The 41573-nt window shown below is 42.1% G+C and carries 35 protein-coding genes, 3 tRNA genes, 2 pseudogenes and 1 CRISPR repeat array; of the genes and pseudogenes, 37 read left to right on the plus strand and 3 right to left on the minus strand.

Annotation, left to right across the window (positions count from 1 at the left end):
• The first annotated feature begins 244 nt into the window (after positions 1-244).
• The 4 genes from cas9 to csn2 are packed head-to-tail and all read left to right on the plus strand — an operon-like array spanning position 245 to position 6366.
• On the plus strand, positions 245-4507 hold the full coding sequence (cas9, locus tag RG608_RS10330) for a type II CRISPR RNA-guided endonuclease Cas9 (RefSeq protein ID WP_268686778.1): 4263 nt from the start codon (positions 245-247) through the stop codon (positions 4505-4507).
• Positions 4507-5373 (plus strand): type II CRISPR-associated endonuclease Cas1, encoded by an 867-nt coding sequence (gene cas1 / locus RG608_RS10335; protein ID WP_268686777.1) that lies wholly within the window; start codon positions 4507-4509, stop codon positions 5371-5373. Before cas9 ends, cas1 begins: the two co-directional genes overlap by 1 nt.
• Positions 5370-5714 carry a CRISPR-associated endonuclease Cas2 gene (gene cas2, locus RG608_RS10340; protein WP_111675748.1) on the plus strand — a complete coding sequence of 115 codons (345 nt, stop codon included), beginning with the start codon at positions 5370-5372 and terminating at the stop codon, positions 5712-5714. The genes cas1 and cas2 overlap by 4 nt, the downstream gene beginning before the upstream one ends.
• Entirely contained in the window at positions 5704-6366 is a 663-nt protein-coding gene (gene csn2 / locus RG608_RS10345) for a type II-A CRISPR-associated protein Csn2 (protein ID WP_268686776.1), read from the plus strand. The genes cas2 and csn2 overlap by 11 nt, the downstream gene beginning before the upstream one ends.
• Positions 6367-6456: 90 nt before the next feature.
• Positions 6457-8078: direct repeats of the CRISPR family, unit length 36 nt; unit sequence GTTTTAGAGCTGTGTTGTTTCGAATGGTTCCAAAAC.
• Positions 8079-8111: 33 nt separating this feature from the next.
• Here csn2 and mnmE read toward each other — a convergent pair.
• On the minus strand, positions 8112-9485 hold the full coding sequence (gene mnmE / locus RG608_RS10350; RefSeq protein ID WP_268686775.1) for a tRNA uridine-5-carboxymethylaminomethyl(34) synthesis GTPase MnmE: 1374 nt from the start codon (positions 9483-9485) through the stop codon (positions 8112-8114).
• A gap of 177 nt (positions 9486-9662) precedes the next feature.
• On the opposite strand from mnmE, the gene rpiA reads away from it, so the two are divergent.
• The 6 genes from rpiA (at position 9663) to RG608_RS10380 (ending at position 14954) form a co-directional block, all read left to right on the plus strand.
• Positions 9663-10340, plus strand: coding sequence for a ribose-5-phosphate isomerase RpiA (gene rpiA, locus RG608_RS10355; RefSeq protein ID WP_268686774.1), 678 nt, complete (start codon positions 9663-9665; stop codon positions 10338-10340).
• 13 nt (positions 10341-10353) lie between these two features.
• Positions 10354-11565, plus strand: coding sequence for a phosphopentomutase (locus RG608_RS10360; protein WP_268686773.1), 1212 nt, complete (start codon positions 10354-10356; stop codon positions 11563-11565).
• Positions 11566-11594: 29 nt separating this feature from the next.
• The gene (locus tag RG608_RS10365; protein WP_268686772.1) at positions 11595-12407 is read left to right on the plus strand and encodes a purine-nucleoside phosphorylase; all 813 of its coding nucleotides are present in this window, start codon (positions 11595-11597) and stop codon (positions 12405-12407) included.
• A gap of 332 nt (positions 12408-12739) precedes the next feature.
• Complete coding sequence (gene deoD, locus RG608_RS10370) at positions 12740-13453, plus strand: purine-nucleoside phosphorylase (protein ID WP_268686771.1); 714 nt, start codon at positions 12740-12742, stop codon at positions 13451-13453.
• Positions 13450-14211, plus strand: coding sequence for a hypothetical protein (locus RG608_RS10375; protein WP_268686770.1), 762 nt, complete (start codon positions 13450-13452; stop codon positions 14209-14211). The genes deoD and RG608_RS10375 overlap by 4 nt, the downstream gene beginning before the upstream one ends.
• Before the next feature lie 11 nt (positions 14212-14222).
• Positions 14223-14954 carry an NAD-dependent protein deacylase gene (locus RG608_RS10380; protein ID WP_268686769.1) on the plus strand — a complete coding sequence of 244 codons (732 nt, stop codon included), beginning with the start codon at positions 14223-14225 and terminating at the stop codon, positions 14952-14954.
• A 41-nt stretch (positions 14955-14995) separates the two neighbouring features.
• Here RG608_RS10380 and RG608_RS10385 read toward each other — a convergent pair whose 3' ends face one another.
• Positions 14996-15904, minus strand: coding sequence for a LysR family transcriptional regulator (locus tag RG608_RS10385; RefSeq protein ID WP_268686768.1), 909 nt, complete (start codon positions 15902-15904; stop codon positions 14996-14998).
• Between the two features lie 111 nt (positions 15905-16015).
• On the opposite strand from RG608_RS10385, the gene RG608_RS10390 reads away from it, so the two are divergent.
• The 12 genes from RG608_RS10390 (at position 16016) to nt5e (ending at position 27780) form a co-directional block, all read left to right on the plus strand.
• The gene (locus RG608_RS10390) at positions 16016-16375 is read left to right on the plus strand and encodes a hypothetical protein (protein ID WP_308946945.1); all 360 of its coding nucleotides are present in this window, start codon (positions 16016-16018) and stop codon (positions 16373-16375) included.
• A 65-nt stretch (positions 16376-16440) separates the two neighbouring features.
• Positions 16441-16833, plus strand: coding sequence for a hypothetical protein (locus RG608_RS10395; protein ID WP_308946946.1), 393 nt, complete (start codon positions 16441-16443; stop codon positions 16831-16833).
• Positions 16834-17210: 377 nt separating this feature from the next.
• Positions 17211-18017: a dihydroorotate dehydrogenase electron transfer subunit gene (locus tag RG608_RS10400; RefSeq protein WP_308946947.1), complete on the plus strand. Its 807-nt coding sequence runs from the start codon at positions 17211-17213 to the stop codon at positions 18015-18017.
• 11 nt (positions 18018-18028) lie between these two features.
• Positions 18029-18967 (plus strand): dihydroorotate dehydrogenase, encoded by a 939-nt coding sequence (locus tag RG608_RS10405; protein WP_268686765.1) that lies wholly within the window; start codon positions 18029-18031, stop codon positions 18965-18967.
• 247 nt (positions 18968-19214) lie between these two features.
• On the plus strand, positions 19215-19907 hold the full coding sequence (pyrF, locus tag RG608_RS10410; RefSeq protein WP_002930580.1) for an orotidine-5'-phosphate decarboxylase: 693 nt from the start codon (positions 19215-19217) through the stop codon (positions 19905-19907).
• Positions 19908-19986: 79 nt separating this feature from the next.
• Positions 19987-20616, plus strand: a complete 630-nt coding sequence (pyrE, locus tag RG608_RS10415) for an orotate phosphoribosyltransferase (RefSeq protein WP_268686764.1) — start codon at positions 19987-19989, stop codon at positions 20614-20616.
• A gap of 111 nt (positions 20617-20727) precedes the next feature.
• Positions 20728-22266, plus strand: a complete 1539-nt coding sequence (locus tag RG608_RS10420; protein ID WP_268686763.1) for a glycosyltransferase family 39 protein — start codon at positions 20728-20730, stop codon at positions 22264-22266.
• The gene (locus tag RG608_RS10425) at positions 22263-23015 is read left to right on the plus strand and encodes a DUF4336 domain-containing protein (RefSeq protein WP_268686762.1); all 753 of its coding nucleotides are present in this window, start codon (positions 22263-22265) and stop codon (positions 23013-23015) included. The genes RG608_RS10420 and RG608_RS10425 overlap by 4 nt, the downstream gene beginning before the upstream one ends.
• A 35-nt stretch (positions 23016-23050) precedes the next feature.
• Entirely contained in the window at positions 23051-23704 is a 654-nt protein-coding gene (locus tag RG608_RS10430) for a uracil-DNA glycosylase (RefSeq protein ID WP_268686761.1), read from the plus strand.
• Positions 23705-23712: 8 nt separating this feature from the next.
• Positions 23713-24177, plus strand: a complete 465-nt coding sequence (locus RG608_RS10435) for an 8-oxo-dGTP diphosphatase (RefSeq protein WP_308946948.1) — start codon at positions 23713-23715, stop codon at positions 24175-24177.
• A gap of 12 nt (positions 24178-24189) precedes the next feature.
• Positions 24190-25458 carry a dihydroorotase gene (locus tag RG608_RS10440; RefSeq protein WP_268686759.1) on the plus strand — a complete coding sequence of 423 codons (1269 nt, stop codon included), beginning with the start codon at positions 24190-24192 and terminating at the stop codon, positions 25456-25458.
• Between the two features lie 162 nt (positions 25459-25620).
• Positions 25621-27780 (plus strand): cell surface ecto-5'-nucleotidase Nt5e, encoded by a 2160-nt coding sequence (gene nt5e / locus RG608_RS10445; protein ID WP_268686758.1) that lies wholly within the window; start codon positions 25621-25623, stop codon positions 27778-27780.
• Positions 27781-27819: 39 nt separating this feature from the next.
• Here nt5e and plsY read toward each other — a convergent pair whose 3' ends face one another.
• A complete protein-coding gene (gene plsY / locus RG608_RS10450; protein WP_002912552.1) occupies positions 27820-28470 on the minus strand; it encodes a glycerol-3-phosphate 1-O-acyltransferase PlsY in 651 nt (216 codons plus the stop codon).
• Positions 28471-28660: 190 nt separating this feature from the next.
• Here plsY and parE point away from each other — a divergent pair, with 190 nt between their 5' ends.
• From parE to RG608_RS10525, 15 genes and pseudogenes are all read left to right on the plus strand, one after another.
• The gene (gene parE / locus RG608_RS10455) at positions 28661-30610 is read left to right on the plus strand and encodes a DNA topoisomerase IV subunit B (protein WP_268686757.1); all 1950 of its coding nucleotides are present in this window, start codon (positions 28661-28663) and stop codon (positions 30608-30610) included.
• Between the two features lie 11 nt (positions 30611-30621).
• On the plus strand, positions 30622-31422 hold the full coding sequence (locus RG608_RS10460; protein WP_308946949.1) for a hypothetical protein: 801 nt from the start codon (positions 30622-30624) through the stop codon (positions 31420-31422).
• 366 nt (positions 31423-31788) lie between these two features.
• A complete protein-coding gene (locus RG608_RS10465; protein WP_268686755.1) occupies positions 31789-32535 on the plus strand; it encodes a DUF6261 family protein in 747 nt (248 codons plus the stop codon).
• Between the two features lie 63 nt (positions 32536-32598).
• Positions 32599-32973, plus strand: a complete 375-nt coding sequence (locus RG608_RS10470; RefSeq protein WP_268686754.1) for a GNAT family N-acetyltransferase — start codon at positions 32599-32601, stop codon at positions 32971-32973.
• 89 nt (positions 32974-33062) lie between these two features.
• A pseudogene (locus RG608_RS10475) lies at positions 33063-33164 on the plus strand (cell filamentation protein Fic); the annotation flags it as partial.
• A 29-nt stretch (positions 33165-33193) separates the two neighbouring features.
• Positions 33194-33730 carry a GNAT family N-acetyltransferase gene (locus tag RG608_RS10480; RefSeq protein ID WP_268686753.1) on the plus strand — a complete coding sequence of 179 codons (537 nt, stop codon included), beginning with the start codon at positions 33194-33196 and terminating at the stop codon, positions 33728-33730.
• A gap of 16 nt (positions 33731-33746) precedes the next feature.
• Positions 33747-34559, plus strand: coding sequence for an aminoglycoside 6-adenylyltransferase (locus tag RG608_RS10485; RefSeq protein ID WP_268686752.1), 813 nt, complete (start codon positions 33747-33749; stop codon positions 34557-34559).
• 785 nt (positions 34560-35344) lie between these two features.
• Entirely contained in the window at positions 35345-37795 is a 2451-nt protein-coding gene (parC, locus tag RG608_RS10490; RefSeq protein ID WP_268686751.1) for a DNA topoisomerase IV subunit A, read from the plus strand.
• 169 nt (positions 37796-37964) lie between these two features.
• A pseudogene (locus RG608_RS10495) lies at positions 37965-38990 on the plus strand (branched-chain amino acid aminotransferase); the annotation flags it as partial.
• 106 nt (positions 38991-39096) lie between these two features.
• The gene (locus tag RG608_RS10500; RefSeq protein WP_002895433.1) at positions 39097-39327 is read left to right on the plus strand and encodes a DUF2969 domain-containing protein; all 231 of its coding nucleotides are present in this window, start codon (positions 39097-39099) and stop codon (positions 39325-39327) included.
• Positions 39328-39376: 49 nt separating this feature from the next.
• Positions 39377-39457 (plus strand) — tRNA-Tyr (locus RG608_RS10505).
• Positions 39458-39470: 13 nt separating this feature from the next.
• Positions 39471-39542: transfer RNA gene (locus RG608_RS10510), tRNA-Gln, on the plus strand.
• A 163-nt stretch (positions 39543-39705) separates the two neighbouring features.
• On the plus strand, positions 39706-40908 hold the full coding sequence (gene rpsA, locus RG608_RS10515; protein WP_308946950.1) for a 30S ribosomal protein S1: 1203 nt from the start codon (positions 39706-39708) through the stop codon (positions 40906-40908).
• An 87-nt stretch (positions 40909-40995) separates the two neighbouring features.
• Positions 40996-41067 (plus strand) — tRNA-Arg (locus tag RG608_RS10520).
• A gap of 56 nt (positions 41068-41123) precedes the next feature.
• The gene (locus RG608_RS10525) at positions 41124-41540 is read left to right on the plus strand and encodes an NUDIX hydrolase (RefSeq protein ID WP_223312954.1); all 417 of its coding nucleotides are present in this window, start codon (positions 41124-41126) and stop codon (positions 41538-41540) included.
• Positions 41541-41573 lie beyond the last annotated feature (33 nt).

The raw sequence follows: 41573 nt of genomic DNA on the forward strand, positions 1-41573 counted from the left end.
ATTTAACGTAGTTTTTTTCTATTTTTAAATGAAAGCGCTCTAAAATAAATTGTTTTTTTAGGAAAATAGGAGTACAATAAGTTAGTGTAGTAAATAAAAAAGCACCGAATCGGTGCGCATAACTGATTATGGATAACCATATTTTAACTCAAAAGAAAAATCTTTTGGCTGTGTTGTTTCGAATAGTTCCAACGTAGTTATTATACAAAAAATAAAATCGAAAATCAAGACAAGGAGTAGTTTTATGACGAAATTTAATAAGAATTATTCAATCGGCTTGGATATAGGTGTATCATCTGTTGGCTATGCTGTTGTAACTGAAGATTATCAAGTACCTGCGTTTAAATTTAAAGTTTTAGGTAATACAGAAAAAGAAAAAATAAAGAAAAATTTAATCGGGTCTACAACTTTTGTATCTGCTCAACCAGCTAAAGGAACTCGAGTTTTTCGTGTTAATCGGCGTAGAATTGATAGAAGAAATCATAGAATTGCCTATTTACGAGATATTTTTCAAAAAGAGATTGAAAAAGTCGATAAAAATTTTTATCGTAGATTAGATGAAAGTTTTAGAGTGCTTGGTGATAAAAGTGAGGACCTACAGATAAAACAACCATTTTTTGGTAATAAAGAATTGGAAACTGCCTATCACAAGAAGTACCCTACGATTTACCATTTACGAAAACACTTAGCTGATGCAGATAAAGGTTCTCCTGTTGCTGATATTCGTGAAGTTTACATGGCCTTATCGCACATTTTAAAGTACCGAGGCCACTTTTTAACATTAGGTAACATTGACCCTAACCATATCAATATGCAAAACTCTTGGATTGATTTTGTTGAATCTTGCCAAGACGCTTTTGATTTAGAAATTTCTGATGAATCTAAAACCATAGCAGATATATTTAAGTCAAGTAATAACAGACAAGAAAAAGTAAAAAGGATACTATCCTATTTCCAACAAGAGCTTCTAAAAAAAGACAAGAGTATTTTCAAACAACTATTACAACTATTATTTGGTTTAAAAACGAAATTTAAAGATTGTTTTGAATTAGAAGAAGAACCGGATCTTAATTTCTCCAAAGAAAACTATGATGAAAATCTGGAAAATCTTCTTGGTGCATTAGAAGAAGACTTTTCCGATGTATTTGCTAAACTAAAAATTTTACGTGATACGATACTCCTATCTGGTATGCTAACCTACACTGGAGCAACTCATGCCCGTTTTTCTGCTACTATGGTTGAGAGATACGAGGAACACCGTAAAGATTTGCAACATTTCAAATCTTTTGTTAAACAAAATCTATCTGAACAAGATTACTTAGATATTTTTGGTAGAAAAACACCAAATGGATTTGATGTAGATAAGGAAACAAAGGGATATGTTGGATATATATCTAATAAGATGGTATTAACTAATCCACAGAAACAAAAAACAATACAACAAAATTTTTATGACTATATCAATGGAAAAATAACTGGTATTGAAGGGGCAGAATATTTTCTTAATAAGATATCAGATGGAACATTTTTAAGAAAACTCCGTACAACTGATAATGGAGCAATTCCTAATCAAATTCACGCTTATGAACTAGAAAAGATTATAGAAAGACAAGGGGAAGATTATCCTTTTCTGCTAGAAAACAAAGATAAATTACTATCTATCTTGACATTTAAAATCCCTTATTATGTTGGTCCTCTGGAAAAAGGAAATAATAGCAGATTCGCTTGGATAAAACGAGCGACTAGCCAAGATGTTTTAGATGATAATGATGAAGATACTAGAAATGGTAAAATACGTCCTTGGAACTATCATAAACTGATAAATATGGATGAAACTAGAGATGCCTTCATCTCCAATTTAATAGGAAATGATATTATTCTCTTAAATGAAAAAGTTTTACCAAAACGTAGTTTGATCTATGAAGAAGTCATGCTCCAAAATGAATTAATTCGGGTCAAGTATAAAGATAAATATGGGAAAACTCACTTTTTCGATTCAGAACACCGACAAAAAATAATCAATAACTTATTTAAAACTAATAGTAAGCGTGTCAGTTCTGCCATTCTCCTTGAATACTTGGAGAAATGCACAGATTTACAAGCGGTTGAAATTGTTTCGGGAATTGAAAAAGGTAAATCTCTTAATTCTACTTTGAAAACATATAATGATTTAAAAACCATTTTTTCAGAAGAGTTACTAGATTCTGAAATCTATCAAAAAGAGTTAGAAGAGATTATCAAAGTTATTACCGTTTTTGATGATAAAAAATCTATTAAAAACTACCTTACAAAATATTTTGGGCATCTTGAATTTTTAAATGAAGAGAAAATTAATCAACTCTCAAAATTGCGCTATACAGGCTGGGGACGTTATTCTGCTAAGTTATTATTAGGCATTCGCGACGAGGATACAGGTTTTAATTTATTGCAGTTCCTTCGAAATGATGATGAAAATCGTAATTTAGTTCAACTTATTTCTGATAGCACCTTATCCTTTGATTCTGCTATCAAAGCCATTCAATCTAAATCAACTGTTGAAGATGATGTATTTGAAGAAATTAAAAAGTTGGCTGGTAGTCCAGCTATCAAACGAGGAATCTTGAATAGTATTAAAATTGTTGATGAGCTAGTTCAGATTATAGGATATCCACCCCAAAATATCGTCATTGAAATGGCTCGTGAAAATATGACCACCGAAGAGGGGCAAAAAAAGGCAAAAACTCGTAAATCTAAATTAGAATCTGCACTAAAAAATATTGAAAATAGTGTATTAGAAAATGGAAAAGTTCTTCATTCAGATGAACAACTACAATCTGAGAAATTATATTTATACTATCTTCAAAATGGGAAGGATATATACTCCTTAGATGAAACAGGAAGTCCTGCCCCCATATACCTAGACCAGCTAGATCAATACGAAGTTGATCATATTATCCCCTATAGTTTTTTACCAATTGATTCAATCGATAATAAAGTATTAACGCATAGGAAAAATAATCAAAGAAAGTTGGATAATATATCGGACAAAGAGACAGTTGCTCATATGAAACCTTTCTGGGAGACATTATATAATGCCAAGCTAATTTCTCAAACGAAATATCAAAGATTAACTACTAGCGAACGAACTCCTGATGGTGTTCTGACCGAGAGCATGAAAGCCGGCTTTATTGAACGTCAATTAGTCGAAACACGACAAATTATAAAGCATGTTGCTCGCATACTAGACAATCGTTTTTCAGACACCAAAATCATTACTTTAAAATCTCAACTAGTTACCAATTTTAGAAACACCTTTCATATTGCCAAAATACGTGAACTGAATGATTATCACCATGCTCACGATGCTTATCTAGCTGTTGTTGTAGGACAAACTCTTCTTAAAGCCTATCCCAAATTAGCTCCTGAGTTGATATATGGCCACCATGCTCACTTTAATCGGCACGAGGAGAATAAAGCAACGTTAAGAAAGCATCTCTATTCTAACATCATGAGATTCTTTAATAATCCAGATTCCAAAGTTAGTAAAGATATTTGGGATTGTAATAGGGATTTACCGATTATAAAAGATGTCATCTACAAATCTCAAATCAACTTTGTCAAACGAACAATGATTAAAAAAGGAGCATTTTATAGTCAAAATCCTGTTGGAAAATTTAATAAACAACTTGCAGCAAATAATCGCTATCCATTAAAAACAAAAGCTTTATGTTTAGATACCTCTATATATGGAGGTTATGGACCAATGAATTCTGCCTTATCTATTATCATAATCGCAGAACGGTTTAATGAAAAGAAAGGAAAGATAGAAACTGTAAAAGAATTCCATGACATTTTTATCATAGATTATGAAAAATTTAATAATAATCCATTTCAATTCTTAAATGACACTTCAGAAAATGGTTTTCTTAAAAAGAATAATATAAATCGTGTTCTAGGCTTCTATAGAATTCCAAAATATTCACTAATGCAAAAAATTGATGGAACAAGAATGCTATTTGAAAGCAAGTCAAACCTTCATAAAGCTACCCAATTTAAATTAACAAAAACTCAAACTGAATTATTTTTCCATATGAAACGACTTTTGACTAAATCGAATTTGATGGATTTAAAATCTGAAAGTGCAATAAAGGAAAGTCAAAATTTCATACTCAAACACAAGGAAGAATTTGATAATATTTCGAACCAGCTATCAGCTTTTTCACAAAAAATGTTGGGTAACACTACATCGTTAAAGAATCTTATAAAAGGATATAATGAGAGAAAGATTAAAGAAATTGATATCAGAGAGGAAACCATCAAATATTTTTATGATAATTTTATAAAAATGTTTAGCTTTGTCAAAAGTGGTGCCCCAAAAGATATAAATGATTTCTTTGATAATAAGTATACAGTCGCAAGAATGCGTCCTAAACCAGACAAAAAATTGCTCAACGCCACCCTTATCCACCAATCAATCACTGGTCTCTACGAAACCCGGATTGACTTGAGAAAACTAGGAGAAGACTAATGGGATGGAGAACCATTGTAGTCAATACGCACTCTAAGCTCTCCTACAAGAACAACCACTTGATTTTTAAAGATGCCTCTCGGACAGAGTTGATTCATCTGTCCGAGGTGGACATCCTGCTTTTGGAGACGACAGATATCGTTCTCTCCACTATGCTAATTAAACGCTTGGTGGATGAAAATATTCTGGTCATCTTTTGTGATGATAAACGCTTGCCAACTGCATACTTGATGCCCTACTACGGTCGGCACGATTCCAGTCTGCAACTCTCTCGTCAAATCGCATGGGGCGAGGAGGCTAAAGTACAAGTTTGGACGACTATTATTGCACAAAAAATTCTCAATCAAGCTTTTTATCTGGGAAGCTGTGGTTTTCTTGAAAAGAGCCAGTCAGTACTTGATCTCTATCATGGGTTGGATTTATTCGACCCTAGCAACCGCGAAGGGCACGTAGCTCGAATTTATTTTAATGCCTTGTTTGGAAATGATTTTAGTCGTGAACAAGATAATGATGTCAATGCTGCCTTAGACTACGGCTACACCTTGATTTTAAGTATGTTTGCGCGTGAGATTGTTTTGTCGGGTTGCATGACCCAGTTCGGCTTGAAACATGCCAATCAGTTTAATCAATTCAACCTAGCTAGTGATATTATGGAGCCTTTCCGTCCCATTATTGACAGAATTGTCTATGAAAATCGAAACAGTTCTTTTGTCAAAATCAAACGAGAACTTTTCACTATTTTCTCAGACACCTTCCACTACAATGGAAAGGATATGTATCTGACCAATATCGTCAGCGACTATACTAAGAAAGTCATTCAAGCTCTTAATCAACCGGAGAAAGGAGTTCCTGAGTTTAGGATATGAGTTATCGATATATGCGTATGATTTTAATGTTTGATATGCCCGTTGATACCGCAGAGGAACGCAAGGCCTATCGGAAATTTCGCAAGTTCCTCATAGATGAAGGATTTATCATGCACCAATTCTCTATCTATAGCAAGCTCTTGCTCAACAACTCTGCTAATAACGCCATGATTGAGCGACTCAAGACTCATAATCCTAAAAAAGGAAACATTACTCTCTTAACCGTTACAGAAAAGCAGTTTTCTCGTATGATCTACTTAAATGGCGAGCGAAATACCAGCGTAGCAAACTCCGACGCACGTTTAGTTTTTCTAGGAGAGGAGCCTGGAGATGAAGATTAATTTCCCATTATTGGATGAACCATTGGCTATTGAAAATGCAACCTTTTTAGTCCTGGAAGACCAGTTTACCTTTTCGACTATCGTCAAGCAGTTCTACCAGTACACTGATGATGGAGAGTTAAAGTTGTTTGATAGAAATCTAAAAGCTATGAAAGAGGCCGAGTTACTAGTGATAACGGATGTCTTAGGATACAATCTCAACTCACCCGCCATGCTCAAGTTGATACATGCAGATCTTGAAAATCAGCTTAATGACAAGCTCGAAGTCAAATCCATGATTGAAAAGCTGGTTTCTACGATTACAGAATTACTGGCATTTGAGTGTTTGGAAAACGAGTTAGACCTAGAGTATGATGAAATCACCATTCTAGAGTTAATCGATGCACTTGGTGTCAAAGTCGAAACCATGAGTGATACACTTTTTGAAAAGATGCTAGAAATTGTCCAGGTTTTTAAATATCTTTCTAAAAAGAAACTCCTTGTTTTCATTAATGCGACTGCCTATCTATCAAAGGATGAGTTAGTAAATTTGATAGAGTATATCCAACTCAATCAACTAAGGGTTTTATTTGTCGAACCTCGAAAAGTCTATGATTTTCCGCAGTATGTGCTGGATCAGGACTATTTCTTGAACCCTGAAAATATGGTATAATAAGAGTAACAATTGGAACCTGACGAGCTGAAGTCCGGCTGGGATGAATGGCGCGATTACGAAATTTCGTGAGAAAAATTTTTCTACGAGGTTTTAGAGCTGTGTTGTTTCGAATGGTTCCAAAACTTTTTGCTTATCGCCATATTTAACCGTATCGTTTTAGAGCTGTGTTGTTTCGAATGGTTCCAAAACATATTTGCATCGATGTTAGACTGCAATCTTGTTTTAGAGCTGTGTTGTTTCGAATGGTTCCAAAACTAGTCCGCTTGTAGATTTGCCCCTAACCTTGTTTTAGAGCTGTGTTGTTTCGAATGGTTCCAAAACTAAAAAATCGATTGAGTATCGGCCAAATTCGTTTTAGAGCTGTGTTGTTTCGAATGGTTCCAAAACAAGAACAGCAAAGATAGACAACATTAGAGGGTTTTAGAGCTGTGTTGTTTCGAATGGTTCCAAAACAGTGATCAGGCCTTGTGAATGGCACCATACGTTTTAGAGCTGTGTTGTTTCGAATGGTTCCAAAACACGAAAATCAATTCAATTTCTTTAAATAGGGTTTTAGAGCTGTGTTGTTTCGAATGGTTCCAAAACGATGTGGTAGACAGTCTTGACAAAGTCCAGGTTTTAGAGCTGTGTTGTTTCGAATGGTTCCAAAACAATAGATTAACTAACCATGTTATTCCAAATGTTTTAGAGCTGTGTTGTTTCGAATGGTTCCAAAACTTAAAATTGATTTAGGGTCAAAGGGGTCTAGTTTTAGAGCTGTGTTGTTTCGAATGGTTCCAAAACGCTTGTCAAGTACAAGTGCAAAGTTTTCAGGTTTTAGAGCTGTGTTGTTTCGAATGGTTCCAAAACTGGGTAATCTTTGATTATCCATAGACCTGTGTTTTAGAGCTGTGTTGTTTCGAATGGTTCCAAAACAAGATGGGGTTTCTGTCGGCTGCGTCACACGTTTTAGAGCTGTGTTGTTTCGAATGGTTCCAAAACAAACTGTCACATGTAACATGGCATCTGCGCCGTTTTAGAGCTGTGTTGTTTCGAATGGTTCCAAAACTATGCTTTAGTAAAATCATAAATTCACTGTGTTTTAGAGCTGTGTTGTTTCGAATGGTTCCAAAACCGTCAATACGTTCTTCAACTGATGCTTGGAGGTTTTAGAGCTGTGTTGTTTCGAATGGTTCCAAAACTGGTGCCCTTTATAGAAAGTTTTTGGCGAGGTTTTAGAGCTGTGTTGTTTCGAATGGTTCCAAAACCCATCATATTTAACAGTGTCTAGTGTCGTTGTTTTAGAGCTGTGTTGTTTCGAATGGTTCCAAAACGTAAAAGCGGGTCATATAGTCCAGTTCAGAGTTTTAGAGCTGTGTTGTTTCGAATGGTTCCAAAACCATCACCTAGAAGAATATATCAATAGTTTAGTTTTAGAGCTGTGTTGTTTCGAATGGTTCCAAAACAAAAAAAGAAAGTAAAGAGGATTAAATTTAGTTTTAGAGCTGTGTTGTTTCGAATGGTTCCAAAACCAGAAATCATGAGCAAGGTGCAGGGCTACTGTTTTAGAGCTGTGTTGTTTCGAATGGTTCCAAAACCTGACCAACCAAAATTAGCCCAAGCGTAATGTTTTAGAACTGTGTTGTTTCGAATGGTTCCAAAACTAAGTTCTTCCGTATCATTCCAAACACTGTGTTTTAGAGCTGTGTTGTTTCGTTTTTATTTATCATAAAAAGGACTGTTTTATTCAGTCCTCTTATTTTCTATTTCCCCAAGCAAAATTGGCTGAAGAGTTGGGTGATGAGTTCGTCTGGTGCAGCGTCACCAGTGATTTCGCCGAGGATTTCCCAGGTGCGAGTCATATCGACTTGGAGTAGATCTACCGGCATACCCATTTCCAAGCCTTGGTTGACGGCTTGCAGGCTTTCCAGGGCTTTTTCAATCAAGGAAATGTGACGGGCGTTTGATAGGTAGGTAGCATCTTGCTCGACGATACCAGCATTTTCAAAGAAGAGCTGATTGATGCGTTCTTCAATTTTATCGATATTTTGATTTTGGAGGACGGAAATCTTGATGACATCAGTCGGTAGCTTATCCAGCTCAATCTTTTCTTCAAGGTCGGTCTTGTTAAGCAGGACGATGCGGTTGCTGTCTTGGCTAATTTCAAGCAATTGTCTGTCTTGGTCTGTCAGGGGTTCGCTGGCGTTTAAAACTAAGAGAACCAAGTCAGCTTCCTGCAGGGCTTTTTTAGAGCGCTCTACTCCAATCTGTTCCACAAGGTCATCGGTTTCCCGAATGCCTGCGGTATCGATGAGCTTGAGCGGTACACCCTTGATATTGACATACTCCTCGATCACATCACGGGTCGTCCCCTCGATATCAGTCACAATTGCCTTGTCCTCGCGCAGGAGATTGTTGAGCAGGCTGGACTTGCCAACATTAGGCCGTCCGATGATAGCAGTGGAAATACCTTCGCGTAAAATCTTACCTCGTCGTGCAGTATCGAGAAGATTGTTCAGCAGAGCTTCGAACTCAGCTGTTTTTTCTCGCAAAAGCTGGGTCGTCATCTCTTCCACATCGTCGTACTCGGGATAGTCAATATTGACCTCAACCTGAGCCAGTGTGTTGAGGATTTCCTGACGGGTATTGTTGATAAGGTTGGATAGAGAACCATCCAGCTGCTTGACAGCGTTGTTCATAGCTTTATCGGTCTTGGCGCGGATGATGTCCATGACAGCCTCAGCCTGAGTCAAATCTACGCGCCCATTGAGAAAGGCCCGCTTGGTAAACTCACCAGGCTCAGCCATTCTAGCGCCCTCGCGGATAGCCAACTGCAAAATTTCATTCGTGACCGCAATTCCGCCGTGGGTATTAATCTCGATGATATCTTCGCGCGTGAAGGTCTTGGGAGAGCGCATTGCACCAAGCATAACCTCATCCAGAATTTCCTGATTTTGAGGGTCAACGATATGGCCGTAGTTGAGCGTGTGGCTTTCTACTTTGCTTAGATTTTTCCCTTTGAAGATTTTTTGGGCAATAGCAAAGCTGTCAGTACCGCTTAGTCTGACAATGCCGATGGCCCCTTCGCCAAGAGGCGTAGAAATCGCAGCGATTGTATCAAATTCTCTGGTAATCATACTGTATTTTTCCTTGTGTTTTAAAATCAATTACCCTAATTGTAACGCAAAAATCAAGGAGGAGCAAGGCTTTCGATTATCAAGCGGAAGGAATGAAATTTAGGTATGGTAAAGAAAACACTTTCATAACAGGAAGAATCGTGATATAATGAAAGTAGTGTGATTTGAGGAGGTGCTATGGAAAATCTAAAAAAACTAGCAGGTATCAAGGCTGCTGAATTTGTCCACAACGGGATGATTGTCGGTCTCGGGACAGGTTCGACTGCCTACTATTTTGTTGAAGAGATTGGCCGACGTATCAAGGAGGAAGGCCTGCAGATTACAGCAGTTACGACTTCTAGTGTCACTAGTAAACAGGCTGAAGGGCTGGGCATTCCGCTCAAGTCTATCGACGATGTGGATCAGGTGGATGTCACTGTTGATGGTGCTGATGAGGTTGATTCAGCTTTTAACGGTATCAAGGGTGGTGGCGGTGCGCTTCTCATGGAGAAAGTCGTAGCGGTGCCTACCAAGCACTATATCTGGGTAGTTGATGAGAGTAAGATGGTAGAGAATCTTGGTGCCTTCAAGCTACCAGTAGAAGTTGTTCAGTATGGTGCTGAGCAGCTCTTTCGTCGCTTTGAGCGTGCGGGCTATAAGCCTGCCTTTCGTCAGAAAGACGGTCAGCGTTTTGTTACGGACATGCAGAATTTCATTATCGACCTAGACCTTGGCGTGATTGAAGATCCTATTGCATTTGCACAGGAGCTAGATCATGTAGTGGGCGTAGTGGAGCATGGACTGTTTAATCAAATGGTAGACAAGGTCATTGTTGCTGGAAAATCAGGTCTTAAAATTTTAGAGGTCAATATATAGAAAGAGGTGTTTTATGCCAAAATTTAATCGTATTCACTTGGTAGTCATGGACTCAGTCGGTATCGGTGCTGCACCAGATGCTAATAACTTTGTCAATGCAGGGGTACCAGATGGTGCTTCAGATACTCTGGGACATATTTCCAAAACAGTAGGGCTGAATGTGCCAAACATGGCTAAGATTGGTTTGGGAAATATCGAGCGTCCTGCTCCTTTGAAGACTGTTCCTCAAGAAGAAAATCCTAGCGGTTACTATACCAAGCTGGAAGAAGTATCTCTTGGAAAAGACACGATGACAGGACACTGGGAAATCATGGGTCTCAATATTACTGAGCCTTTTGATACTTTCTGGAATGGCTTCCCAGAAGAAATCCTGACTCAGATCGAAGAGTTTTCTGGTCGCAAGGTCATTCGTGAGGCTAACAAGCCATATTCTGGAACAGCAGTTATCGATGACTTTGGCCCTCGTCAGATGGAAACAGGCGAGCTGATTATCTACACCTCTGCTGATCCGGTATTACAAATTGCAGCACACGAAGAAGTGATTCCTTTGGAAGAGCTCTATCGCATCTGTGAATTCGCCCGCTCTATTACCTTGGAACGTCCTGCGCTTCTGGGACGTATTATCGCTCGTCCTTATGTAGGTGAGCCAGGCAACTTCACTCGTACAGCCAACCGTCACGACTATGCAGTTTCTCCGTTTGAGCCAACTGTACTTGATAAGCTCAATGAAGCTGGAATTGACACCTATTCTGTTGGTAAGATAAATGACATCTTCAATGGCGCTGGAATTAATCATGATATGGGACACAATAAGTCTAACAATCATGGTGTGGATACTTTGGTCAAAGCCTTGAAAGATGAAAACTTCAAAGAAGGTTTCTCATTTACTAACCTAGTAGACTTTGATGCTCTTTATGGTCACCGCCGTGATCCACATGGCTATCGTGACTGCCTAGAAGAGTTTGATGCTCGCATCGCAGAAATCATTGAAAATATGCGTGAAGATGACTTACTCATGATTACTGCTGACCATGGTAATGACCCGACCTATGCCGGAACGGACCACACTCGTGAGTACATTCCGCTCTTGGTCTTCGGAAAATCGCTGAGCGGTCATGGTCATATTCCTGTCGGACACTTTGCCGATATCTCAGCTACCGTTGCTGAAAACTTCGGAGTAGACAAGGCGATGATTGGTCAAAGCTTCTTGGACAAATTGGTATAAGCATTATAAGAGAGTGAGGAAAATGTTTTATGACAAGCTTATCAGAAAAAATCAAAGCAACAGCAGCCTTCCTGAAAGAAAAAGGGATGACAGAACCTGAATTTGGTCTGATTTTGGGATCTGGTTTGGGAGAATTGGCTGAAGAAATCGAAAATGCCGTTAGTCTTGACTATGCGGATATTCCAAACTGGGGCCGCTCAACTGTTGTTGGCCACGCTGGAAAATTAGTCTATGGAGACTTGGCAGGACGGAAAGTCTTGGCACTGCAAGGCCGTTTCCATTTCTATGAAGGAAATCCTTTAGAGATCGTTACTTTCCCAGTGCGTGTGATGAAGGCTCTTGGTGCGACAGGTGTTATTGTTACTAATGCTGCCGGCGGAATCGGCTATGGTCCTGGTACGCTTATGGCCATCACTGACCACATCAATATGACTGGCCAAAATCCTTTGATTGGTGAAAACTTGGATGAATTTGGTCCACGTTTCCCTGATATGTCTAAATCTTACACTCCAGAATATCGTGCAACTGCTCATCAAGTCGCTGATAAGCTTGGCATTAAGCTTGATGACGGTGTCTATATTGGTGTTACCGGTCCGACTTACGAAACGCCTGCAGAAATCCGTGCTTATAAGACGCTCGGAGCAGATGCAGTCGGCATGTCTACTGTTCCTGAAGTGATTGTAGCAGCACATTCTGGTTTGAAAGTCCTTGGGATTTCATGCATTACAAACTTTGCTGCTGGGTTCCAAGAAGAGCTAAATCATGAGGAAGTGGTTGAAGTAACAGAACGTGTCAAAGGTGATTTTAAACGACTGCTTAAAGAAACACTTGCTGAATTGTAAAAAAATGTTGAAAGGCGTAGTGTCTGGATTGGTAATTGACGCTGGAACAGCCTCTCTGTCTAACTGATAAAATTATAAAACTAAAGAAAGGTAAAGTGTGTTCAGATTTAAACACGAGCGAAAAACTATCTTTCAAATAAACACAGAAAGGAAGGGCGTCTGAGTCTGAATTGAACTCAGGCTAGTCTTTCTATGGAATATTAAAATTAAGAAAGAAAGGAATTGAACCCACCCTAAAAGCGGTGGGAAAAAGATAGTTGGTCTTGCGAGCATCGCTCACTGCGACCATCTCCTATTTTCCCTTTGCTTTTGACGGGTTTGGTATATTAACTATGTCTATTCATATTTCTGCTAAACCAGGTGAAATTGCGGATAAAATCCTTCTTCCAGGGGATCCGCTTCGGGCCAAATTTATTGCGGAGAATTTCCTAGAAGATGCTGTTTGCTTCAATGAAGTCCGTAACATGTTCGGTTATACAGGTACTTACAAAGGCGAGCGTGTTTCTGTTATGGGGACAGGAATGGGAATGCCCTCAATCTCTATCTACGCGCGTGAGCTGATTGTTGATTACGGTGTGAAAAAGCTGATTCGTGTCGGAACAGCTGGCTCGCTAAATGCTGATGTCCATGTCCGTGAATTGGTACTGGCTCAGGCGGCTGCGACTAACTCCAACATTATCCGTAATGACTGGCCACAGTATGATTTTCCACAAATCGCTAGCTTTGATTTACTAGATAAGGCCTATCATATCGCCAAAGATCTCGGTATGACGACGCACGTTGGAAACGTCTTGTCGTCTGATGTCTTTTACTCAAACTACTTTGAAAAGAATATTGAGCTTGGTAAATGGGGAGTTAAAGCTGTTGAAATGGAAGCGGCGGCACTTTACTACTTGGCAGCTCAACACCATGTGGATGCTCTTGCTATCATGACTATTTCTGATAGCTTGGTCAATCCAGAAGAGGATACGACAGCTGAAGAACGCCAAAATACCTTTACCGATATGATGAAGGTTGGTTTGGAAACCTTGATTGCAGAAGCATGAAAGTAGATGTCAAAGAAGCCATTCTCTTTGCTATTTCGCGCTATGACTATGCTTATGCGTTTAAGCTAGCTGAGCGAGCAGGAAGCAGTGTCCAGTCTGACTTGGTCCTTCTTCTTGAGGCTTTAGCGGAGCGAAGAGAGCTCAACATCCAATCTATGATGAATCTAAAGTTGAAAATCACGGGGTCTGACCTAGCTGATTTTCAGCTTTTTTGCCATGAAAATGAAGCGGATGAGCAGCTGGTCAATTACCTTTATGATCTGGAAGCCAAGCTTAGAAATGAGCAGCTGATTGACTTTATCCGAGCTGTTAGTCCAGCTATTTATCGGATTTTTATACGGCTGATTCGCATGCAAATACCGGATATTGACTGCTATATTCATAACTCTCGAGGAGCAAGCTACGACCGTTGGAAGTTTGAAAAGATGCGAAATTCTGATAATCCTTACCTGCAAAATTTCCATGCGGAAAGCACGGTCAATTCTTCTAGTTTGATGGAGATGATTTTGCAGTTGCATTTGCCCGAATCTGTCAAAGAATCAGCACAACAGCTAAGAGAGTTAGAAAAGTCAGTCCGCAATCCGTTGGCTCATCTCATCAAGCCTTTCGATGAGGAAGAATTGCACAGGACGACAGGTTTCTCATCTCAGCATTTTATGGAGCTTCTGATTGATTTGGCGCAGGAGACAGGCATAGTTTATCAGAGGGAACCCTTTTACTTCGACCGAGCGAATGCGGTCATAGAAAGTCTCTTATAAGGAGTAGCAGGATGGATAAGATTGCAAGGTTGCAAGAATTGATAGACCAAAGTCAAAATATCGTCTTTTTCGGTGGTGCGGGTGTTTCGACTGAGTCCAATATTCCGGACTTTCGCAGTTCAGATGGGATATACAGCGTCAAGCTGGGACGGCATTTTACAGCGGAGCAGCTGGTTTCTCACACTATGTTTGAGCGCTATCCGCAGGAGTTTTTCGACTTTTACAAGAAATACCTGCTCTATCCAGATGCCAAGCCCAATGCGGCTCACGCCTATCTGGCTCATTTGGAGAAGACAGGCAAGCTCAAGGCTGTGGTGACACAAAATATTGACAGTCTGCACGAAATGGCTGGTTCAAAAAAGGTCCTCAAGTTGCACGGGAGTGCGGATAGAAATTTCTGTCTAGGCTGTCAGCGTTTTTACGATTTGGCGACATTTCTAGCTCTGCCGGGCACCGTTCCTCACTGCCCTGACTGCGGTGGCGTGATCAAGCCTGATGTGACCCTCTATGAAGAGCCCTTGGATATGGAGACTTTTCAGCAAGCGGCGCAGGCCATTCATCAAGCAGACCTGATAATAATCGGTGGCACTTCCTTAGTCGTCTATCCCGCTGCTAGCCTCATTCAGTACTTTACAGGTAAGCATCTGGTCGTCATCAACAAGACCAGCATCCCTCAAGACAACCAGGCCGATCTAGTCATTGAGGGTAAAATAGGGGAAGTGTTGGGGAAGTTGAAACAATAGAAAAACACCTGAAAAAAGTTTTTTCGGGTGTTTTTTGCAGTTTATTTATCAAACTTCACTTCCTCAATCAGATATTCAATGAATCGTTCTCCCATTTTGGACAGGCTGGCTTTTTCGTGCTGGATGTAGACCAGTTCAATGGGGTCGTCAATATCGAGAGGGATAGAGACAATGTTATCACCATTGAGGTTGCTGTTTAGAATGCCGGTTGCAATTGTGTAGCCGTCCAGTCCAATCAAGAGGTTAAAAAGGGTTGCCCGGTCGCTGACGACGATTGATTTTTTATGGTGTTCCTGAGAGAGAATTTCCTCTGAAAAGTAGAAGGAGTTGTGGGTCCCTTGGTCGTAGCTGAGGTAAGGGAAAATTTCTAGATCGGACAATTGAACCAGTTTTTTCTTGGCCAGCGGATTGGACTTGCTGACAAAGATATGAGGCTGAGCTGTGAAGAGATGAGTGGCAATCAGATGATTGTCGTCCAGCATTTTGGATAGGACATCGCGGTTGTAGCTATTGAGAAAGAGGACGCCGATTTCGCTGCGGAAGTTTTTTACGTCGTCAATAATTTCCCAAGTCCGAGTTTCCCGCAAAAAGAGCTCGTATTTCTCCATATCGCTTTTTTTAAGCAGGGAGACAAAGGCATTGACCACAAAGGCATAGTGCTGGGCAGAAACGCTGAAAAGCTCGCGGTGGGCGACAGGGTTTTTATATCTCTCTTCTAGAAGCTGAGTCTGCTCAACCACCTGCCGGGCATAGGAAAGAAACTCCATGCCGTCCTTGGTCAAGGTAATTCCTTTGGGATTGCGAATGAAAATCTCGATGCCCATTTCATTTTCCAAATCCCGCACAGCATTGGACAAGCTAGGCTGGGTAATGAAAAGTTGCTTGGCAGCCTCATTCATGCTACCAGTCTCGACAATTTTGATAATATAGTGTAACTGTTGAATTCTCATAGGACTATTTTATCACAAACTGGGGATTTTTTCCTGATAAATCAGGAAGATTAGAAAATGTTTGCTTGCTAAAGTTGCCTGTGCTAAAATGAAGGAAATAAGGAGGGCGATATGGATAAAGATGATGATTATAAGAATCGTTCAGTGGTTTTACCAATTGCAATTTTTATCGTATTTATGATAATTTGCATAATGATTGCATTTGGGAATGTGCTATTTATGTGGGGGATTAAGTCTGCTTATGAGAATCTTGGGCAAAGCAGTACCACCTCATCTCTTCGTCAAAAATCGTCAGACGAGCTTCAGTTAGAAGAGAAAGTCTTAGATAAAGGAAACTATGGCTTCAGGTGGTCAACTGACGAAATAATCAATCTGCAAATTAAGGATGCTTCTACTGGCCAAGCTGGAGTTTCTTTGGATGAAGTGCTGGAAAAACATGGCAAAGCTACTGACTTTTTTATAGTGAAATAGATGACAATATTGAATTAACTTATTTTAGTGAGGCTAAGCAAGACAACCATAGAAGCAATTTAAGTTTGACATTTGAAAAAAATGGGTCAAACTATCATCTTATTAGGAAGAGTGCGCATATTATTGATGAACTATATCCAAGTTTACCAAAGGAAGATAGTTCCCATCTCTGGACAAAGGATGAAATTTCCAGTTTACAAGTTCGTGACGAGAGTACAGGCAAACCCGGTATGTCTTATGAAGAAATCATTCAATTGTTCGGACTTCCTCAGGAATCAGAAGTCTTCATTTCTCACTTAGATTCAGAAAGTAGTCAGTATATTGGCTTAGATCTTAGATACCTAACATCAGATGAAGTTTATAAAAATGAATGGGTTCATCTAACTTTACATCGTGAAGAAGACGGCATTTACCGTTTAACGATAGCAGATAGCCACATTGAGAGAACAGAAAGATAAAGGGGATAATGGCTCTCTTTCAGCACAAAAAACAAGCAGACAGGTTATTCCGAATAATAGTCAGATACCGAACGAAAAAGTGATAGAGTAGCCTTGATTTTCAGAAGACAGGAGGATGGAAGCTTTTGTCTAGCAGATGTAAGTAGCGAATTTGACAAGGACTGGTAAAGCTTTGATTAGTATGAGCTATGAAAATTCTAATATTTTTATGCCTTGACATTCCTCATCTCTAACGATATAATGTTTACAATTTAACCTTTAATCAAGTCCAGTGAGGCTGCAAGGTAGGAAAAACGGTATAAGAGGCAGTTGGTTGCCTTGTTTTTTGCGAAACCTTGCTGCGGCGAGGTTTTTTTCTTGTAGAAAGTGAGGTTGTCATGGTTAGTGACAGTTGCAAAAAGAGATTTGGAAAGATTATGCTGGAGCAGATGGAGCTTTTGGAGCAAGTAGAGATTGCACCTAATATTTTTTCCATGATTCTAAAGGGCCAAATGGTCGCTCAGATGCAGGCTGGGCAGTTTTTACATATTCGGGTACCTGATGACAGCAAGCTTTTGCGCCGGCCTATCTCAATCGCAGAGATTGACCGAGACAATCTGACTTGTCGCATCATCTATCGGATAGAAGGCGGCGGCACGGCTATTTTTTCTCAACTGCCAGTTGGGTCTTTTCTTGATGTTATGGGGCCTCAGGGCAATGGCTTTGATTTGAGTCCTGTAAGGGTGGGTGACCACGCTTTGATTATCGGTGGTGGGATTGGTGTCCCTCCCCTGCTTGAGGTTGCTAAAGAATTGCATGCCAAGGGAGTTCAAGTGACAGCTGTACTAGGATTCGCTGATAAATCCGCTGTTATTTTAGAGGAAGAAATGAAAAAATACGCCGAGGTCATTGTCACGACGGATAACGGCTCTTATGGCCGCCAAGGCTATGTATCAGCCGTTGTGGATGAGTTGTCCCAAGACTATGCGGCTGTTTATTCCTGTGGTGCGCCAGCCATGCTCAAATATGTGGATCGTAAGTTTCAGGACCATCCGCATGCTTATCTTTCCATGGAATCTCGTATGGCTTGTGGCATGGGCGCCTGCTATGCCTGCGTAGTTCATGTGGCAGGTCAGGACGAGTCGGTCAATAAGCGGGTTTGTGAAGACGGTCCGGTCTTTGAGACGGGCACAATTATTGTCTAGGAGGGGAAAGAATGAGTGACCAACGTTTAAGAGTTTCCTTGCCAGGCTTGGACCTGAAAAATCCAATTATTCCAGCATCTGGCTGTTTTGGTTTCGGACAGGAATATGCCAAATACTATGACCTAGACTTGCTAGGCTCCATCATGATAAAGGCTACGACTTTGGACCCCCGCTTTGGCAATCCCACTCCGCGTGTGGCAGAAACACCAGCTGGGATGCTTAATGCCATTGGCCTGCAAAATCCAGGTGTTGAAGTTGTACTGACTGAAAAACTGCCCTGGCTGGCAAAGCATTATCCCGACCTGCCAATCATCGCTAATGTAGCGGGCTTTTCCAATCAAGAGTATGCCACAGTGGCTGGGAAAATTTCTCAAGCCCCTAATGTCAAGGCTATTGAACTCAATATCTCTTGCCCTAACGTCGACCATGGAAATGCTGGACTTTTGATTGGTCAAGTTCCGGAGTTGGCTTACGAAGCAACCAAGGCAGCAGTAGATGCTTCTGCTGTACCAGTTTATGTTAAATTGACTCCGAGCGTAGCAGATATCACTCAGGTAGCCAAGGCTGTTGAAGACGCTGGTGCTGCTGGTTTTACCATGATTAATACCTTGGTAGGTATGCGATTTGACTTGAAGTCGCGCAAACCTATTATCGCTAATGGCACAGGTGGTATGTCGGGCCCTGCTGTCTTTCCTGTAGCGCTCAAGCTGATCCGACAAGTGGCGCAGGCAAGCAAACTTCCCATTATTGGTATGGGGGGAGTTGATTCGGCGGAGGCTGCTCTGGAGATGTTTATAGCAGGCGCTTCAGCCATTGGAGTGGGAACTGCCAATTTCACGGATCCTTATGCTTGTCCTACCATCATTGAGAACCTGCCTAAGGCTATGGATAAATACGGCATTGAAAGTCTTGAAAGCTTACGTAAAGAAGTTCGAGAGAATTTGCTTTAAAGTTACATTTTTACTTGACAATCCTGCTGTTAAATTATAGAATGAACTAAATATAACCTTTAAAGAAGTCCAGAGAGGCTACTAAGGTACATACGTTTGAATGGCAGATACTGCCACATTTTCGTGTAACCTTGCTCTCGGGCAAGGTTTTTCTATGTCTTTGAGCCTAACGTGACAGTTGGTTTTTAGATAGGATTGCCTAGCAGACTTCTTTGAAGATAATAACTTAAAAGGAGATTTTCCCCTCATGCGTGAAGAACGGCCTATTATCGCCCTCGACTTTCCATCTTTTGACGATGTCAAAGATTTCTTGGAGCATTTTCCGGAAGATGAAAAACTCTATGTCAAAATTGGCATGGAATTCTTCTATGCCATTGGTCCAGAAATCGTCCATTATCTGAAAGGTCTTGGACACAGCATTTTCTTGGATCTGAAACTACACGATATTCCTAATACAGTGCGCTCAGCCATGTCTGTCTTAGGTACATTTGGCATTGACATGGTGACGGTTCATGCAGCAGGCGGTGTGGAGATGATGAGTGAAGCCAAGAAGGTCTTGGGGGATAAGGCTAAGTTGGTTGCTGTGACCCAGCTGACCTCGACCAGCGAGGAAGATATGCGTGATTGCCAGAACATCCAGACCACAGTTCAGGAATCCGTTGTTAATTACGCTCGGAAGGCTAAAGAGGCTGGTTTGGATGGTGTGGTTTGTTCAGCTCAAGAAGTGGAACTGATTAAGGCAGCTACTGCAAATGACTTCCTCTGTGTGACGCCGGGGATTCGGCCAGCTGGATCAGAAATCGGCGACCAAAAACGGGTCATGACACCGCAGGAAGCCCATCAAATTGGCAGTGATTATATTGTAGTAGGTCGTCCGATTATCCAAGCTGAAAATCCTTGGGATGCTTACCACGAGATTAAAAAGCAGTGGAATAGCTAAGCAAGAACAAGAGATACGAATTAAATCGTTTATAAAAATTAACAGTATCATAAAATTTCAAATTTATAAGGAGCAAAAAATGACTTTAGCAAAAGAAATCGCGCGTGATTTATTGAAAATCAAAGCTGTGTATTTGAAGCCAGAAGAGCCTTTTACATGGGCGTCAGGCATCAAGTCACCTATATATACGGACAACCGTGTGACCTTGGCTTATCCAGAGACTCGGACCTTGATTGAGGATGGTTTCGTTGAAAAGATTCGAGCGGAATTTCCTGATGTAGAAGTCATTGCTGGAACTGCGACAGCAGGTATTCCTCACGGAGCCATTATCGCTGATAAGATGAACCTGCCATTTGCCTATATCCGCAGCAAGCCCAAAGATCACGGAGCGGGCAATCAAATCGAAGGTCGCGTAGCGCCTGGGCAGAAGATGGTTGTCATCGAAGACTTAATCTCGACTGGCGGTTCGGTCTTGGATGCTATCGCTGCCGCTAAACGAGAAGGTGCGGACGTGATTGGCGCAGCGGCCATCTTTACCTATGAGCTACCAAAAGCAGAAAAGAACTTCAATGAAGCGGGTGTGAAATTGGTGACTCTTTCTAACTACACTGAGCTAATCACTCTGGCCGAAGCAGAGGGTTATGTCAGTCCTGAGGGCTTGGCCTTGCTTGAGAAATTTAAGCATGACCAAGAAAATTGGCAGTCCTAGACCGAATAGAAATAAAATGATCTGACCTTTATTCAGGTCATTTTTCAGTAAAACGTCCTTGTACTGTCTTTAAAAATGGCTTAAAGTCTCGGCGTTTGGTATAATAGAGCTATGTCTAAGATTTATCATCTATCCTTTTCGATATTACAGAAAGTGATGCTGATTACGGCTGTTCACTGGTTTCTGATTTCCATCTGGCATGTTGCAGAGCTGAATAGTATAGCTATGATTGCTTTTGCTGGCTTGGCTTATCTGGCCTATCGCTATCGGTATTTTCTAGAAAAAGCCTATCATTGGCTGATGAAGCATAAATTTCTTGTTATGGTAGCTGTCTTTATTTTTCAGCTGATTATGCTCTTTTCGGCAGAGCTTTTGATTAGACGGGATGCAGCAGTTGTCTTTACAGGGGCTTTCAAAACTCTGAAAGAAAGCTCCATTTCCAGCTATCTGACCCGGAATCCTAACAATGTCTCACTATTTCTCTACGAGCGTTTTTTCTTTAATGTATTTGGAGAATCTGGTCTATGGGTCATGCAGGCCTTGAATATTGTTTATACTAACGTAACGGCCTTGATTCTCTATAAGGGCTGCCAAAAGTATTTTTCCCAAAAGACTGCAGATGCTGTCTTTAGTCTTTATTTGCTCTTACTAGGCTTTTCACCTTATTTCTTTTCAATGTATACCGATATTCCGCCCCTGCCTTTCATTAGTCTGCAAATTTTTCTAGTTCTGGGGTTGCTGAAAGGAGAGGAATCCGGCCGACAGCTGGTTTGGCGCAGTATTTTGCTTGGGCTGATGACTAGTCTGGCTTTCTTCTTTAGACCAACAGTAATGATTTTGCTGATAGCTGTTTTCGGAGTCCTCTTATTCAAAAAGAATTGGAAGAAGTTCTTTTTGGCACTAGTTGTTTTTACTTGCAGTTTTGCGATTAGCTATGTCCCGCTGCATTACTGGTCCAAGCACCAGACGGAAGTGCCGATTATGGAGGGAGAGGGATTGGCAAAAGGTCCCTTGCTCTTTATTAATCTAGGTCTGACCTTCAATGGCCACAATCAGGAAGATATGAAAGAAGGGCTCTTGCAGTATATTGAGCCTGACAAGCAAGCTGATTACAACAACGGTATGTTTGCCAAGGAATATGTTATCAAGGAAATCAAGCGGCGCTTAAGTGAATATAATCCTTTGACTTTCGCTCATCATCTCTTCCACAAGCAGTCTCTGACTGTAGCAGAAGGAGATTTGGGCTGGCTCTACCGCAGTGTCGAAAATGAAAAGACGCCTTATATATCGCCTTTTTACCAAGATACGAAAGATAATCCTTTAACTCAGTTTGTCCGTGACTTCTTCCTGAACACTGACAAGTCAGAATTTGTCTATTTCTCGCTGTCCAAGCAGGTGGTCTGGATTGTCATGGCGGCAGGACTTGTCTTTGCTCTTTGGAAATATCGCTCCAGTGATGAGCTGAATTTTCTAACCTTAGCTGTTTTTGGTGGCCTACTCTTTCTGCAGATTTTCGAGGGAGGGAAGACGCGTTATCTGATTCAGTTTTTGCCACAGATTCTGATTCTGTCCGCCCTAGGACTAGCCCAGTATCCTCAAGCCCTAGGGAAGTTTCACTTTTGGACTAGAAAGAAGGACTCTTTGAAATGAAAAAACCTGTTCCTACCTATGAACCGCTTTATAGCTTGAAGCCTATTGCTGAGAATATCTGGATTGTCGACGGTGATTTGATTGAGATGGATGCGGTGCTGACAAAGTTGCCCTTTTCTACTCGCATGACTGTCATCAAGTTAGCAAATGGCCAGCTCTGGTGCCATTCACCAATCCAGCCAAATCAAGCCTTTTTTGACCAGTTAGATGCTTTGGGACCAGTCGCACACCTCGTTTCACCTAATAAGATTCACTATGCTTATATTGCTGACTGGAAGAAGCGCTATCCCGAGGCAATTGCTTGGTCTAGCCCAGGAGTTGAGGAGAGAGCGGCCAAGCAGAAAATCCCAGTCTCTTTTGATGAAAAGCTGACGAATGAGGCTCCTGAAGTTTGGGCAGACCAGATAGATCAGTTGGTTTTCAAGGGAAGTGCTTATATTGAAGAAGTTGTCTTTTTTCACAAGGACAGTCAAACTTTGATTTTGACAGATTTGATTGAGAATTTTGAAACAGACCGTTTTCCGAGTTCGCTTCGCAGCAAGGTTTATAAATTGGTTCGTGTTGCAGCTCCGGACGGCCAGACGCCTATTGACTACCGTATGACCTTTATCGGTCATCAAAAGGAAGCCAAAGAATGTCTAGAGCAGATGCTGGCTTGGCAACCAGAAAAAATCATCCTAGCCCACGGTTCTTGTTTTCTGGAAAATGGCACAGCAGAACTAAGAAGAGCACTTAGGTGGATTAGATAAGAGAATTTTACCGTAGGAAATGAGAGGAGACATATATGCAGCATTCAGCTTGGCATGCTTTGATTAAGGAGCAGCTGCCGGAAGGTTATTTTGCAAAAATCAATCATTTTTTAGACGAAGTGTATGCTTCAGGGATCATTTACCCACCTCGGGAAAAGGTTTTTAATGCGATTCAGACGACAGATTTAGCAGATGTTAAGGTGGTTATTTTGGGGCAGGATCCCTACCATGGACCGAGACAGGCACAGGGCTTGAGTTTTTCGGTACCTGATGATATTCCAGCTCCGCCTTCTTTGCAGAATATTCTCAAAGAACTGGCTGATGATATCGGAGTGAAGGAGTCGCATGATTTGACTTCCTGGGCTCAGCAAGGGGTTCTCTTGCTCAATGCTGGGCTGACTGTGCCTGCTGGCCAGGCCAATGCGCATGCCGGCCTAATCTGGGAGCCTTTTACGGATGCTATTATCAAGGTAGTTAATGAAAAGTCGGATCCAGTTGTTTTTATCTTATGGGGTTCTTACGCTCGCAAGAAAAAAGCCTTGATTAGCAATACCCAACATTTGGTAATCGAGTCAGCTCACCCAAGTCCGCTGTCTGCTTACCGTGGCTTCTTTGGCAGCAAACCTTTTTCACGTACCAATGATTTCTTAGTGACTAAGGGCTTGGAACCTATTGATTGGTTAGCTTAGGAGGTAGTATGGTTCAGTTAGCAACGATTTGTTATATTGATAATGGTCGAGAGTTCCTTATGCTGCACCGCAACAAAAAGCCCAATGATGTTCATGCTGGGAAATGGATTGGTGTCGGTGGCAAGCTAGAGCGAGGAGAAACCCCGCAGGAATGTGCTTCACGCGAGATTCTAGAGGAAACAGGTCTAAAGGCAAAGCCTGTTCTCAAAGGCATTATCACTTTTCCTGAGTTTACTCCTAATTTGGACTGGTACACCTATATCTTCAAGGTGACTGAGTTCGAGGGTGAACTGATTGACTGCAACGAAGGGACTTTGGAATGGGTGCCTTATGACCAGGTTTTATCTAAACCAACTTGGGAAGGCGATCATACCTTTGTTGAGTGGCTTTTAGGAGACAAGCCTTTCTTTTCAGCAAAGTTTGTTTATGACGGGGATAAGCTATTGGATACGCAGGTGGACTTTTACGAATAAGGAGATAAGACGATGCTATTAATCAAAAACGGACGAGTTATGGATCCTAAGACTGGTTTTGACCAAATTACTGACCTTTTGGTTGAGGGGAAGAAAATCGTCAAAATCGGTCAAGATTTGCAGGCTGAGGGCGCAAAAGTTATTGATGCCAGTGGTTTGGTTGTGGCTCCTGGTTTGGTGGATATACACGTTCATTTTCGGGAGCCGGGCCAGACTCATAAGGAAGACATTCATACGGGGGCTTTGGCAGCAGCAGCAGGTGGCTTTACGACAGTTGTTATGATGGCTAATACCAATCCGACCATCTCTACGGTTGAAACCCTGAAAGAAGTACTGGAGTCGGCTAGTCGTGAAAATATCCATATCAAGTCGGTTGCAACAATTACAGAGAATTTTGATGGGCAGCATCTGACAGATTTCCAAGGTCTTTTGGCAGCTGGTGCAGTTGGTTTTTCTGATGACGGTATTCCGCTGACCAATGCTGGCATTGTTCGCAAGGCGCTCGAAGAAGCGCGTAAAAATAACACCTTTATCAGCTTGCATGAGGAAGATCCAAATCTGAATGGCATACTTGGTTTCAATGAGCATATTGCTAAAGAGCATTTTCATATCTGCGGCGCGACAGGTGTGGCAGAATACAGCATGGTTGCCCGCGATGTCATGATTGCTTATGATGCAAAGGCTCATGTGCATATCCAGCATTTGTCCAAGGCTGAGAGTGTAAAGGTGGTGGAATTCGCTCAGAATCTAGGCGCTCAAGTTACTGCTGAAGCAGCACCTCAGCACTTCTCTAAGACAGAAGCTCTGCTATTGACCAAGGGCAGCAATGCTAAGATGAATCCGCCTCTGCGCTTAGAATCGGACCGTCTGGCGGTTATTGAGGGGCTCAAATCTGGTGTCATTTCTGTCATTGCGACGGACCATGCCCCACATCATGCTGACGAGAAAAATGTTGAAGACATCACTAAAGCACCTTCTGGTATGACTGGGCTTGAGACTTCGCTTTCTCTGGGACTGACCTACTTGGTAGAGGCTGGTCATCTGAGCTTGATGGAACTTTTAGAGAAAATGGCCCTTAATCCAGCACGTTTGTATGGTTTTGATGCTGGCTTCATCGCTCAGGATGGCCCTGCTGATTTGACTATATTTGACCCAGAAGCAGATAGACTTGTGACTGATCATTTTGCCTCCAAGGCAGCCAATTCACCTTTCGTTGGTGAAAATCTTAAAGGCCAAGTGAAGTTTACCATCTGTGATGGGGAAATTGTCTTTGAAGGATAATACTAATAAGACTCTGATGAATTTCAGGGTTTTTTTAATACAGAAAACTTTCTGGAAATTTTCTGAAATTACGAATGTTTGTTGAAATAATAAGGATATAGTTCCTTTTTAAACCAAAAAGAGGTATAATATAACAAAATACTAAAGAGGAGTGTTCGTTATATGAAGAAGAAATTTTTCATCTTACCTGTTCTATCAACAGTGCTTTTGGCACCTGCTTTTTTGTCTCATCAAGTCTCTGCAGAAGAGGCTCAGGCTAGTCCAGAGCCGGCAACGACTGAGTTGACCAGTCAGCCAGCTGCTGAGATAGCTTCTGCAGCGCAACCAACTGCTCCGGCAGCTTCAGCAGAAGAAAAACCAGCAGCAGATAGTCAGAATGCAGCTGCTCCGGCTGGTCCAGCTGCGACAGAAGCCGCTGCAGCACCAGCCCAGTCTGAAAATCTACCAGAGGCTACGATTCTCCATACCAACGATGTTCACGGTCGTATCGTAGAGGAAAAAGGCGTTATCGGTGATGCTAAGCTGGCTACTGTTATCAAGGAAGAGCGCGCTAAAAATCCTAAAGTGCTTGTTGTGGATGCGGGTGATGCCTTCCAAGGGCTGCCAATTTCCAATAGCTCAAAAGGGGAAGAACGGGCGAAAATCCTCAATGAAATTGGCTATGATGCTATGGCAGTCGGTAACCATGAGTTTGACTTTGGTCTGGATGAGGCAAAGAAATACAAGGAAATTCTTAAATTCCCACTTCTCAGTTCTAACACCTATGCCAATAATGCTCGAGTTTTCCAAGCATCTACCATTGTGGACAAGGACCCAGCGGTTGAGGGAGATGAGTTTGTAGTAATTGGTGTGACAACACCTGAAACTGCTACAAAAACTCACCCTAAAAACGTTCAAGGCGTGACCTTCACTGATCCAATCACAGAGGTTAATCGGGTTATTGACGAAATTGAAGCACGCGCAGCGGCAGAAGGAAAGAACTACAAAAACTACGTTGTTTTGGCTCACTTGGGTGTTGACACGACAACTCCAACTGAGTGGCGCGGTTCAACCTTGGCTGAAGCCCTTTCTAAAAATCCTAAGCTCAAAGGTAAGCGTGTAACCGTTATTGACGGCCACTCCCACACAGTAGAGTCTACCACTTATGGTGACAATGTAACTTACAACCAGACCGGTAGCTACCTACACAATATCGGAAAAGTGACTTTCAAGGCCAATCAACTTCTGGGTAATCCTCAGCAAATCCCTGCTGAAACAGCTAAAAAAGTCACTCCAGACCCAGTAGTAGCTGACATGGTCAGCAAGATTAAAGATAGGTACGACGCAGATAATGCCAAGGTTATTGTGGCAAACAGCCCTGTAGAGCTTAATGGTGACCGTGAAAATGTCCGTGTTCGGGAAACCAATCTGGGCAATGTTGTAGCCGATGCTCTCTATGATTATGGTCAAACTGGCTTTGCCAATAAAACAGACTTGGCTGTTACTAACGGAGGTGGCCTACGCGAAACTATTGCTAAAGACAAGCCAATCACCAAGGGAGATGTCATCGCTGTCTTGCCTTTTGGAAACACTATTTCACAAATTAAGGTAACCGGTCAAAATATCGCAGATATGTTTGCCAAATCTCTGGGCTCTATTCTTCAGGATAAAGATGGCAAGCCTGTGCTGGATGAGAATGGACAACCCTTGCTGGAACCAAGCGGTGGTTACCTGCAAATCTCTGGAGCTAAAGTCTACTACGACACGACTTTGCCGGCTAATCAGCGTGTCCTCCACATTGAGATTAAGAACAAAGAAACGGGTGTTTATGAGCCTCTTGATCCAAATAAGACTTACTATCTGACAACAAATGACTTCTTGGCTGCTGGTGGTGACGGCTATACCATGCTGGGCGGCCCTCGCGAGGAAGGTCCATCTATGGATGTGGCTTTCGCAGACTATCTGGCAAAAGCTGATTTGACAGCCTATGCGGTTATCAATCCAAACTCACGTGCTATCTCTATTTCATCCACTAAGGATACAGACGGCGATGGCTACACAGATATTGAGGAAATCAAGCAAGGAACGGATCCGGCTAATGCGGCTTCCTACCCAGCTAGTGCTAAAGCAGCTGATCCTGGAAAACAGGCAGCTCCACTTGTTAATACGCCAAATCAAACCAAGCAAGTACCTGTCCATGTTGCCAAGACCTTCACTAAGGATCCGGCAGCTAAAGAACTGCCACAGACAGGCAGCGAATCAACAGTTGCCCTGAGTCTAGTTGGTATGGTTTTAGGATTCTTTGGATTGGCAGGAATCAAGAAAAGTCATAAAGAAGACTAGTTAGAAGACACAATAAAACGGAAGTTGCTCACTTCCGTTTTATTTCTTAGCCTCAGGATTTTGATGGGTGATATTCAAGCCCCAAGGGATTAAATTTTCTTTTTTCTGTTTGATACGTTGGATATTGTCCTTGTGCCGGAGGATAATAATCAAGGCCAGCGCAATGATAATCAGAGTGAAGAAGAGGTCATAGCTGGGCAGGATAAAGCCAACTAGAGGAAAGAGCAGCGCCGACAGGATAGCGATGACTGCTGAGAGCACACTTGCTAGAGAAATCATACTTCCCAGATAGAGGATGCTGGCAAAGATGACAATCAGATAGACAAAGAAGGCTGGTGAGAAGCCCAGAACAACACCTGCACTGGTTGCCACGGCCTTGCCACCCTTAAAGCCGGCAAAGATAGGAAAAGTATGGCCTATTACGGCCAAGAGACCAAAGACAAGCGGCGAAACTCCCTCAATATGCAAAAAGAAAGGCAGCAGGGTCGCTGCAGTTCCTTTGAGAAAGTCAATAGCAAAAGTAGCCGTCCCAGCCGTCTTTCCCAAAATACGGAAAGTATTGGTCGTTCCGGTATTGCCGCTGCCGTATTCTCTTAGGTTCTTTTTAAAGAAAATTTGCCCAATCCAAAGTCCAGTCGGAATAGAGCCCAGTAAGTATGCTAGTATTAATCCAATTATCGTGTTCATCATGATTTTATTATACCATTATTTCGCTTTCTTACAATAGAAAAGGATAGAATTTATAGCAGGAAATGTCTACTCGGATATTGGATTGTTCTTCGTGTAAAATCAGTCCTCATCAGCATTTTTTTCAAAAAAATCTTTGCAATATTTGCCAAAAACTTGTAAGATAGAAAAGATGAATCATTAGGAGGTTCTTGTGGCAAAAAAGGAAATCAATATTAACAATTATAATGACGATGCCATTCAGGTATTAGAAGGGTTGGATGCGGTCCGCAAACGTCCGGGGATGTATATCGGATCGACCGACGGAGCTGGACTCCACCATCTGGTCTGGGAGATTGTGGACAATGCTGTCGATGAGGCCCTGTCTGGCTTCGGTGACCGGATCGATGTGACTATCAACAAAGACGGCAGTCTGACTGTTGCAGACCACGGACGCGGGATGCCAGTCGGCAAGCACGCTATGGGTATTCCTACGGTTGAGGTCATCTTCACTGTTCTCCACGCCGGTGGTAAGTTCGGCCAAGGTGGCTATAAGACTTCAGGCGGTCTCCACGGTGTAGGCTCCTCTGTTGTCAATGCCTTGTCTAGCTGGCTGGAAGTGGAAATCACGCGGGATGGGACTGTTTACAAGCAGCGCTTTGAAAATGGCGGAAAACCAGTTACCACGCTCAAGAAAATCGGCACTGCACCTAAGTCCAAGTCTGGGACCAAAGTGACCTTCATGCCAGACGATACGATTTTTTCAACGACTGACTTCAAGTACAACACTATTGCTGAGCGGCTTAAGGAATCAGCCTTCCTGCTCAAGAATGTCCGCCTGTCGCTGACCGATGCGCGGACTGGCGAAGAAGTAGAGTTCCACTATGAGAACGGGGTTGAAGACTTTGTCAGCTATCTCAATGAAGACAAGGAAACCCTGACTCCCGTCCTCTATTTCGAGGGCGAAGAGAGCGGCTTCCAAGTTCAGGTGGCCCTGCAGTACAACGACGGCTATGCCGATAATATCCTATCCTTTGTCAATAACGTCCGCACCAAAGACGGCGGTACTCATGAGACGGGTCTCAAGACCGCAATTACCAAGGCCATGAACGACTATGCCAGAAAGACCGGCCTACTCAAGGACAAGGATAAGAATCTGGAAGGTTCGGACTACCGCGAGGGGCTGGCAGCTGTCCTGTCCATCCTGGTCCCTGAGGCGCACCTGCAGTTTGAAGGCCAGACCAAGGACAAGCTGGGCAGTCCTTTGGCTCGTCCTGCCGTGGACTCTATCGTCTCTGACAAGCTGACTTTCTTCCTCTTGGAAAATGGCGAGCTGGCATCTAACCTCATTCGCAAGGCCATCAAGGCCAGAGATGCTAGGGAAGCGGCCCGCAAGGCGCGCGACGAAAGCCGGAATGGCAAGAAGAATAAAAAAGACAAGGGCTTGCTCTCTGGTAAGCTGACTCCGGCCCAGTCCAAGAATCCGGCCAAGAACGAACTCTATCTGGTTGAGGGTGACTCTGCCGGTGGCTCTGCCAAGCAAGGCCGTGACCGCAAGTTCCAAGCCATCCTGCCCCTGCGCGGTAAGGTTATCAATACTGCCAAGGCTAAGATGGCTGACATTCTCAAGAACGAAGAAATCAACACCATGATCTACACGATTGGAGCGGGTGTTGGGTCAGACTTTACCCTTGAGGATGCCAACTATGACAAGATCATCATCATGACCGATGCGGACACCGACGGTGCCCATATCCAGACCTTGCTGCTGACCTTTTTCTATCGCTATATGCGCCCGCTGGTCGAGGCTGGCCGCGTCTATATCGCCTTGCCGCCTCTCTACAAGATGTCCAAGGGCAAGGGCAAGAGCGAAGTTGTCGAGTATGCCTGGACCGATGGCGAGCTGGATGACCTGCGCCGCAAGTTTGGTAAGGGAGCCATGCTTCAGCGCTACAAGGGGCTCGGTGAAATGAACGCCGACCAGCTCTGGGAGACGACCATGAACCCCGACACCCGCACCCTCATCCGTGTCACCATCGAAGACCTGGCCCGCGCCGAACGCCGTGTCAATGTCCTCATGGGTGACAAGGTCGAACCACGCCGCAAGTGGATTGAGGATAACGTCAAGTTTACACTTGAGGAGAGCGGGGAGATGGTGTTTTGAGGGGGCTAGTGATGGACAATGAAGTAGATTTAACTAAATTGAAGATTACAGATTTATCTATTGATTGGCAATACAGAAGAAAGAAAATTATTGATAAACTTAAAGTTGTGATAGTAATTCTTTTTGTTATTTTTATTATGCTTGCTATTTCTTTCCATCAACAAGATTCAAGTAATTCAAAAGATGTCATTTTATATTTAGGAATTATTATTTTATTTTTTGGGGTGTACTTTGTTTTGATGTGCTTAATTTTTAAGTTTTTGATGCGTAAAAATTATGACTTTCTTCTTATTGTTGGTCCATTTATAATATCAATTTTCACTGTTGTAGCTGTTATTTACATTTTTAAAGGGTTTCAACTAAATTTAATTTATTCAAATGTTCTTAGTATCATTTTTATTATTTTATTTAACGTTTTGAATTTTAGATTTTTCTTAAATAAAAATATGCCAAAAGCTTATAGTAGTATCGTTTTTACTAATAATACGCAATTGCTGAATATTATTTCTGTAATACTTTTATTTATTGGCGGTAGTGAATTACTTAGAATTGATATTTCTTATTTAATAAAAAACCAAAAACTTTGGCAAATTCTACCATTATATTTTATAGTATGTGGCACAATTTCGTTTATTATAGAGAATATCATTATTGACTATCAATTCAGTAAATCAGAAAAGTTTGCTCAAGAAATTTTTCAAGAACAGTTACTTAAAAATGAAGATGATATTAATTACAATAGACTAGTAGAATGTTATTATTATGGTGGTGAAAAATATAAAGAGAAGTTGCTGAGTACGGAAAAGTTTTAAGACTTATAAAAAAACGTGAAAAGTATTTAATTCGAAGGGATAAAAATAATAGATACAGCTATAAATCAGGGTTTAACCCCCAAAATAACATATCCCCCACAAGGAATTATCTTCCTTAGTCCTGGAGACGCTCACCAGATTTTCTGACAAGCTCGCAAGAGTTAAAGTGAGGTCGTCAGATTTTCTGATGGGGTATTTTGGAGCAAATTCTGTTTGGCAGAAAATCTGGCGAGTATTTTTTGAGTAAAAGACGAACGTTTGTTTTTCTGGCGAGCAATTTTAAAGCAAAAAACTTTTTCTGAAAATCAGGAAAGGTAAAAAGGGAATTAAAAGTTAAATAAATAAAAGATTTAGGAGATTATAAAAATGAAAAAAATTTATGGAATTACTAGTGTAGATGTTCAGACTTTGGAAAATAACGAATTTTTCCAGATCATGTCCGAGAGTCGGAGCAAGGTTGCGGCATTTATCAAGGAAAATAAGGTGGATGGCATTTACACGACCAAGTTGGATGAGATGGACAAACTTCTGGAACAGCTGCAGGGCGGACTTCATCAGACCAAGTCCAGCAAGCTGGTAGCTAGTCTGGATCAGGCTGACCGCGAGCGAGATGATGCCTTTGGCACTCTCCAGTCTTTGGTTCGGGCCTTTGCACGGGTCAAGGACGCAGCTACCAAGGAAGCCTACGAGACCCTGTCTCAGCTCCTGAAAAACTACACCGGTCTAGCTGCAACTAGCTTGGAAAAGGAGACCGAGGGCATCAACCACCTACTCCAAGAGTTGAAAAAACCAGCCTACCAGACAGCATTGGCTAAGCTTCATCTGGAATCCCATGTCGACAGTCTGGCTGCTGCTCAGAAGGCCTTTGAAAAGGTCTACAAGGAGCGACTGACTGAGCTCAAGGGCAAGACACCGAGCCAGAATAAGAACGTCCGCCTCAAGCTGCAAGAAATCTATGATTTTCTAGTGGATTTCACTGCAATCATTGCCTACGCTTATCCTGAAAGAACTCACGTGGTCAATCTCCGCGACCACCTCAATACCATCCGCAGCCGCTACAAAAAACGCAAACCAGCTAAGAAAGTGAAAGAAGAAGTGGCGGAGAGCAACTAGAATATAACTAAATTTGAGTTGAAAAATTGTTAGTGGTCGCATCGGATTTGAAAGGAGTAGAAAATGATAATCAGACCTGCAAGCACAAAAGATTGTCAAGCTATTTATGCCCTTTATCAAAATGAAAAATGGATTTCTTTTACAGAGGAAAAAGTGACATCATTATTTTCAACAAATCTGTCCCATTACTTGGTAGTTGAAGAGAACCAGAAAATCCATGGTTTTGCCCGCTACTTGACAGATGAAGTCATGACGACCTTTTTAGCTGAGATTATCATTGATAAAGCCTATCGCGGAAAAGGATTGGGACGGAGATTAATCGCTGAAATTCATCAAAAACATCCTTTGACTCGCATTGAATTAATATCAGAAGCGGATGGATTTTATCAGACAGTAGGTTTTAAACCTGTGGGAACAGGGCTTAGAAAATCTATCTAAATGAAAGGAGCTGTATTTATGACGCTTGACAATAAACTGGGTCTGACGGATTCGCTTGAACTAGCCAAGATGGAAGAAAAAATCAGTAAGCCCTCACAAAGGACATTCATAACCGCAATCTCTACATGAAAGGTGTAGACCATAGTTACTACTATGAAGGCTATAGCCTATATAAAGCTGAGGAGTTGTGAGGGAAGAAAGTTTGCAGAGGAGTGATTAGATGACAATTCTTGAAACAGACCGTCTCATCCTACGAGACTTGCAGGAATCTGATTTGCCGACTTTAATTGCTCTGAATCAGGATTCGGAGGTCATGCAGTATTTCCCAAAGCCATATAGTCAAGCGGAGTCCTTGCGTCTTTATCAGGGCATTCAAGATGAAGTTAAGGCTTATGGATACAGTCTTTGGGCTGTTGAAGAAAAGACGAGTCAGGAGTTTATCGGCTTGGTAGGTCTGCACCATTCGGATTTACGGATTTTTGCTGGAAAAGAAGCTGTAGAAATCGGCTGGCGTCTGCGAAAAGAGTTTTGGAATCGTGGTTATGCGACGGAGGCTGCCCAAGCCTGTCTAGACTTCGCTTTCCAGCAAGCTGGCTTGTCAGAAGTTTACTCTTTTACATCCTTACTCAATCCCCCTTCGCAAAAAGTCATGCAAAAGCTAGGCATGGAATTTGTCAAAGAATTTGATAATGAAAAAGTTCCAGCAGACAGTCCCCTTTATAGACATGTCCTCTACAGAATCAAGAGTTTTCACTAAAAAGGCAGGTATTCCCATGAGAACTGAAACCGAAATGTTTGATGTGATTTTGCAAACCGCAAAAGAGCTACAAGTAGACGCTGTTGCCATGTCCGGTTCGCGGACAAATCCAAATGCTCCCAAGGACGAGTTCCAAGACTATGATGTGGTCTACATTGTGGGGGATTTGGACGCTCTGGTGGCTGACCTTGCTTGGTTGGAAAGATTTGGCAAGCGCATGATTGAGCAGCATAACGTACTTGACCATCGCCGCCTCTATCTTATGCTCTTTGAAGATGGCAATCGGATAGATTTGACTCTTTGTCCTAAGGAGCACATCAAAGAGTGGGTTGATAGCGAAGTGGATTTCACAGTGCTGGATGACCCGCAGGGGCTGTTTGCACCTTATGCACCGACGACTGAACGCTATTGGACGACACCAGCCAGTGCGACTGACTTTGACAAATCCTGCAATGAATTTTGGTGGGTATCAGCTTATGTAGTCAAGGGCATTTGTCGGAACCATCTTGTCTACGCGATGGATCATTTGTATGGAATCTGCCAGCAAGAATTGCTCAAACTTTTAGCTTGGCAAGTGGCAGCAGATAAGGGAACGGTCGATGTTGGCAAGAACTACAAGTACCTCTTTCAGTATTTGCCTGCTGAGAAAGAGAAAGAATTTACAGCCTTGCTTGACTTTTCCGACCAGAAAAAAATCACCAAATCTCTCTTAGCTACCATGCGCTTTTTCCACAAAGAAGCACAAGCTTTCTCTCTCAAAACCGGTTTCCCTTATGAGAATGAAATCGCAGAAAAGATGATTGAGTATGCTGAGGAGAAGTTGAAATAGTTTCATAGACACTTGCGAGATGAACAAAATCTTTGGTTGATAATAGTTATTGAGGTGAAATAGTATGTTGGATTTTATGTTTGGAATATTTGCTATGTTATTCCCATTTCTTCCGATTGTGTCCATAATCTTATCAATATATATTGCCTTACAAAATAATAAACTTGGCAAAAGATTTTATGGTTTATTTTTTCCTGTAATTATCACCATGTGTAATATTTGGCTGTTTCCCATAGATCGGACAGATATTTTTCACGATGCTTTAAGGTTTTATTTTTTTCTAATTGATTTTTGTTTACCTATGCTTATTTCTTCCACGCTCTATCACTCAATACGCTTATATTATTTATACAAATCAATCAAGTGGAGAGTCTTCCCTATAAGTATCTGTTATTTATTCAGTTTAATTTTTCATTATCTTAATACAATGCATTGGGAGGAGCTATTTCGAGGGCAAAAGTTTGTATTTGATATCTTGCTGATATCAACTGCTATAATTTCTTATTTACCTTGTCTATATTTGTACATACTTCAAAGAAGAAAGAACAATCCATAGGTAAAAGTTGCTTTTGGTTAATCTAAACAAGTGTTTGCGAATGACTTAAATAGTATCTAAAAATATTTTTATTAAGTATCAATTTTAATGTAAAAATCTACTCTACATTCTTTGAAAGGAGTTGAACACGCCCTAAATACTGTGTGAAAAAGATAAATTCTCTTTTGAGCATCGCTCACTGCAAGAATTTCCTATTTTCACTTTGTATTTTACGGGCTCTGTATCCTATATGAGTAACATTCAAAACATGTCCCTTGAGGACATCATGGGAGAGCGTTTTGGTCGCTACTCCAAATACATCATTCAAGAGCGGGCCTTGCCGGACATTCGCGATGGCTTGAAGCCTGTTCAGCGCCGTATTCTTTATTCCATGAACAAGGACGGCAACACCTTTGACAAGGGCTACCGTAAGTCTGCCAAGTCAGTCGGGAACATCATGGGGAATTTCCACCCCCACGGCGACAGCTCCATCTACGATGCCATGGTTCGTATGTCTCAGGATTGGAAAAACCGTGAGATTCTCGTTGAGATGCACGGAAACAATGGTTCCATGGACGGTGATCCAGCGGCGGCTATGCGTTATACTGAGGCGCGCCTGTCTGAAATGGCTGGCTATCTTTTGCAGGATATCGAGAAAGATACCGTTCCTTTTGCTTGGAACTTTGACGATACCGAGAAGGAGCCGACCGTTCTTCCGGCAGCCTTTCCTAACCTCTTGGTCAATGGAGCAACTGGGATTTCCGCTGGTTATGCGACTGATATTCCACCTCATAATCTAGCCGAAGTCATTGACGCGGTTATCTATATGATTGACCATCCCTCTGCCAAGGTGGACAAACTCATGGAGTTTCTGCCTGGTCCAGACTTCCCGACAGGAGCTATCGTCCAAGGTCGTGATGAGATTAAGAAGGCCTACGAGACTGGTAAAGGTCGCGTCGTGGTGCGCTCCAGAACTGAGATTGAAAAGCTGAAGGGCGGAAAAGAGCAAATCGTCATCACCGAGATTCCTTACGAGATTAATAAAGCAGTCTTGGTCAAGAAAATCGACGATGTGCGGGTCAATAATAAGGTCGCTGGCATTGCCGAGGTGCGGGACGAATCAGACCGTGACGGTCTTCGCATTGCCATCGAGCTCAAGAAAGATGCTAATACCGAGCTGATTCTCAACTATCTCTTTAAGTACACTGATTTGCAAGTCAATTACAACTTCAACATGGTGGCGATCGACAATTTCACGCCTCGTTTGGTGGGGATTGTGCCAATCTTGACCAGCTACATTGCCCACCGCAAGGAGATTATTCTGGCTCGCAGCCGCTTTGACAAGGCCAAGGCTGAGAAACGACTCCATATCGTGGAAGGATTGATTCGGGTAATTTCCATCTTGGACGAGGTGATCGCCCTGATTCGTGCTTCAGAAAACAAAGCAGACGCCAAGGAAAACCTTAAAGTCAGCTATGATTTCACTGAGGAGCAGGCTGAGGCTATCGTCACTCTCCAACTCTACCGTTTGACAAATACAGACGTAGTGGTTCTGGAAGAGGAAGAAGCAGAGCTGCGCGAGAAGATTGCGATGCTGGCAGCCATTATCGGCGATGAGCGCACCATGTACAATCTTATGAAGCGGGAGCTCCGCGATGTCAAGAAGAAGTTTGGCAATCCGCGTCTCAGTGAGCTGCAGGATACAGCAAACGCCATTGAGATTGATACAGCTAGTCTAATCGTTGAGGAAGAAACCTATGTCAGCGTGACTCGTTCTGGTTATATCAAGCGGACCAGTCCGCGTTCCTTCTCAGCTTCGACCCTAGAAGAGATGGGCAAGCGTGATGATGACCGACTGATTTTTGTTAGCCCAGCTAAGACGACTCAGCATTTATTGATTTTCACTAGCCTGGGAAATGTTATTTACCGGCCTGTTCATGAACTGTCAGATATCCGCTGGAAAGAAATCGGAGAACACCTCAGCCAGACCATCAGTAACTTTGATACCAAGGAAGAGGTTATCTATACAGAATTGCTGGACAGCTTTGAGGAGGGCACTTACTTTGCAGCGACCAAGCTAGGTCAAATCAAGCGTGTAGAGCGCAAGGAGTTCAGTCCTTGGCGGACCTACAAGTCTAAGTCCCTTAAGTTTGTTAAACTAAAAAATGAAGACGACCAGGTCATTGCTCTGGCGCCGATTAAGCTGGATGATGTTATGCTCGTGACCAAGAATGGCTATGCACTGCGCTTCAATATTGAGGAAGTTCCTGTCATCGGAGCTAAGGCGGCTGGGGTTAAAGCTATCAACCTCAAGAAGGACGATGTCCTAGCGGCAGCCTTTATCGCCAATACAGACTCACTTTACCTCCTGACTCAGCGCGGTTCGCTCAAGCGTATGGCAGTCGCAGATATTCCTGTTACCAGTCGGGCAAATCGCGGTCTTCAAGTTCTGAGAGAGCTTAAGACCAAACCGCATCGTGTCTTTGTAGCTGGACCAGTCTATGGCGAAGCACTGGACTTTGACCTCTTTACAACAGAAGCAGAAGCTAGTGAGGAGCAGATTTTGCAGGTGCTTTCTAATAAAGGAACTGCCTATGAAATCAATCTGGCCGACCTCAGCCTGTCTGAGAGAACTAGCAACGGCAGCTTCATTTCTGATACCATTTCAGACGAAGAAGTCTTCTCAGCTTACATCAAGTAATCATCAAACCAGTTCGCAGGAGCTGGTTTTTTTCAATTTCTAAAAGTTTGATAGTGGCACAAAAGATTGAATAACAAAATTTTCTGAAAATTGAAAATAATACTTGAAAATATCTTAAAAAGGTGTAAAATAGGGAGTATCTAAAAATGAAGTTTGGAAGAAGAGGAGAAAGACCATGACTGTAAATCTTGACTGGGAAAATCTAGGATTCTCATATATGAAACTACCTTATCGCTATTTAGCTTACTATCGCAATGGCCGGTGGGAAGAAGGAACTTTAACGGAGGACGCTACACTCCATATTTCTGAGTCCTCCCCCTGCCTTCACTACGGCCAGCAGGCTTTTGAGGGTCTGAAGGCTTATCGAACTAAGGACAGCAGCATTCAACTCTTCCGTCCGGATAAAAATGCGGAGCGTCTGCAACGGACAGCTGATCGCTTGCTCATGCCGCAGGTTCCTACAGAAATGTTTGTGGAAGCAGTCAAGCAGGTTGTCCGAGCTAACGAAGAATATGTGCCACCTTATGGAACAGGCGGAACGCTTTATATTCGTCCTCTCTTGATTGGAGTTGGTGACATTATCGGAGTGAAGCCTGCTGAAGAATACATTTTCACTATCTTTGTAATGCCGGTCGGCAATTACTTCAAAGGCGGGCTGACTCCGACTAACTTCATTGTCTCAGATGACTATGATCGCGCGGCACCGCACGGAACTGGTGCGGCAAAAGTGGGAGGCAATTACGCTGCTAGCTTATTACCAGGAAAGATTGCTAAGGATAAGCATTTCTCGGATGTGATTTATCTGGATCCGGCAACCCATACCAATATTGAAGAAGTGGGATCTGCCAACTTCTTTGGTATCAGCAAGGATAATGAGTTTGTAACACCGCTCAGTCCCTCAATCTTGCCATCCATCACCAAGTATTCTTTACTCTATCTGGCGGAGCATAGACTAGGACTTAAACCGATTGAGGGTGATGTTCCTCTGGCAGACTTGGGTAAATTTACTGAAGCGGGAGCTTGTGGAACAGCTGCAGTTATTTCTCCTATTGGTGGTATCCAGCACGGCAATGATTTCCATGTCTTTTATAGCGAAACAGAAGTCGGCCCAGTCACTCGCAAGCTTTATGACGAATTAACTGGTATCCAATTCGGTGATGTTGAAGCGCCAGAAGGTTGGATTGTAAAAGTATAATTTAAAAACTGTCCTTGATTGGGCAGTTTTTTCTGTGATTCTAGCCTAAGATAGCTTGCGAAGTCAGCTATTTTCGTGTACAATAGAAATTTGAAAGAGGTAAGTTATGAGTAAAAAAGACAAAAAGATTGAAATTCAAATCACAGACAGCAAAGTGAAGGTCGGAGCAGACCAATTTGACGGTTATAGTCTTGCTATTGGCAAGAAGGTTATCGGCGAGATTGCCGAACTAGATGGCCAGTTTGCAATTATCAAAAATGGAAATGCTGAAAGTTTTTATAAAAAACTTGAAAGAGCTGTGGAAACTTTGATTGAAACCTATAATTTAAGCAAATAGGGCTTGCATTTTCATTGTATCAATGTTATAATAGATAGCGTTGATTGTCGGAGAGATAGCGAAGAGGCTAAACGCGGCGGACTGTAAATCCGCTCCTTCGGGTTCGGGGGTTCGAATCCCTCTCTCTCCATTCTTTATATTAATGGGGTATAGCCAAGCGGTAAGGCAAGGGACTTTGACTCCCTCATGCGTTGGTTCGAATCCAGCTACCCCAGTTCTTAGGTAATAGATCTGATAAAATAATAAAATGTCTTATGGTATTTTATTTCTTTATAGGATGGAAATCGTTAACGATAGATCAATGTCATTTGCGGGTGCTTAGGAAAATAAATAAGTAGTATGTCAAGCGAAAGCTTGATTGTTGGAGGATTTTTTTAGATGAATGAATTTGAAGATTTGCTAAACAGTGTTAGCCAAGTTGAGCCGGGTGACGTCGTTACTGCTGAAGTATTGACTGTTGACGCTAACCAAGCTAATGTTGCAATCGCTGGAACTGGTGTTGAAGGTGTTTTGACTCTTCGTGAGTTGACAAACGACCGCGACGCTGATATCAACGACCTTGTAAAACCAGGTGAAACACTTGAATTGCTTGTTCTTCGTCAAGTAGTAGGTAAAGATACAGACACAGTAACTTACCTGGTATCTAAAAAACGTTTGGAAGCTCGCAAAGCTTGGGACAAATTGGTTGGTCGTGAAGAAGAAGTTGTCACTGTTAAGGGCACTCGTGCCGTTAAAGGTGGACTTTCAGTTGAGTTTGAAGGACTTCGTGGATTTATCCCTGCTTCAATGCTTGATACTCGTTTCGTTCGCAACACTGAGCGTTTTGTAGGTCAAGAGTTTGATGCTAAGATTAAAGAAGTAGATCCAAAAGAAAACCGCTTCATCCTTTCACGTCGTGAAGTTGTAGAAGCTGAAGCTGCAGCAGCACGTGCTGAAGTCTTTGGTAAGTTGAATGTTGGTGATATTGTAACTGGTAAAGTTGCTCGCATCACTAGCTTCGGTGCTTTCATTGACCTTGGCGGAGTTGACGGATTGGTTCACTTGACTGAATTGTCACATGAGCGCAATGTATCACCTAAGTCTGTTGTATCAGTTGGTGATGAAATCGAAGTGAAAGTTCTTGATTTGAACGAAGAAGAAGGACGTGTCTCCCTCTCTCTTAAAGCAACAACACCTGGACCATGGGATGGCGTTGAGCAAAAACTTGCTGCAGGCGATGTGATTGAAGGAACTGTAAAACGTTTGACTGATTTCGGTGCTTTCGTTGAAGTATTACCAGGAATTGATGGACTGGTTCACATTTCACAAATTTCACACAAACGTGTTGAAAGTCCTAAGGATGCTCTTGAGGTTGGTCAAGAAGTGACTGTTAAGGTTCTTGAAGTGAATGCTGCTGATGAGCGTGTATCACTTTCTATCAAGGCTCTTGAAGAACGTCCAGCTCAAGAAGAAGGACAAAAAGATGAGAAACGTCAATCACGTCCTCGTCGTCCAAAACGTCAAGAAAAACGTGACTTTGAACTTCCAGAAACTCAAACTGGATTCTCAATGGCTGATTTGTTTGGCGATATTGAATTGTAATTAGATAAAAGAAGTTGAGAAATCTCAACTTCTTTTTCTGATTTTCACTTGTATTTTCAGAGAAAATCAGTTATAATGAATTAGTTGCCACCCTTAGTGTAATGGATATCACGCAAGATTCCGGTTCTTGAGATGGGAGTTCGATTCTCTCAGGGTGGATGACTTAAAAGCGGACTCTTCGGAGTCTTTTTTGCTCTTTCTTGGAGGAAAATGCAATGACAGTAAAATTAATCGCACATACCTTAATCGAGGAAGACGGGAAGTATTTGCTTATCAAACGATCTAAGATAAAGCGTGGCCTTCCTAATGTCTATCCATCCTATTGGGATATTCCTGGTGGGAGTGTAGAAGAAAATGAACTGCCTATAGAGGCAGCTCTACGTGAGGCTATGGAGGAGGTTAATCAAAAACTTCAGATTGATAAGATTATTCACGAGGATAGTCAGTTTGATGCTAGCAAAGATACTGTTTTTACACGCTTAGTTTATGCGGGTAGGATTATGGAGCAGCGCGATATTATATTGGATTCGGAAGAGCATACAGACTTTGTCTGGATTTCTTCTTTAGAAGACATAGAGAGTGATCTCGTTGTGCCTTATTTGCTTGAAATTTTTACTAACAAATCCATTTAAACATTTAAAGCAATAAAAAAACATCCCCTTTTA

The sequence above is a fragment of the Streptococcus sp. IsoGale022 genome (assembly GCF_031142805.1).
Classification (GTDB): domain Bacteria; phylum Bacillota; class Bacilli; order Lactobacillales; family Streptococcaceae; genus Streptococcus; species Streptococcus sanguinis_A.

Excerpts from the sequence above, each read along its gene's own strand:
- rpsA (WP_308946950.1), top strand. The coding sequence starts at position 39,706 with ATGAATGAATTTGAAGATTTGCTAAACAGTGTTAGCCAAGTTGAGCCG.
- RG608_RS10365 (WP_268686772.1), top strand. The coding sequence starts at position 11,595 with ATGACAAGCTTATCAGAAAAAATCAAAGCAACAGCAGCCTTCCTGAAA.
- RG608_RS10430 (WP_268686761.1), top strand. The coding sequence starts at position 23,051 with ATGCAGCATTCAGCTTGGCATGCTTTGATTAAGGAGCAGCTGCCGGAA.
- plsY (WP_002912552.1), bottom strand. The coding sequence starts at position 28,470 with ATGATGAACACGATAATTGGATTAATACTAGCATACTTACTGGGCTCT.
- RG608_RS10460 (WP_308946949.1), top strand. The coding sequence starts at position 30,622 with ATGGACAATGAAGTAGATTTAACTAAATTGAAGATTACAGATTTATCT.
- RG608_RS10405 (WP_268686765.1), top strand. The coding sequence starts at position 18,029 with ATGAGTGACCAACGTTTAAGAGTTTCCTTGCCAGGCTTGGACCTGAAA.
- RG608_RS10440 (WP_268686759.1), top strand. The coding sequence starts at position 24,190 with ATGCTATTAATCAAAAACGGACGAGTTATGGATCCTAAGACTGGTTTT.
- RG608_RS10480 (WP_268686753.1), top strand. The coding sequence starts at position 33,194 with ATGACAATTCTTGAAACAGACCGTCTCATCCTACGAGACTTGCAGGAA.
- RG608_RS10385 (WP_268686768.1), bottom strand. The coding sequence starts at position 15,904 with ATGAGAATTCAACAGTTACACTATATTATCAAAATTGTCGAGACTGGT.
- RG608_RS10470 (WP_268686754.1), top strand. The coding sequence starts at position 32,599 with ATGATAATCAGACCTGCAAGCACAAAAGATTGTCAAGCTATTTATGCC.
- RG608_RS10400 (WP_308946947.1), top strand. The coding sequence starts at position 17,211 with ATGGTTAGTGACAGTTGCAAAAAGAGATTTGGAAAGATTATGCTGGAG.
- RG608_RS10420 (WP_268686763.1), top strand. The coding sequence starts at position 20,728 with ATGTCTAAGATTTATCATCTATCCTTTTCGATATTACAGAAAGTGATG.
- pyrE (WP_268686764.1), top strand. The coding sequence starts at position 19,987 with ATGACTTTAGCAAAAGAAATCGCGCGTGATTTATTGAAAATCAAAGCT.
- RG608_RS10425 (WP_268686762.1), top strand. The coding sequence starts at position 22,263 with ATGAAAAAACCTGTTCCTACCTATGAACCGCTTTATAGCTTGAAGCCT.
- pyrF (WP_002930580.1), top strand. The coding sequence starts at position 19,215 with ATGCGTGAAGAACGGCCTATTATCGCCCTCGACTTTCCATCTTTTGAC.
- csn2 (WP_268686776.1), top strand. The coding sequence starts at position 5,704 with ATGAAGATTAATTTCCCATTATTGGATGAACCATTGGCTATTGAAAAT.
- RG608_RS10375 (WP_268686770.1), top strand. The coding sequence starts at position 13,450 with ATGAAAGTAGATGTCAAAGAAGCCATTCTCTTTGCTATTTCGCGCTAT.
- RG608_RS10360 (WP_268686773.1), top strand. The coding sequence starts at position 10,354 with ATGCCAAAATTTAATCGTATTCACTTGGTAGTCATGGACTCAGTCGGT.
- rpiA (WP_268686774.1), top strand. The coding sequence starts at position 9,663 with ATGGAAAATCTAAAAAAACTAGCAGGTATCAAGGCTGCTGAATTTGTC.
- RG608_RS10485 (WP_268686752.1), top strand. The coding sequence starts at position 33,747 with ATGAGAACTGAAACCGAAATGTTTGATGTGATTTTGCAAACCGCAAAA.
- cas9 (WP_268686778.1), top strand. The coding sequence starts at position 245 with ATGACGAAATTTAATAAGAATTATTCAATCGGCTTGGATATAGGTGTA.
- RG608_RS10380 (WP_268686769.1), top strand. The coding sequence starts at position 14,223 with ATGGATAAGATTGCAAGGTTGCAAGAATTGATAGACCAAAGTCAAAAT.
- cas2 (WP_111675748.1), top strand. The coding sequence starts at position 5,370 with ATGAGTTATCGATATATGCGTATGATTTTAATGTTTGATATGCCCGTT.
- cas1 (WP_268686777.1), top strand. The coding sequence starts at position 4,507 with ATGGGATGGAGAACCATTGTAGTCAATACGCACTCTAAGCTCTCCTAC.
- RG608_RS10435 (WP_308946948.1), top strand. The coding sequence starts at position 23,713 with ATGGTTCAGTTAGCAACGATTTGTTATATTGATAATGGTCGAGAGTTC.
- RG608_RS10525 (WP_223312954.1), top strand. The coding sequence starts at position 41,124 with ATGACAGTAAAATTAATCGCACATACCTTAATCGAGGAAGACGGGAAG.
- mnmE (WP_268686775.1), bottom strand. The coding sequence starts at position 9,485 with ATGATTACCAGAGAATTTGATACAATCGCTGCGATTTCTACGCCTCTT.
- parC (WP_268686751.1), top strand. The coding sequence starts at position 35,345 with ATGAGTAACATTCAAAACATGTCCCTTGAGGACATCATGGGAGAGCGT.
- deoD (WP_268686771.1), top strand. The coding sequence starts at position 12,740 with ATGTCTATTCATATTTCTGCTAAACCAGGTGAAATTGCGGATAAAATC.
- RG608_RS10465 (WP_268686755.1), top strand. The coding sequence starts at position 31,789 with ATGAAAAAAATTTATGGAATTACTAGTGTAGATGTTCAGACTTTGGAA.
- nt5e (WP_268686758.1), top strand. The coding sequence starts at position 25,621 with ATGAAGAAGAAATTTTTCATCTTACCTGTTCTATCAACAGTGCTTTTG.
- RG608_RS10390 (WP_308946945.1), top strand. The coding sequence starts at position 16,016 with ATGGATAAAGATGATGATTATAAGAATCGTTCAGTGGTTTTACCAATT.
- RG608_RS10500 (WP_002895433.1), top strand. The coding sequence starts at position 39,097 with ATGAGTAAAAAAGACAAAAAGATTGAAATTCAAATCACAGACAGCAAA.